The organism is Azonexus hydrophilus, assembly GCF_001956855.1.
GTDB classification, from domain to species: Bacteria; Pseudomonadota; Gammaproteobacteria; order Burkholderiales; family Rhodocyclaceae; genus Azonexus; species Azonexus hydrophilus_A.
The window spans coordinates 56,050-111,183 of sequence record NZ_MTHD01000006.1 but is presented as its reverse complement, the minus strand read 5'-3'; the positions used below and the strand labels follow the sequence as shown (position 1 = coordinate 111,183).

The window sequence follows — 55,134 nt, the reverse complement described above, 5'->3', positions numbered from 1 at the left end:
GACGCAGGCGCCGTGATCGATGAAGAAGCGGCGGCCGATGGTGGCGCCCGGGTGGATATCGACGTTGGTCAGCGTCCGCCCGGCGAAGGACAGGAAACGGGCGGCGTAGCGCCAGCCGCTGCGCCACAGTCGGTGCGAGATGCGGTGGGTGAGGATGGCATGGACGCCGGGATAGGTGGTCAGCACCTCCAGCGTCGAGCGGGCGGCCGGGTCGCGTTCGAAGACGCAGGCCAGGTCTTCCTTGAGGGTTGCCCACAGGCCTGGTGCGGGGATGCTTGGTGCGGTCATGGCAATCGCTTCAGACATGGAGCGGACTCCTGGATGAGGCCAGAAGGCCGATCAAGTCGGCAACTTCCGGTGGATGCTTGCGTGCGGCAACAAAGGCGCGAACCAGCGGCAGCAGCGCCTGGGCCTCGGTTTCGCCGAGCTCGATACCCATTCCGCCATAAACCACCTGGACGGCGCGCGACCCCGAATGCTTGCCAAGCACGATACGGTGAGCCTGACCGACTTCCTGCGGGTCGAAGCCCTGATAGTTGTCCGGGTGCTTCAGCAGTCCGTCGACATGGATGCCGGCTTCGTGTGTGAAGGCGCCGGCGCCGACGACGCTTTTCTGCCAGGGGACGGCGCGGCCGGAGGCGCTGGCGACCATCGCCGACAGCGCCGGGAAGCCGCGCAGTTCGACGCCGGTGTCGATGCCGTGCAGTTTCTTCAAGCCGAGCACGACTTCTTCCAGCGGCGCATTGCCGGCGCGTTCGCCGAGGCCGTTGACCGTGGTGTTAACGTGTGTTGCTCCGGCTTTACAGGCTGCCAGCGTGTTGGCGGTGGCCAGGCCCATGTCGTCGTGGGCGTGCATTTCGATTTCCAGGCCGGTACGGGCGCGCAACGTCGAAATCCGGTCGAAGGTGGCGAAAGGCTCGAGGATGCCCAGCGTGTCGGCGAAGCGCAGGCGGCGGGCGCCGGCGCGTTCGGCGGTGTCGGCCAGGGCACAGAGGAAATCCATGTCGGCGCGCGAGGCATCTTCGCAACCGAGACCGACTTCCAGGCCAAGGTCGAGTGCCATGCCGATGTAGCGCGGCAGTTCGCGCAACAGCCAGCTGCGTTCCTGTTTCAGTTTGTAGGCCAGGTGCTGGTCGGAGGCGGGGACTGAAATGTCGATCAGATGGGCGCCGAGATTTGCACTGGCGGCGATGTCGACCGCATGCATCCGGCTCCACACCATCAGTCTGGCCTGCAGGCCGAGGCTGGCGACGGCACGGATCGATGCACGCTCTTCCTCGCCCATGGCCGGGATGCCGATTTCCAGTTCCGGGACGCCGATGGCGTCCAGGCGGCGGGCGATGTCCAGTTTTTCCGCCAGCGAAAACGCCACGCCGGCCGACTGCTCGCCGTCGCGCAGGGTAGTGTCGTTGATCGTGACGAAAGACGGGTTCATGGAAATCTCCTTGGCTGAGTATTAGCAAGGCGAGTGCCAGTTATCAAGTTATTGAAAACAAAAGCTTGTTTGTCTTTCGTTGGGAGGGCTGTCGGCGCCTTGTCAGGAATGCGACAAAGCAGCTTCGATGGCGCGCACTGTTTTCGCCTGTCGATTTCACTGCGCATATGCTGATCCAGGGCATGCTGGCATTGTCGGCATCCGGGACTATGATGAAAGCACATCCTTCCGGAGACAAGGCATGGCTGACCAGAACATCCCGCTGGGCGCGACGCGCAGCGAGCAAGACTCCTTCGGTACGCTGGAGGTGCCGGCTGCCTCTCTGTGGGGGGCGCAGACACAACGCTCGCTGATGCACTTTGCCATTTCGACCGAGCGCATGCCGGCCGAACTGATTCATGCGCTGGCCGCGGTCAAGCTGGCCTGCGCCAAGGTCAATGGCAGTCTCGGCCGCTTGTCGCCGGAAAAGGCGGCGGCCATTGCCGGCGCTGCCGGCGAAGTCATCGCCGGGCGCCATCGTGAGGATTTCCCGTTGACCGTCTGGCAGACAGGCTCGGGCACCCAGACCAACATGAATGTCAACGAGGTGCTGGCCAACCGCGCCTCCGAGCTGCTTGGCGGCGAGCGCGGCAAGCAGCGTTGCGTGCATGCCAACGACGAGGTCAATCTCGGCCAGTCATCGAATGATGTCTTTCCTACTGCCATGTACCTGGCGGCGACGCTGGGCATCCAGCGCGAGCTGTTGCCGGCACTCGACCGGTTGCGCGCGACGATGGCCGGCAAGGCGGCAGCCTTCGCCCAGATCGTCAAGGTCGGGCGGACGCATCTGCAGGATGCCACGCCGCTGACGCTGGGCCAGGAGTTTTCCGGCTATGTCGCGCAACTCGATCATGCCCGGACGGTCATCGAGACCTTGTTGCCATCGCTCCATGCGCTGGCCATCGGCGGTACGGCGGTCGGTACCGGTCTCAACACGCATCCGGATTTCGCTGTCCTGGTAGCGGAGGAGCTGGCCCGTGCCTTTCAGTTGCCATTGCACAGCGCCGACAACAAATTTGCCCAACTGGCCGCGCACGACGGCGCGGTGGCGGTACATGGTGCGCTGAAAACGCTGGCCGTGGCGCTGACCAAGATCGCCAACGACATCCGCTGGCTGGCATCGGGGCCGCGTTCCGGCCTGGGCGAGATCAGCATCCCGGAAAACGAGCCGGGCAGCTCGATCATGCCGGGCAAGGTCAATCCGACGCAGTGCGAAGCGCTGCTGATGCTTTGCTGCCAGGTCATGGCCAACGATGTGGCAATCGGGTTCGCCGGCGCTTCGGGCAATTTCGAGCTGAATGTCTGCAAGCCGCTGATCGCTCACAACCTGCTGCAGAGCATCCGGCTGCTTGGCGACGGCATGGAAAGTTTCGAGGTGCATTGCGTGCGCGGTATCGAGCCACGACGCGAACGCATCGCCGAGCACCTCGGGCGCTCGCTGATGCTGGTGACCGCGCTGGTGCCGCAACTCGGTTATGACCGGGCGGCGAAGGTCGCCAGGCAGGCCTGGCACGATGGCAGCACCTTGCGCGAGGCAGTCGTTGCCCTCGGCTATCTGAGCGCGGAAGAAGCGGATCGCTGCCTGCAGCCGGCAGCGATGCTTGGGCCGGAGGCGTAAGCGCCCGCTCAGACCGAATAGGGGCGGTGCAACCAGCTGCGGATGACGTCGACGTCGCGTTGCGGCAGGTAGGCGAAACCGGCCAGCGCATCCTCGACGGTGGACTGGGCAACCCAGTGCGGTACGGCCTTGGTCGTCAGCATGTGGAAATACCAGGCCATCGGATAGCCGACGGCGCGATCGAAGCGGTTGAGTGCTTCCTGCAGTTTCAGGCCGGTGGTTTCCGGTGCCGCGTCGAATTCCGGCGGGTCGCCGGCCAGCGTGGCAATGGGCTGGGCGCGGAAAACCGGCTGATGGTAACGGTCCAGGTGTTCGCGGGTGGCGATGACCCAGTGGTTGGCATAGACGCTGGTCGAGCCGGCGCTGCTTTTCGACCAGTCCTCGAGCATCCGGTGGATTGATGCGGGTTCCGGCTTCTGCGCCAGCATGCGTTGCAGGAAGGCGCCGATGTGCTGGATGCGGCGCAGTTTGTAGAAGGGCAGGCCGAGCGGCATCGGCACGTCCTTGCCGCCGCGTGGATCGACCAGTTCCTCAAGCGTCGTCGGCTCGTTGCTGAACAGCTGGTGCACCTTCATTTCCTGCAGGTCCTCGATTTCGAGCTGCAGGAAATCGTCGGCCGCGTCGCCGACGTTGGCAGTCAGGTAGTGGGTCTGGCCGACGAAACGGGTGGCATATAGCGTCTTCCCCTCGTGTTCGTCGATCAGTTGCTGCATGTCGCCGTCACAGGCGTCGAGTGCATCTTCGACCCATTGTTCCAGGTTGTCGCTGACCCGCTGGCCCTGGCCGTCGACAATGCCGCCCAGCCGGTACCAGCCACCGCGGGCCAGGGCGTGGCGGAACTGCCAGTCGGGCAGCGCGCCATGCAATGCCCTGGCGAGGCTGGTGCCGCCGGCGCTGACCGCTGTCCGGGAACAGGTTTCGACGATGGCGGGAGAGAGCGACTTGCAGTATTCGATCCAGGCCTGGTTGGTTTTCATGGTCATTTTTCCCGGGATTGGCTGTTACGTTCTTCGTTGATACGGATCTGGACGGCTTCCCGGATGTCGGTTTCCGGATCACCCAGCAGTGCTGGCAGGGATTCGATCGGGGCGTTGTTCACCGCCGCCAGGCGCACCCACCATTCACTGTCCTGCAACAGCGTCGCGGCGAGTTCGGGCAAAGCGCGTTCGGCAACGATGGCGCGTACCTCGGGTTCCGGGTCTTCGGCCAGCAGGTGCAGGGCGAACGAGGGCAGGCGACTGGCGACGACCTTGCGCACTTCGCGTTCCGGGTCCTTGACCAGCCGGGTCAGTTGCCCGTGCGGCAGACGGCGGGCAACGGTGGCGCGGATCAGGTAGTCCGGATCGCCGAGCAGGCGGTTGAGCTGGGCTTCCGGCAGGCGTGCGGCGACCGACAGGCGGACTTCGCGGTCCGGGTCGCGCAGCATCGTTTCCAGTTGGTCGACCGGCAGCCGGGTGGCGACGACGCGGCGGACGACCTCGTCGGGATCGGATTTCAGCCGGAAAATGCGGTCGACCGGAGAATAGCGGGCGGCGATGGCGCGGCGCTCCCAGAAGATGTCTTCCAGGTATTTCTCCGCCTCGTCGCGGTTCTGCCGCAGGAAACGGTCGATCTGCCGGCCGCTGTGGGCGCGGATGCAGGCGTCGCCCGGCGTGCACCGCAGTGCATTCAGGAAGTCGGGGTAGTGCGCACAGCCCGAACACAGGCCGAGACGCCCGACGCCGGCCTGAGGCTGCGTCGTTTCACTCGTCATCGGCCTTGGCGGCGATCAGGATGCCGGTAGCGATGGCAGGGTCGTTGGTCAGTTCGAGACAATGCCCGCTGGCGCCGGAGATCAGGTAGAGCAGATGAGTGTCGATATCGAGTGCCGGGCGGTAGCGTGGCGAGATGTCGTCTTCGCTGCATTCGGTGAAATGCAGCGTGCCGAAACCCTGGCGCAGTGCGGCGGCGCTGGGGTCCTGCCGGGCAGCCGCGGCAACCGTGGCGAGCAGTTCCGGGGTGATCATGATGCATCTTCCTCGGCGATGCTTTCCTCGAAGCGGGCCAGCGATGCCGCCGGTACGCCCATGATCTGGGCCAGCCACGGTGGCGGGCTGGACAGGCGTTGCTGCAGTTCGAGCAGCACTTCGCGGGCAACGCCGCCGGCCGGTTTCTTGACCGGATGCACGCCGGCCCGGACAACCTTGGCCGCGGCCGGGCCGCCGATCGACTGGACGTAGACGATCTGGCAGTCGCCGATCAGCGCCGAGCGGGCGGCATTCTTGTCTTCGGCGGCGTCGGCTTCGACGGTGCTGCGCACGTCGATCAGCTTGATCGCCTGCTGGCCGACCTGATAGACGAGAAAGCGGTCGCAGGAACCGAAGTGGCCGTCGAGGTTTTCGCCGCGGTTGGCGGCGACGGCGACGCGGATCGAGCCGGGCATTTCGCCTTCGCTATAGGCGTCGACCGCAGGAAAGTCATTGTTTTCCAGGCCTTCGCCCCAGAGCAGGCGGACGGCTTCCTTCAATTGCTCGCCTTCGACACCGACGTGGCAACCCTGTTCGGCAAAATCGCCGGCGAGGATCAGGCGCAGGTCTTCGACCGTCAGTTTGGCCAGCTTGGCTTCACTGAGGGGGGATTCCAGTTTTTCGAGCAGCGCGCTGACGAAAGCCCGGACATCGAGACCGTTAAGGGCACGGGCGGCCAGCGCAATGCGCAGGGCAGCTTCGCGGGAAGCAATGGGCGATTCGGACATGATGGGCTCCTGGCTGGGTCTTCAGTGGAGTGCCGGCAGCGCTTGCGCGGGTGCCGGCGCTCGGCTCAAGACTCAGGCCGGGGCGATGCAGCCGGACGGACAGACGTCGACGCACAACGGGGTGTCGTTGTGACCGTCGCATTCCGTACAGGTGGCGGCGTCGATCTTGTAGAAGATCTTGCCGGAGCTGATCGCCTTGGTCGGGCAGACCGGCTTGCAGTCGCCACAGGCGGTGCACATGTCGGGATCAATCTTCATTGCCATGATGCTCTCCTTTATGTCCGCCCTTCGCTGGCTGATTGGCTGGCTGGGCGGTCAGGTTCAACAAACTTAATCCTCAGCTGCACCAAGACGCTTGGCACGCAGGGAAATCGGCAGGCGCGGCGGCTTGGCGATCGGATCGATGTAGTAGGTGCCGCCGTTGTCCAGCTTCAGTTCGCCGCCCCATTTTTCCGGGGTGTCGAATTCGATGGACTCGATGGAGGCTTCCAGATCCCGCTTCGGAAGGTAAAAAACCAGCCCGCCGCTGGGGCCATGCTGGATCATGATGTTTGCCATTTGACGCTCCTGCAGGACCGGCGGAGCCGAAGCTCCGCCGGTGATCCGGTTAGCGAACCAGGTCGAAGTTGTAGTCGGTGGTGCCCATGCCGATCGTTTCCTTGTCGAGTTGCTCAAGGACGGCGTTCGTCAGTTGGGTGACCACGGACATCATGCCTTCGTAGCCCAGGGTCGTGGCGCGGTGCATGTGGTGACGGTCGAAGATCGGGAAGCCGATACGGATCAGCGGTACTTCGAACTCTTCACCCTTGTAGCGGGTGTCGCGCTGGATGTACTTGCCGTAGGAGTTGCCGATCAGGAAGTCCGGCTTGTCCGTGAAGCACAGGCTGCGCATGTGCCACAGGTCGTTGCCGGCATAGACCTTGCCATTGACGCCGAACGGGCTGGAGTCGAGCAGCTTCTGCACGATCTTGACCCAACGCTTGGTGGCGTTGTGCGACAGGATGTGCGTCGGCTCGGCGCCGACTTCGAGCAGGACCTTGACCATGCCCAGGACGAAGTCCGGGTCGCCGTAGATGGCGAACTTCTTGCCGTGCAGCCAGGCGTGGCTGTCGGAGATCAGGTCCATGCAGCGACCGCGTTCCAGTTCCAGCGAGGCCGGGATCGGCTGGCCGGTGACTTCGGAAACCTTCATCAGGAATTCGTCGGTCCACTCGACACCCATCGGGATGTTGAGCTTCGGCACTTCGTGGTTCCAGGTGGCTTCGACGAACTTCTTCGTCTTTTCCAGCTGGGTCGGCTGCAGCAGGATGGTCGTGTAGGCGTTCGGTGCGTCCTTGACTTCGTCCATCGTCGTGCCGCCGGCGTACATGCGGAATTCGCCGTCAGCCGGGGTGTCGAAGACTTCGGAGGGGTCGGAGAGCATGGTGTAGCCAACGCCCATCTCGCTCAGCATGCGCTTGATCACACGGTAGTTGCCCAGGTAGGTCTCGAAGCCAGGAACGATGTTGACCTTCTTGTTCGAGCCGACAACCTTGCCTTCCATGTTGTTCAGCGTGAAGTAGCGGAGGATGCCTTCTTCCATGTTGTCCCAGCCGGTCGTGTGCGAACCGACGAAGGACGGGGTATGGGCGTAAGGAACCGGGTATTCCTGGGGAATGTTGCCGGCCTTCTTGGTGTTGTTGATGAAGGCATTCAGGTCGTCACCGATGACTTCCGCCATGCAGGTGGTGGAGACCGCAATCATGTCCGGTTTGTAGATCGCCTTGGCGTTCTCCAGACCGTCGATCATGTTCTTCTGACCACCGAACACAGCTGCATCTTCCGTCATCGAGTCGGAAACGCAGGAGCACGGTTCCTTGAAGTGACGGTTGAAGTAGGAGCGGAAGTAGGCGACACAACCTTGCGAGCCATGCACGTAGGGCAGGGTCTTGTGGAAGCCGGTGGCGCAGAGGACGGCACCGAGCGGCTGGCAGGCCTTGGCCGGATCAACGGTCAGGGCTTCGCGCTTGAAGTTGAGATCCTGGTATTCCTGGGTGGTCGACCACATGAAAGTTTCGAACACCTTGTCCGGGGCGTGACCTTCTTCGAACTGCTGGCGCTTTTCAGCCAGGTTCTTCTTGTAGTCGTCGTCGCGGAACAGCGGGTAACAGGGCTTGATGTTGTCTGCGGTTTGCATTTGCGATCTCCTTGCCGGCCCCGCTCATCTGCGGTGACCGGCACAAGGTTTAAGGATTTGCTTAGGCGGCCTTCTTGACTTCTTCGGCTGCAACCTGCTTCCACGGCGGGGTCAGGTTCTTGAACGTCGGGTTCGACAGGGCGATGTCCATGTCACGGGCGAAGATCGCGAAACCGTCGTAACCGTGGTACGGGCCCGAGTAATCCCAGGAGTGCATCTGACGCAGCGGAATACCCATCTTCTGGAAGATGTACTTTTCCTTGATGCCGGAGCCGACCATGTCGGGCTTCAGGCGCTTGACGAACTCTTCCAGCTCGAAACCGGTGACGTCGTCGTAGAGCAGGGTGGCATCACCCATTTCCTTGATCGTACGGTCGTAGTCGTCGTTGTGGGCGAATTCGTAGCCGGTGCCGATGACTTCCATGCCGAGGTCTTCGTAGGCGCCGATCACGTGACGCGGGCGCAGGCCGCCAACGTACAGCATGACCTTCTTGCCCTGCAGACGCGGCTTGTACTTGGCGATGATGGCATCCATCATCACCTGGTAGCGGGCGATCATGGCTTCGGTCTTTTCCTTGATGGAATCGTCGAAGAAAGCGGCGATGCGGCGGCAGGATTCGACAATCTTCGTCGGGCCGAAGAAGTTGTATTCCATGTAGGGAATACCGTACTTCTCTTCCATGTGACGCGAGATGTAGTTCATCGAACGGTAGCAGTGCAGCAGGTTCAGCTTGACCTTCGGCGTGTTCATCATTTCGGCGATGGTGCCGTCGCCGGACCACTGTGCCGTCACGCGCAGACCCATCTCTTCCAACAGGATGCGCGTCGCCCAGGCGTCGCCACCGATGTTGTAGTCACCGATGATGGCGACGTCGTACGGGGTCGATTCGCAAGGCTGACCGTCGCGCTTGTCGAGGACCCAGTCGCGGATCGCGTCGTTGGCGATGTGGTGGCCCAGGGACTGGGAAACACCGCGGAAGCCTTCGCAGCGAACCGGCACGATGGGCTTGCCGATGGCGGCAGCGCCCTTCTTGGAGACCGACTCGATGTCGTCACCGATCAGGCCAATCGGGCACTCGGACTGAACCGAAATACCCTTGTGCAGCGGGAACAGTTGTTCGACTTCTTCGATCAGCTTGGCCAGCTTCTTGTCGCCGCCGAAAACGATGTCCTTTTCCTGAAAGTCGGAAGTGAAGTTCATCGTGCCGAAGGAGTCGATACCGGTGGTGCCGACGTAGTAGTTGCGGCGACCGGCGCGGGAGTACTGACCGCAGCCGACGGGGCCGTGCGAGATGTGGATCATGTCCTTGATCGGACCCCAGACCACGCCCTTGGAACCGGCGTAGGCACAACCACGGATGGTCATGACGCCCGGCAGGGACTTGCGGTTGGAAGTGATGCACTTCTTCGATTGTTCGACAGTAACGTCGTTGGCGGCCAGGTGCTTAGCACGGTCCTTCTTGGCCTTTTCCGGGTAAACCTCGAGCACCTCGGCAATGAGGGCGTCGGTTTCTTCGCGAGACAGAGTCGTCATTTTTTCCTCCTGACGCCGCCACCAATCTGTGGCCGGCGCACTGGTTGAAGTTGGCGACCGTCGAAACGGTCACCGGTCTTGCGATACTTAGGCAGCAGCAGCTTCGGCGGCCAGTTCGGCGGCGGTCTTGCCGACGATGGTTTCGTCTTCGGCTTCCATGATGCCGAACTCCATCAGCAGCTCTTCCAGCTCTTCCATCTCGATCGGGGTCGGGATGACGAAGTTGGTGTTGTTGTTGATCTTGTTGGCCAGGGCGCGGTATTCGTCGGACTGCTTGTGCGACGGATCGTATTCAACACAGGTCATGCGGCGGATTTCAGCGTGCTGCACAACGTTGTGACGCGGCACGAAGTGGATCATCGTGGTGCCAAGGCGGGCAGCCAGAGCCATGATCAGTTCGTCTTCGCGGTCAGTGTTGCGCGAGTTGCAGATCAGGCCGGCCAGACGGACGGAACCCGAGTTTGCATACTTCACGATACCCTTGGCGATGTTGTTGGCGGCGTACATGGCCATCATTTCGCCCGAGCAGACGATGTAGATTTCCTGGGCCTTGTTTTCGCGGATCGGCATGGCGAAGCCACCGCAGACCACGTCACCGAGCACGTCGTAGAAGACGAAATCGAGATCTTCGTCGTAGGCGCCTTCTTCTTCAAGGAAGTTGATGGCGGTGATGACGCCGCGGCCGGCACAGCCGACGCCGGGTTCCGGGCCACCGGATTCAACGCACTTGATGCCGCCGAAACCGACGGAAAGGACGTCTTCCAGTTCGAGATCTTCAACGGAACCGGCTTCGGCAGCCAGGTGCATGACGGTCGTCTGGGCCTTGCTGTGCAGGATCAGGCGGGTGGAGTCAGCCTTCGGGTCGCAGCCGACGATCATGACCTTCTTGCCGGATTCGGCGAGGGCCGCAACCAGATTCTGGGTGGTGGTCGATTTGCCGATCCCGCCCTTGCCGTAAATGGCGCATTGACGCAGTTTTGCCATGGTGTAATCTCCTTAGTCTGTCAGTCGATTTGAAAAGGAATTGGTGAGTGTCGCGACTGACCTTCTGCATGTAGCGTGCCAGGTCGGCTGACAGACCCTAAGTTGATGATTTTCAAATGAAAACAAAAAACAGTCTGGCACTCCCCGGGGCGGTGCTTTGCGACAAAGACCCTGTCTTGTGTAGGGGTGACGACAAAGCGGCGAGCACAAGCGAGACAAATCCGTGTTCAGGAGACGACACTCTCCGTTCCGGCGCCTTGCCAGGCAGCCACGGGCGTCCGCCCGGGGCAACCGACAAGGCGACACTGCCGCGCAGCGCCAGATTGCCGATCAACCGCTGCAACCTGCCGGCCGTCGTGCTTGGCAGCCTGACCTACCAGCGCCACCCTTCGCCCTTGCTGCTCGATGGCGTCGCCGAATTGCACCGCGATCTCTTCCGCCGGCTCGACGAGGCCGGGACGGATGCCCGTGGAGAGGTCTTCCGCGATTACCTGACCGTACATTTCCAGCTCGAATGGCTGGAGGAGATGGGTTACACCGGCGGCCAGAAGGCCCGCGCCAAGGCCAATTACGCGCGCATGATCCGTGGCTGGAGTTTCGACTCCGACAGCCGCGAAGGGGCGGTGCTCAAGGGCTGGGTCGAGTCCCGCTTCGGCCTGCTGCCGCGCTGGCATGGGCAGCCACTGCGCGATCCGGCGGACGATGCCTACGGTCGCTACATGGAAATGCGTTCGCAGGGTCTGTACGGCACCAACGCGCTGGAAGCCCAGTTCGACCTGGTCTATACCTACTGTCAGTACGAACTGGCCCGGCGCCACCCGGGGGCGCGTCATGTCACGCTGTATCGTGGGGTCAACCGCGTTGCCGACCACGAAATCCTCAGTCGCGGCGAGGGCGGGCGGCACACGCTGCTGTTCAACAACCTGAATTCATTTACCTGCAGCCGTGACCGCGCCTGTGAGTTCGGTGACTACATTCTTGCGGTCGACGTGCCCCTGAGCAAGATTTTCTTCTATTGCGGGCTGCTGCCCGGCATTCTCCAGGGCGAGGATGAGTTCCTGGCGATCGGCGGCGTCGCCGATGTCACGTTGTCGACAATCTGATTGCCTGGCAATCAGGCTTCCTTGTCCTGCAGTCCCGGATCGGCAGCAATGATGGCGTCCAGTGTCGCCAGTGCCTCGGCGTAGGCAAAGTCCTCTATTTCGTTGCCCAGCCTGCTGGCCGAACGGCCGGCGAGGCGTGACAGTCCAGGCTTCAGGCGCTGGAAGGCATTGAGTGCGCTAATGTCGTCGGTGGCCAGCAGATGGCGCAGGTTGCCGACTTCAGCGGCGATGCCGGGGTAGTCGACGGCCTCTTCGGGGGCAGCAGGGCGCGTCCCGGTGTCGCCGGCACGCAGCGCCGAGAAAGCACTGCAGAATTCATCGATATGGCTGGCCAGCGCAGCGATTCGTTCCGAGATTTCATTATCCGGTCGTTGCTCGACAATGGCCCGTTCGATTTCTCCGGCTTTCACCGAAATGCCGAGCAGTCCAAGGGTTGCCGCGGATCCTTTCAGTGAGTGGGCCAGCCGGCGTGCAGCGTTCTGGTCGTTTTCCGCCAGCATGGCGGTGATCCGGGCGGCACCGTCGCGATGCGTGTTGCCGAACTGTTCCAGCAGCCGCCACAGCCGGTCGGCCTGACCGAGAGTCGAGCGTAGTCCGAGCTTGCTGTCGAGTCCCGGCAGGGATTCCAGTCCCCGGGTATCGCCCTTGGCCGCATTCGCCTGCGGCGTGATCGAGGCGGCCGTGGCGACGTCCTTGCCAGCCTTCAGCCAGCGCAGGATCGCGTCATACAGGACGGCTGGCTCCACCGGTTTGGCAATGTGCTCGTTCATGCCGGCAGCCAGCGTGGTCTCACGATCCTCATCGAAGGCATTGGCGGTCATTGCCAGGATCGGTGTCGTCGCATGCGCTGGCAGGCGGCGGATTCGCTGGGCAGCTTCCAGGCCATCCATGTTCGGCATCTGGATGTCGAGCAGGATCAGGTCGTAGGCAGTGTCACCGGCCATTTCAACGGCTTCGCAGCCATCGTCGGCAACATCGACCTGCAGGTCGACCTGGCGCAGCATGTCGATCGCGACTTCCTGATTGAGCAGGTTGTCTTCCGCCAGCAGCACGTGGTAGCCCTTCAACTGCCGGCGTAATTGTCCGATGTCGTTGTTCGCCGCCGCTGTGTGTCCTGTTGGCGAAGCGTGGTCGATCTGGTCATGGAAACGTTCGATGGCGACCAGCAGGCTGGATGGTGTCATCGGCTTGGGAATGAAACCGGCGAAGCCGAAAGTTGTGAGTTCCGTACGTGGTGCGCCGAGGGTGCCGCTGACCAGGAAGGTTTGCGGGCGTTTGTTCAGGGCCATGGCGTGCAGGCGGCGGCCGATCTCGAGACCGTCCATTCCGGGCATCTGCCAGTCGAGGAGGATCAAACCGAAGGGATCGCCGGCGGCGTCGGCAGCAGCGATCAAGTCCAGGGCTTCCTGACCCGAAGCCAGGCATTGCGGACGCGCGCCCAGTTCGCTCAGCACGGCAGCGACCGAGCTGCGGGCGTCCTCGACGTCGTCGACGACCAATGCCCGGGTCCCGGCGGGCAGGATCTGTTCGCTGTTGCGCCGGCTGAATCCGGCAACCTTGCCAAACGGCAGTTCGATCCAGAAAGTGCTGCCCTTGCCGGACTGGCTGACAACGCCGACATGACCGCCCATCAGGTCCACCAGGCGACGCGTGATGGCCAGCCCCAGACCGGTGCCACCGTAGCGTCGGGTCGTCGACGCATCGGCCTGCTCGAAGGCGCGGAACATTCGGGTCTGCTGCTCCGCCGTCATGCCGATGCCGGTATCCTGAACCTCGAAGCGGATCAGCAGGCTTTCCTGGCGGTCGTCGACGATCATGCCGCGAACAATGACGCTGCCGTGCTCGGTGAACTTGACGGCGTTACTGATGAAATTGATCAGTACCTGGCCGAGGCGCAGGCCGTCGCCATGCAAGGCGGGCGGCAGGGCGGAGATGTCGGCGACCAGTTCCAGGCCTTTGGCCTGTGCCTTTTCAGCGACCAATGCACAGGCATTGCTGACGATGCGGTCGATATCGAAGTCGGTTGGCTCCAGCGACATCTTGCCGGCTTCGATTTTCGAGAAATCGAGAATGTCGTTGATGATCCCGAGCAGATGGTTGGCTGCACCGGTGACCTTGTCGAGCTGCTGGGCATGGCGTGGGTCACCGATTTCGCGCCGGAGCATCAGGGTCAGGCCGATGATGGCGTTCATCGGGGTACGGATCTCGTGGCTCATGTTGGCGAGGAAGGCGCTCTTGGAGCGGCTGGCCGCCTGCGCGGCGTCGCGTGCCTCGGCGAGTTCGACGGTACGCTCGGTAACCAGTTCCTCGAGATGGTTGCGATAGCGTTCCAGGTCCTTTTCCGCCTGTTTGCGTTCGGTGATGTCGGTCCACACCACGGCCGCCTGCATGTTGTCTTCCATGCGGATCGGCTTGACGGACAGCCAGAAGTTGCGGATTGTGCCGTCCTTGCAACGGTAGCGTTTTTCGAAGGCGGAACCGCCATGTTCCAGCAGGTTCTGGACGTTGCGTTCGACGTTGGCCCGTTCCGTGGCATCGGCCTGGATGGCATGGATGTCGAGGGCAGCGAATTCCTCGCGCGAGTAGCCAAGGTGTTTGCAGGCTGCATCGTTGAACTCGATGAAGCCCATGCTTTTCAGGTCAAGCAGCAATATGCCGTGGTCGGCCTGGCCGACGATGGTCGAAAAAAGCTCCTCTCGGCGGCGCAAGGCTTCGGTCGCCGCCTTGATCGAGGAAATGTCCTGAACCATGCCGATGGCGCGCAAGGGTTTGCCGGTTGGCGCGAACTCGATTTCGGCGCGCTGGCGTACCCACTTGTGGACTTCGCCGCTGCGGATCCGGTGTTCGACATCGAAAATTCCGCTTTTTTGCGCTGCACGCCAGTTGTCGAGCACCTGCTGGCGATCAGCGCTTTCCACGCTCTGCAGGAGGTCAAGCCAGTTCTTCGACTGGTGCAGCGAGATGCCCAGGATGCTGGCAGCCTCCTCCGAGCCGGTCAACGAGTCGTTGCCGAAATCGAAAATCCAGCTGCCGATACGGGCAATGGCCTGGGTCCGTTCCAGTGCCTTCTGGCTGGCCCGGACTTCTTCCTGGGCCGTATGTTCCGCCGTGATGTCACGGCCGATGCCGAGGACACCGAACAGTCGGCCATGTTCGTCGCGCACGGCGATCTTGTGAATGGTCTGCAGTTCCCGGTGGCCGTCCTGGAAAGTGCGCCATTCCTGATGCGCGACCGGCTCGTCTGACTCGGCTGCACGTCGGTCGCGTTCCTGATAACTCTCGGCGTCGCCGGTCGGAAACAGCTCGAGATCGGTCTTGCCGACAATCTCGCTCTCGGGTTTGCCGACAAAGCTTTCAAAGCGTGGATTGCAGCGCCGGTAGCGGCCTTCGGCATCCTTGAACCAGACCAGATCGGGCATGCTGCGGACCAGCAATGTCAGTTGCTGGCGTTCGTTGCGCAACTTGTTCTCTGCTTTTTCCCGGCCGAGCAGACTCTCGCCGAAGGCGAGGGTGGCAGTCGCCAGATCCTTCAGGAAAAAGCCGCGGACCTGGCGCAATTCCTCGATTTCGTTGCTCTCCAGCGCATGATGCCTGCCAAGACGGGTCAATGCGCCGGAGACGGTGGCCAGAAAACGGGAGGTGGTCCAGATCAGCGCCAGCCACAGCAGCACCATCAGGAAGAAAAGCAGCCAGGCGGTCATGGCGGCGCTGTCCATGTTTTCCCGCAGCCGCTTTTCGCCATCTTCCATGCGGGTCAGCGAAGCCTGGGTCAGGCTGGACGACAGGTGATGCATCTGGGTGGTGAAGGCCATGTAACGCAAGTAGGCGTTCTCGACATGCTGGCCGGCAACACCGGGATCGATGGCGACGAGATCCGTGGTCGATACCGCCTGCATGCGATATTCGGAAAAGGCCTCGTGGCCCCGGCGAAAGGCTTCGTCGAGATCGGGGTAAGGATTCCCCGCGTGCAGTTTCACCAACTGGCTTTCGAGATCGGCCAGCGAGTCGACCACGCGTGTATGCACGCGGTAAATGCTGGCTTCGTCGGCGTCGCCGCTGCGGGCACCGCGTAATACCTCGACCAGCATGGTCTGGATGCGCTGCATGTCCAGTGCGAGGTGGCCGGCGGTTGCCTGCATGCGCAGATCGTCGGCCTGCGCCGAGACCATCCGGTGGTTGTCCTGCTGGTGCTTTTCCAGCGTCTGCCAGCCAAACATGAACGCTGTGGCAATGCCCAGCACCACTGGTATGAAGAAGAGCAGCAGGAATTGCAGGCGGCGAAGTGGCATGGCAGTCAGCGCAGCAATTCGGTCCACATTTCCGGACGGATGCTGGCAACGTATTCATAGCCGGCTTCGCCGCGCTGGGCGAAGATCACGACGGTACCTTCCGGTTTGACGAAAAAGCCGATGAGATCGGCAAGATTTGGCGCGTGGGCAATCAGCAGACGATTGCTGCCGGCTGGTAGCGGCTCGCGCAAAATCTTTTCCAGCGCTGTCAGGCGAGGTATTTTCTCTTCGCTGGTCATGTTGGCCGAATACATCAGCGGACTGCTGACGGTAAAGTTCTGGCCGAACATCAGTGTCGCCGATTCGCGTGTCCGGCACATCGGGCTGGCACGGACGTCACTCACGGGAATGCGAGCGCTGCGTATCTGCTTTCCGATATCGCGCATCAACTGGCGTCCTTTGCCGGACAGGACCCGTTGCGTCGAACAATCGTTCAGATCGACATGCGGGAAGCGGTCCGCACGACTGTTGTCGGTGTCGCCGTGGCGCACATAGAGTACATAGCCCCCCTGGCGCAATTGCTGCAGTGTTTCCCGGGTTGCCATCCTTTCGGTGAAGGCAGGGGGTGCTGCCGGCTTTTCCCCCTTGGCCATGAGCGGGGCCGAGATGAAGATGGCCAGCAGGAAGAGGCTGCAACGCATGCTTTTCCCGTTCACTGCCCTGGCTCCGGATGGTCGGCGAATTTGTCGGCAATGGCCGAGAAATCGTCGATCCGTTTGATGAAACAGTCCACGATGCGTGGATCGAAATGCTGGCCGCGTCCTGCCTTGATGATTTCGATGGTTTTTTCCAGCGGGAAGGCTTCCTTGTAATGCCGCTTGCAGATCAGGGCATCGAAAACGTCGGCCAGGGCCATCAGGCGGGCTGAAACCGGGATTTCCTCGCCACAGAGTCCGGCCGGATAGCCGCTGCCGTCCCACTTTTCATGATGGCCGCCGGCGATTTCGCGGGCGACTTCGAGAAAGCTCAGTGAATAGCGTTCGTTGTCTGTCGGCTGGTGTTTCGCCCGGTCACCGAGCACGCGGTTGATCGCCTCATCCAGGGCATCGGCACCGATGCTGGCGTGGGTTTTCATGATTTCGAATTCTTCGGCGGTCAGGCGTCCCGGCTTGAGCAGGATGCAGTCGGGGATGCCGACCTTGCCGATATCGTGCAACGGAGCCGCCTTGGCAATCAGGATCTGTTGTGCCGGCGCGAGTTGACCGGCAAAGCCGGGGTGCTCGGCCAGGTCGGCCATCAGGACCTCGATGTAACCACGGGTGCGCAGCAGGTGGTTGCCGGTTTCGTTGTCGCGTTTTTCGGCCAGCGTGGCCAGCGCATGCATGCCGACATCCTTGATCAGCTCGACTTCACGGGTGCGCCGGGTGACCCGTGCCTCGAGGATTTCGTTCTGTCGGGCGAGGTGATCGCGGCTGGCCTTCAGTTCCAGTTGCGTGCGGATTCTGGCCAGCAGGATGGCCGGCTTGATCGGTTTGGTCACGTAATCGACAGCGCCCATCTGCAGGCCGACGGCTTCGTCGTTGTCGGCGTCCATGGCGGTGACGAAAATGACCGGGATATCCCGGCTGGCTGGATTAGCCCGCAGTTGCTCTAGTGTCTGGTAGCCGTCCATGCCGGGCATCATGATGTCGAGCAGGATCAGTTCGGGGCGCGGCTCGCTACTTGCGACCTTCAGTGCGCGCTCGCCTGAATTGGCAACCCGGACGCGATACTCGCCGTCGAGAATGCCGCCAACGACTGCCAGATTGTCCGGCGTGTCGTCCACCACCAATATCGTGGGACGTTCTTTTGTCGTCATTGGACCAACCTTTCCTCCAGGATGTCGATGACAGAGTTTTATTGTATTTGTAGTATTTGTCAGTAAATCGTTTTTTTGCCTATATTGCACTTATGCCGTCGGTTTGTCTATTTCAAAAACACGATATCGCCAGAGCAGGCATGGATCCCGGGTGGGGGAAAATGTTCCATAACGGCTTGTCGGAAAGCTGACAGTGACGTCCTGGCTCGTCCCGGAGTGCCTGTTTCCGCAAGCCATGGCAACAGGCCTGGATTTTGCATTGACAGGGGCCACCCCAACTCAAGAGCAAAAAACATGACCCCCGAACTGCGTGCAAAACTGCTGGCCGGCCTCAAGGACGGCAGCATCGTTCCTTACCTTGGACCGGGTGTACTTGCCGATGTGAAGAACGTGGCGACCGGCGCTCTGATTCCCGCCGACAGCGATTCGCTGATCATCGCGATGAACGACGGCAAGCCGATGGCGCCCAAACTGATGTACGAATTTCCGCGTGCGGCGATGAATGTCGAACTCAAGCGTGGTCGGACGTCGGTGACCAAGTTCCTCAATCGCACCTACGGTGAAACGAAATGGACGCGGGCTGCGTTCCACGACTGGTTGCAGGCGATTTCGCCCGCTTACGTCATCGACATCAATCGCGATACGCAATTGCAGGCTTCCTACGCCGCAATCCCGCATAACCTGATCGTCGGTATTGCCCGGATTGCCGGAACGGCCTTCCGTTACAAGATTTTTGCCTGGGACGGCAGCGCTTACCAGCGCGCTGAAACCATCGATGTCAGCAAGCCCGTGCTGTTCAAGCCGATGGGTACGCCGCTGCCGGAAGGCGACTACATCGCCTCCGATGCCGACTACGTCGATTTCATCACCGAACTGATGGGCGGTTTCTCGATCCCGCCGGAGGTCAAGGAACTGCGCAAAGGCAAGCAGTACCTGCTGATGGGCATGCGCCTGAACCGCGACACCGAGCGCATGGTCATGGCCGACATGATCTACTCGGCGGCCGAGCCGGTTGGCTGGGTGTTCATTGCCGAACCGACGGCGAAGGAAAAGCGCTACTGCAAGAAGATCGGCCTGGAAATCATCGACGCCGACATCTTCGAGTTCATCGGCGCGGCGGTCGCAGCCTGATCCGCTATCGACCGTCGTCCGGCATGGCCAGGCGACGGTCGATGTCTTTTGCCGATTCGGCAAATTCGTCGGCCGGCATTGGTCGCGAGAGGAAATAGCCCTGGCCGTAATGGCAGCCCATGGCGCCCAGCATCTTCATTTGTGCAGCATTTTCCACGCCTTCTGCAACAACCTTCAGGCCCAGGCTGCGCGCCATGGCGATGATGGCTTCAACCAGTGAGTGCTCACTGTTTCCCGGCTGCATGTCCTGTACGAAAGCGCGGTCGATCTTCAGCGTATCGAGCGGAAAACGCTTCAGGTAGGAAAGCGACGAATAGCCGGTGCCGAAGTCGTCGAGATAGACGGGAATGCCGAGTTGCTGGACGGCATGCAGCCACGACTGGGCCTCGCTGATATTGTTGAGCAGGATGCCCTCGGTGATTTCCACCGCCAGTCGCCCGGGCTCGACGCCGTGGCGGGCCAGTGCATCGGCGATGGCGGCTGGTGGCAGCCCATGCGGTATCTGTCGCCCGGAAACATTGATCGACAGATAGTGCGTGCTGCCCGCTGCCTGCCAGGCGGCCAGCTGGGCGCAGGCGGTTTCCAGCACCCACAGGCCGATTTCGTTGATCAGGCCGGATTGCTCGACGATCGGGATGAAATGGTCCGGCGGGATCAGTCCGCGCTCCGGGTGGCGCCAGCGGATCAGCGCTTCGGCGCCGGCAACGCGGTGATTCGCCAGTTCGGCAATCGGCTGGTAATAGAGTACGAACTGCTGCTCGCGGACGGCCTGGCGCAAATCGTTTTCCATGTGCCGGCGCTGTTCTGCAGCTTCAGCCAGCGTCGGATCGAAGAATGCGGACTGGTTGCCACCGCTGGCCTTGGCCTTGTCGCAGGCCAGTTCGGCATGACGCAGCAGGCTGGGGGCATCGCTGCCGTCGCTGGGAAACAGCGTGATGCCGATACTCGCGGTGAGCTGTATCGGCGAACCGTCAATCAGGTAGGGCTGGCGCAGCGATCCGGTGAGGCGTTCGATGACCTTGTCGATGGTTTCATCGTCATTCAGGTTCTGCAGCATCACGGCAAAGATGTCGGCCGACAGACGGGCCAGTGTGTCGTTGCTCTTCACCGTCGCGCTCAGGCGCCCGGCAATGGCACGCAGTATCTCGTCGCCAGCGGGTACGCCGACGCCTTCGGTGATCAGCCTGAACTTGTCGAGATCGACATGGAGCAGCGTGAAGCCGCTTCCCGGATGCTGGTGATGTTGCCTGATCCGGCTCTGCAACTGCTGTTCCAGGCTGGCCCGGTTGGCCAGGCCGGTCAGTGGGTCGGTCATCGCCTGGCGGCGGGCCGCGGCTTCCGCTTCCTTCAGGGCGGAAACATCGTGGGCAACCCCCTGCAGGATGTCGTTGCCGACCGGGCTGAGCACCAGGTTGAGCCAGCGGTGCGCGTGCGCCGGCCGCAGCAGCAGGGCGTCCAGTGTGGCCGGCATTTTTGTCGCGAAGACGCCGGCAATCAATTCGCCGACGGCTTCGGGTTTTTCCCAGGATAGTGCGGTCAACTGCAGTTCACCGGCAAATTCCTCGGCGCCGGCGATGCCGAGAAGGCGGGCCAGGGCCGGGTTCCAGGAAGCGATCCGGCCGCCGCGTTCGACGATGAAGATGCCGCTTTCGGCGTTGTTGAAGATGGCGTGGTATTTCTGTTCGTCCAGTTCGCCCCGCAGGCGCAATGCGTGTTCCTCTTCCAGCGCCTGCACCAGGCGGGTGGCCAGGGCGTTGACGTCGCCGGCTAGGCGGCCGATTTCGGTATTGCCATGGCCGGGCGGGACCGGCAGGCGATCGCCTGCTGTCGGGTCCATCCGGTGCAGGTTGCGCGACATTGCGCTGATCGGATGAATGATGAAGGCCAGCAGCGTGACGACCATGGCGCCGGCGATCAGCGCCAGTTGCCAGGCCAGTTGCAGCGTGCGGTCGATGATGTCGTCGCGGATCCGGCCTTCGATGACCGCCGGGTCCGGGGTCAGATGTATGCGGCCGATCACGTCGCTTTCGATGAACGGCGAATGGATGGTGCGCATCAGACTGCCGCGCGGTTCGTTGCCTGAGATCGGGCTGGCGTTGCCACGCTGGACGTCGGCCAGGATCTGGCCATTCTCGTGGATGGTCACGCGCAGTACTTCGGTATTGCTCAGCAGGCCGCTGGCAACTTCCCGGGCGAGTTCGCGGTCCTTGACGAAACAGGCCACGCGCAGGGTGCTCTGCACGGTGTCCAGCAATTGTTCGAGACGCACCCGCGATTGCTGCTCGGCCTGTTCCCGGGCGATTTGCATGGTGTAGGCAACGGTGGCGATGCCGACCAGCACGAAGGCGAGGATGGTCACCAGGATCGAACGGAGCAGGATGCCGTCGCGGATGAACAGGTGTCTCATCGCTGCCTCACGGCGGAAACTCGAAGACGATGCGCAGCCGCGCGTCGACCTGGCTGCGTTCGAGATAGGCGATGGCGCCTGGGCGGGTCAGCAACTGCTGGATCACCTGTGTTTCACTGCTTGCCTGCAGCGGCGGCGTTGCCTTGCCGGAAAAGTGCAGGCGGCTCCAGTAGGCGTTGATGCTGGCCTGGTCTTTGTTGACCAGGCGCTGGTAAAACAAGGTGCGCAGCGGGCTGCCGGGAGGCTGGTCGATCGGCAGTGCCGGGGCACCGGACGGCAGGGCGCGGAAGCGCCCCATGAAGATATTGGTGACCTCTTCGTGGCTGAGCTTTTCCACGCCCAGGCGGGCGGGCACCACCACCACCGGGTCGGCCTGTGCACCGCTGCCTGTCAGCAGCGCCAGGATCAGGAGGGCGCAGGTTGCGGGCCGCATGCCTGGCTCAGAAGATGAAATCCAGCGCCAGACTGAAGAGGTTCATGCGGCCGTCCCAGTCGCGGTTGGCATTGCGCATCGGGAAGCGCGAATCGCGTTCCCCCCTGATCATGTCCAGTTGGGCTTTCAGTGCCATGTTCTGCATGAAATCCCAGCGTGCGCCGAGGCTGACGGTTGCCTGATCGGCGTGAGTCTGGTCAATGAAATCGCGGATGCCGGCAGCGATCAGCGGCGGCATGGGGGTGCTCAGTCTTGCCGAACTCGAACGGGTACGCGAATAACCCAGGTAGGGCGTGGTCTGGCCGATGCGGTAGGCGGCAATCAGGTAGCCGGAGGTGGTGTCTTCATAGGCCGAGGTGTCGTAGCGGATGTGGCTGATCTGGCCCTGGACCTGCAGACGCCCTTCGTCGTACGCGAAACCCAGCGAATCGTAGGTGCCATGGCGGCCGACGATCGACAATTCCGGCGCGGCGGCGAGGATGTCGATCGGAAAGCCGGCCTGGCGTGCGGCTTCATTGAGCGGTTGCTGATGCTTGAAACGGATTTGCGAGCGGCCGATACGGAATTGCCAGGGGCCATTGATGTAATCGAGGTGACCGCCAAACATGCGCGAGCCGCGCAGATCCCAGGTATAGGGTTTGACGAACGGCGTTTTTTCCCCAGCCCAGCCGGCAAAGACCTTGCCGCGCAGCAGGCCGGCGCCGGTGTCGGTGGTCATGCTGGCATCGATGCCATCGAAGAACGACACCACGATCGGGCCGAAGTAATCGGCAGAGGGACGGACCGCCAGATTGGCGTAACCGACCATCCGTGAATCGGCCTGCATGTAGAACTCGGTGCCCATGCGTCCGAGGCGCACGGTGAAATCCGGGGTCAGGTCATGGCGCAGGAAGGCCCAGTTCAGTTCGGGACGCCAGCTGCCGTCGTAGCGGTAACGGGCGATACCCTGGATGACGGCGGCGGTTCGGGCATTCAGCGTCAGGTTGGCCTGCAGGCCAAGCATCGAGTCAACCTTGCCGCTCCAGTGCTTGCCCAGTCCATCCGGTTGCGACAGGTCGCGGACGAATTCCGCGTCGGCATCGTCGGAGCGGGCGATGCCGACCGTACCGAAACCCTTGATCTGGAGTGCCGGCCACGGATTGCCCCCCGCTTGCGATTCGGCATGCGCCAGCGGCATTGCTGCCAGGGTGATTGCCATCAAGCGGAGAAGCCCGTCGCGGTAGTTCATGAGAGGCCGATCTGTTCGGTGTCTTGTTGTTTATTGATCTGGATTATGCGCTTTGTCTGAGGATTTTGTCGTCAGCCTGTCCTCGATCACGCCGACATTTCCTTTGTCCGGAAACCGACAATCCGGCCAGGAATTCTGCGGTCGACCCGCATTTTTGCTGGGTTTTCAGTACGGCAAGGAAATTGCTAGACCCGGGTACGAACAATATTTCTACTCAGGGAAGGAAAAGCAAAATGCTGATGGATCGTTACGAATCGCTCTTTTTCAACGCCAACTTCAAGGAAGCCGCCAGCGACGCCGGCTGGGTCGCCTATCGTGGCGAACTGGTTCTGAAGGAAGGTGAAGTGGCGGATGCGCATGGACGTCGCAAGCCGCCGCAGGAAGTCATGAAGCAGGCCATCCTGCTGACCGCCGGCGACGAACTGAAGCTGCTCTCCGGTTCGCTCGACGAACTGCAGTATTTCCCGGCCCTGCTCGACAAGTACGGCGCCGACATCAAGCCCGGTACCAGCGTCGTGCTGTATACGGTCAACATCGACAATCCCTTCGTTTCCATGGTCAATGGCGCTCCGGTCATCTTCATCCCGATGGTTCAGGGCATGGTGTGGAACGAACTGTGTGACATCGTCGCGCTGGACAAGGGTGACTTCAAGGGCATGAGCGCTGCCGACAAGGTGCTGACGCTGTACAAGGCCCTGAAGGACAACAAGTTCAAGTATCCCGAAGTGGCGATCGCAGAGGCGTTGACCAAGACCAACGCCAACAAGCGCGAAAACCACGGCGCCATCTGATGCCATGGGATGAGCGTTATTCGCTCGGGGTGGCGGACATGGACGCCACCCACCGGGAATTCGTCGCCATGGCCGATGCCCTGCTGGTGGCGTCCGATGACGAATTTCCCGGGTTGTTCGCACAATTGCGCGAACACACCCGTTTGCATTTCGAGCATGAGGGCCGATTGATGAAGGCCTGCCGCTTTCCGGCCATCGGCGAGCACAACAGCGAGCATTTGCGTGTGCTTGGCGAACTGGCACATTTCGGCCGCAGCGTCGCCGCCGGTCGTCTGACCCTGGCGCGTGACTATGTCAGGGCATTGCCCGACTGGTTCGCCACCCATCTGGCGACCATGGATGCCGCGCTGGCGGCGCGACTGAAGGGCGCGCAACAAGCCTGACAAAAATCCCCGCTACGCCTCCTTTGATGACGTTTGGGCGGAATTCTGCATGCTAAACTGCAAAAAATAGCAACTTCTATAGATTGCAGGGGGGCAGATGGCGGCGAAGTGGTCATGGCGTTTCGGGGCGTTCTTCGTCACGGCGGTTTTTCTCGGACTCTTCGGCTGGGTCGGACTGGATCTGCACCAGTCGCGCGAGCGGGAACTGCAGGCGGCTGAACAGCTGGGCGGAACCTTGACCAAATTGCTCGAAGGGCATTTCCATGGTTCGGTTCGCCAGATCGACCACTATCTTTCCGACTTTGTCGAACGCTTCCAGTACGCGGTGGCCGAGCGCCAGCCACGCCCCGTCGTGGAATCTGTGTTGCAGCGCTACATGATGCATTTCCCCGAAACGCACAGTTTTCGGGTGGCTGATCCGGAAGGCCGCTATCTCTACGATGCCAGCGGCGTCCTGGCTGACGTCAATATTGCCGATCGTCCTTATTTCATCCGTCTGCGTGATGATCCGGATGCCGGGCTGGTGGTTTCTTCGCCCATCGTTTCCCGCGTTACCGGCGATGTGGTGATCGCTTTCGCCCGGCGCCTCGAGGATCGTGACGGGCGCTTTGCCGGCGTCGTGCTGGGGACGCTGCGTGCCGACTATTTCGAGCGCTACTACCAGGCGCTGGATGTCGGACGTAATGGTGCCGTTGCCTTGTGGAGCCGGGATCTCCAACTCTTTGCCCGATGGCCTCGCATTCCGGGCCAGCAGGTGCGGCGCCTGGACAACAGCGTGATCCCGGACCGCCTGCTGGCCGGTGAAACAGCCGGCAGCTTCCGTCGTCCCGGGGAACTCGATGGTGAATCGAGGGTATTCGTCTACCGCGAAGTCGAAGGCTTTCCGTTCATCTTCACCGTCGGGCTGGCCGAGCAGGACGTCCTGCGGGAGTGGCAACGCCGCGCAATGATCTACGGTGTCCTTGGCCTGGTCCTGCTGGTCGCGCTGATCGCCTTGATGCGTTCGTGGAGCCGTGGCTACCGCCAGGCCGAAGCGCTGGCCGAAAAGATGAGCCGGGCGTTTGCCGAAAAATCCCGCGAGTCCCGGGCTCTGCTCGACTCGATTCCCGATCCCGCGTGGTTGCTCGACAACGACGGACGTTTTCTGGCAGTCAACGAAGCCTTTTGTCGCTACCGCGGCTTGGCGATGGACCGGATTGTCGGCAGTACGGGCGATGATCTTTTTTCTCCCGAGGAAGCGAAGCGCCTGCGTGAAGGGCAGCTTGAGGTCTATCGCAAGGGGGCACCGGTGCGCCAGCTGGTCTGGCTGCAACTGAAGGGGCAGTCGCGTCCCTTCGAGTTCCTGCGTGTACCGGTCTATGGCGATGCCGGGGAGGCACGCGGTCTGGCCGGCGTCGCCTGGGACATGAGTGAGCGTTTCGAGGCGGAAGAGCGGCAGCGGCTGATCACGCACTTTTTTGACCATGCCAGCGATGCCGTGCTGATTCTCGACAAGGAGCGCCGGGTGCTGACGCTGAATCAGGCCGTCACGACGATGAGCGGCTATGAACTGGCCGATATGCAGGGGCGTTTGCCGCGTTTCATTGTCGAGAGTTTCGAGGATGCCGCGACGCTGGAGGCGATCGTGCATGTGCTGGAGGAGCAGGGGCGCTGGCAGGGCGAGTTGAGAGCAACGCGCAAGGACGGCACTCCGTTGCCGATCAGCTGCAATATCAGCGCAATTCGCAACGATGCCGGTGAAGTGGTCAACTGGTCGGTATTCGTCGCCGACCTGAGCGAGCGCAAGGCGGCCGAAGCCCGCATCGAGTCGCTGACGCATTTCGATCAACTGACGGAGTTGCCGAATCGCCAGGGCTTTGCCCGGCTGATGGGCGAATGGCTGGCAGCCGGCAGGCAGGGAGTCCTGATCGTCATCGATCTTGACGACCAGCTCAGTCGGATCAACGATGCCTTCGGCCACGCTGCCGGTGATGCCGTGTTGCGCCGGATGGGCGTGCGACTGAGCCGTTCGCTGCGCGACGGCGACGCGCTCGGGCGCCTGGGCGGCGACCAGTTCGGTGTGCTGGTGCTGCAGGGCGGCAATCCAAAAACCGGTGAAGTGGTTGCCCGCAAGTTGCTGGACAACCTCGCCCGCCCGGTTGCCATCGAAGGCAGCGATGTCGTCCTCACCGCCTGTGCCGGCATCTGTTGCCTGTTCGAGGATGGTGGCGATGTCGCCACGCTGCTGCGCAATGCCGATGCCGCCTTGCACCATGCTAGGTCCTCGACCGGCCAGAACCGTTTCCGTTTCTTCGCGGCCGACATGAACGTGCGCATGGCCGAGCGTTTGCGTCTGGAGAGCGATTTGCGCGGTGCGCTGACCCGTGGCGAACTGGAACTGCATTATCAGCCGCAGGTCGATCTGGATAGCGGCGAGATCGTCGGTTTCGAAAGCCTGTTGCGCTGGTTCCATCCGGAACTCGGCATGGTTTCCCCGGTGAAGTTCATCCCGATTGCCGAGGAAAGCCGGCTGATCCTGCCGATTGGCGTCTGGGTCCTGGAGGAGGCCTGCCGGCAGAACAAGGCCTGGCAGGATGCCGGCATGCCGCCGAAAGTGATGGCGGTCAACCTGTCCGCCGTGCAGTTTCACGGTGTCGATGTGGTGGCGATGGTGAAGAATGCGCTCGACATGTCCGGGCTGGCAGCCCGTTATCTGGAGCTGGAAATCACCGAGAGTGTCATCGTCGAGGACCCCGAGCGGGTCATCCAGCTGATGCAGGCGCTGAAGGCGATCGGTGTCAGCCTGTCGATCGACGATTTCGGGACCGGCTATTCAAGCCTGTCGTACCTGAAGCGTTTCCCGATCGACAAGATCAAGATCGACCGCGCCTTCGTCCGCGATCTCGAACGCAACAGCAACGATGCAGCCATCGTGCGCATGGTCATCGGCATTGCCAGCGAACTCGAACACAAGGTCATTGCCGAGGGCGTCGAAACCGTGGAGCAGCTGGAATTCCTGAAGCGCCACAACTGCAACGAGTACCAGGGCTTCTACTGCAGTCCCGCGGTGCCGGCCGAGCGCATTCCCGAACTGGTTGCAGCCCGCCAGCGCTGAAGGATCTTCAGCGCCGGGGGATCAGGTTGCCAGTGCGGCGTCGGCCATGGCGTCGCGCTGCTGCACCAGCTTGAGCACCAGCAGCAACAGCGTTCCCACCAGCATCACGCCCGCCGCCAGGTAAAGGCCGATGGCGTAATCACCGGCGCGACCGGCGGCCAGCCAGCCGGTGATGGCTGGGCCGAGAATCTGCGCTGCGCCGTAGGACAAGGTCATTTTGCCCATCATCTTGGCCGGCCGGGTCGGGTAGTAACGACCGGCCATCGTCAATACCAGGCTGACCATGCCGATGAAGGTGCCGCCGAACAGCATGGCACCGGCCAGCGCGCCGATGATGCCGCCGCTCAGGGGCAGCAGGATGCCGACGATCTGCAGGCCGGCAGCCAGGATCAGCGCATTCATCTCGCCGGTACGGCGGGCGATGAAGTCCCAGATGATGCAGGCCGGGGCAGCCGACAGCCCGAGGGCGAGGAAGACCAGCGTGCCGCTGCCGGACAGGCCGGGCAGGCGGTCGACGATGGCGACGATGAAGGTGGCGCTGATGACGTAGCCGACGCCGGCACAGAAGTAGGCGGCCATGAACAGGCGCATGAACAATGCTGACGGCGGATTGTCCTCCATCTTCTCGCCACTGCGTGTCAGACCGCTGGTGTCTGGCGGCGGCAGCCAGCGCAGTGCCGGAATCGCCAGCAGGCAGCCGAGTGCGCTCAGGGCGAACCACTGCTCGCGCCAGTCCAGCCAGTGATGCATCAACTCGACGGCAGCGGCGCAACCGGCGATGCCGAGGCCGATGCCGGCGAAATGGATGCCCAGTTCACTGCGGTGATTGTGGCGGATCAGCCAGTTCAGGATCAGGCCGGTGCCGAACAACATGGCCGCCGCGCTGCTCATGCCGGCGACGAAACGCGACAGCGCCCAGATCGTGACGTCGGTGGTCAGGCCCATGACGACGGTGCTGGCGATGGCCAGCAGCATGCCGAGACGGTACAGGCGGTCCTTCAGTACCAGATCGCTGATCAGCGACGCGAGCAGCGCACCGCACAGATAGCCGCCGTAATTGATCGCCGCCAGCCAGCCGGCATCGGCGATGCCCAGCCCGGCCTGTTGCTGCATCAGCGGCAGCAGCGGGGTATAGGCGAAACGGGCCACCCCCAGCGCCAGCAGCAGGCTGAAGATGCCGGCGCTCAACACGCGCATGCGTTCTCTCTGTTCGTGCATTGTTGTCTCCTTGTTTTTGTTGGTGAAGCAACGATAAACGCGCTAAGCTATCTCATCAATTGATTTATCAAGAAGCAATCGTTCTATTTTGGAGATTGGTATGGAGTTGCTGGCGCTCAGAACCTTTCAGGCGGTGGTCGAGGAGGGCGGCATCCTGGCCGCGTCGCGCAAGCTCAACACCGTGCAGTCCAATGTCACCGGACGCATCCGCCGATTGGAGGAAGAACTCGGCGCCGAACTCTTTTTCCGCAAAGGGCGGGGGCTGGAACTGGCGCCATCAGGGCGTGTCCTGCTCGATTACACCCGGCGCATGCTGATGCTGGAGCGGCAGACGGCGGCTGCGGTGCGCCAGGTCGGCGAGAGCAGCGGCGAATTGCGCATCGGGGCGATGGAAACCTTTGCCGCGCTGCATCTGCCACGGGCGCTGAAAGCGGTGCGCGCCGGGCATCCCGGGATGGAACTACGGGTGTTCACCGATACCAGCGTCGCGCTCGCGGAGCGGGTGATCCAGCACAAGCTCGACTGCGCGTTCGTTGCCGGACCGGTGGTGCATCCGGAATTGCTGTTCGAGGAACTGGTCGTCGAAGAACTGGTGCAGGTCCACGCCATCGGCAGCGACCCGTTGCTGCAACCGTTGATCCTGTTCCGCGAAGGTTGCGCCTACCGGGCGCGGGCACTGGCCTGGCAACGCAGCCAGGGCTACGCGATCTTCGATGCCATGGAGTTCGGCACGCTCGAAGGCATACTCGGCTGCGTCGCGGTCGGCCTCGGCTGGACGCTGATGCCGCGCCGTGTCGTCGAACAGTCGCTGCATGCCGCCGATCTGGTGGTCGAGACGGTGCCGCCGGAGATCGCCTGTGTGCCGACCGGGATGATCAGCCTGCGCGAAGCGCCGCCACTGGCGGCGATGAAAACCCTGGCCCACGCACTGGCCAGCTAGATCGCCGCCTGGCGGGCGTGGTGGTCGGCCTCCGCATTGCCGCGGCAGCTTGAGTGGCCGGGAATCCAGCGAATTATCGTGTCGACCGCAGAAATTCCGCTGGCGCCGGGCAAGCGGGCCGCCAGTCCGGGGTCCTGGTTGAGCCCGAGGGTCAGCGCGCGGTTCAGGCGCAACACCGCATCCTGATTGTCGGAAAACAGCGCCAATGGCACGCCGGGGAAATGTACGGCGGCCTGTTCCAGTGCCAGCAAGGCGGCGCGCAGTTCCAGTTCGTTGCTGCCTTCGACGGCGACGCTGCGCGTGACAACCTTCGCCGCACTGCCATCCGCCGGGTAGAGAACGACCGCCAGTCCACCGTGCTGTTGCCGGCTGGCGTCGCTGAATGCTAGGCAGCGGCCGGCGGCGGCTGCGCTGAAACGTGCAGGCAAGGGGCCGGCCGAGAGGTGGATGACGCGCACTGCCTTTTTCTTTTTTCGTCTTGCCATTGTTGCCTTGCCGGATATCAACAGCGACCAGCATAAACGCAGTGGCCAGAAAGGCGAAAGCCCCGTACCGGGGGGAGTACGAGGCTTTCTGGACGGTCGGGGGTCGGGGGAGGGGGTGACCGTCAGGGCTGATGTCTGTTCAGCACATGAGTCACAGGATAGGGATGCGGCCGGACGAGTTCAAGTAACGGTTTGCAACAGTGCGTATCCGCCTGTGGTTCGCCGGCGGCTCAGTCCCGGGGCCGGGCTTCGAGCGGCGCCAGGCCGATGGCGGCGCGCACGCGCTGGCACTCCGGATTGGGTGTGCCGTCGTCCAGCCAGGCGGCGAATTCGCGACATGGCGATGGGCGATTGGGATAGATGGCGCACCCGATGCCCGACTGGCCAGGCGTGCCGCGCAAGGCGATGCAGGGTTTGCCACCGTTCTCGGTGCCTTTCATGCAAGCCATCAGGGCGTTGACCTTGCTGGTCAGTTCGACGGGTACGGTGCCGCCGGAGCCGTCGGACAGTTCGCCGCAATAGAAGGAAACCCGGAAGTGGGTGCAACAGGCGCCGCAGGAAAGGCAGGGGTTGTCCGGGCTGTCCGGCATGTCGATGAAGACGCGCTGGTCGTCCTGTAGGCGACGGATCTGGATGTGTTTGACCATGGCCTGAGGATAGGCGGGCTGAGAGGAAGGTGTTGATGTTTATGGCGCGGCGCGCGAATTTAACCCGATTCGCGGGCTGATGTCACCGCCCGCAGCAGCGCCTTGTCAGCCTTCCGCGCCGGACAGCCGGATCAGCGCTTCCGCCTGCTTTTCGCAGCGCACCCGGGTCAGCTCATCCACGCCGCGCAGCCAGCGTCGGGGGATGCCGGCTAGGCCGTAGCGGGCGCCGGCGAGCATGCCGGCGATGGCGCCGGTGGTGTCGGCATCGCCGCCGCGATTGACGACGTCGATCAGGCAGTCCTCGAAGCATTCGGTGGCGAACAGCGACTGGAATACCGCCTGCAGCGTGTCCACCACATAGCCGCTGGGATTCTCGCTGTGCTTGCGGTCCCAGGCGAAGACCGGATGCTCGGCAACCAGCGGGCCGAGGCGTTCGCGCTCGACATCGAGCGGGCTGCGCCCGGCGAGGAAATCCTGGACCATGAAGGCCAGGGTTTCGCAGGCTGCATCAGACAGCGGGTTGTGATGCGTGACGTGGGCCTGGGCACGGCAGGCAAAAATGGTTGCGGCGGGCGGTTGACCGCAGCAGGCCAGCGCCACCGGCAAAATGCGCATCGCAGCACCGTTGCCGGCATCGTGCTCGGATGCCGGTGCGCGCGGATCGCCGGTTTTCCGGAAAGTCACCAGGTTGCGCCGGACGGTATTGCCGATATCGACCGGTTTGGCGCGCATCCAGGCGTCGAAGGCGTCGGCGGCGGCCAGGGCATCGACGCGGCCGGCACCGAGGATCGATTCGCCCAGGGCCAGGGCCATCGTCGTGTCGTCGGTGACCTGGCCGGCCTTCAGGCGCAGCCAGCCACCGCCGACGATGTCTTCATGGACGCCGTACTGGGCGCGGATTTCCTTGGGCGTCATGAATTCGACAGTGGCGCCGAGTGCATCGCCGATCGCCAGGCCGACATAGGCGGCGACGGCGCGCTCGACCAGCGGCGAGCGTTCCGGGGTGGCGCGGCGCCGGACGGGCGCGCTGCGGGCGATCAGTTCTCCGGTCCAAAACATTTGGCGTAATCCTTGCAAACCCCGCAGGAGGGGGCGGGACAGACGTAGATGCCTTCCCGTGAACAGAACTGGCGATAGAGGAATTTCTTCCATTTCATGTCGCCGGTGTTGGCCGCAGCCAGCGTCGGGAAATTGACCTGCATCAGGCGGGTCAGTTCATCGCGGCCGGTGAAACCGAGGTCCTGCCACAGATGATCCATGCCGACGCAAGCCGTGGTCAGGATGTCGACGACCCACAGTTCGGATTCGTGCAGGCCGGCGCGATGGTCGAGCAGCAGGCGCTGCAGTTCCTCGAATTCGGGCAGATCGACCGCCGGCGTATTTCTGCGGTCAACCGTCTGGCCGGGGAAAAAAACGGCCAGCATTGCCGTGCAGCGCGCTTCGCCCAGGCCGAGGTCGGCGGGCAGGCAGCCGGCACCGTCAGCCTGGCCGGCGACGATGCTGGCGAGCAGCGGACGATTCGGATCGCATGCCGCCGCGCCGACTGCCGGCGTGGCCAGCAGTCCGGCGAAGAGCATTGCCCGGGTGGGCAGGCGATCCGGACCGTTCATGACATCACTTGCTCGGATACTCGACCAGGATGTCCTCGTCGCGGACGATCATCTGGCAGGCCAGGCGCCACTGGGTCGGCGGGATGTCGTCAACGTACATCTGCTCGATCTCGGCCTTGGTGATGTGGCCGAGTTCGGTCAGCGCGGCAACTTCGCGGACGTTGAGCGGGCCACCCATCGGGCGGCGCTTGCCGTCGACGGACGAGACCTTGACCAGACAGGTGCCGCAGTTGCCTTCCTGGCAACCGAAGTCGATCGGGATGTGATGTTCCTTGGCCAGGTCGAGGATGGTCTGGGTGTGGCTGCCAGCGACGGCATAAACGGTTTTGTCCTTGTGCATCGGACTGGTGAAGGTGATGAGGGCCATTTTCGGGTTCTCCGGTTGAGCGGGTTGATTGGGTTTTTCTCGATTGGGATTGGGCGTGCTTTTAGTCTTATGCGGGTTTGACGACGATTTCGCCGCCGATGATCTGGGCCTGGCAAGCCAGCCGGTGGCCGCGCGGGGCCATGTTGTCCTTGAGCACCTGGTCTTCCAGCACCGACGGCGAGGCGAGGTTTTCGCCGCCGGAGATGATCTTGGTCAGGCAAGTGCAGCATTCGCCCTCGCGGCAGCCGTAGGTGATGCCGGCGCCGACCTTTTCCGAGACTTCGATCAGCCGGGTGCCGGCCGGTACGGTGACCGAGACGCCGATATCCTGGAAGGTGACTTTTGCTTTGGGCATGATTTTTCCTTGTGTGTCAGGCCAGTGCGGCCAGGTCGACTTCGCGGTGTTCGAGCCGGCCGGTCAGGTGGCGGGCCAGCAGTTCGCCCAGCTGGCGGCATTGTTCGAGTTCGTTGGCATCAGGCACCAGCTTGATGCGCAGGCCCTCGACCGGCACGCGCAGCTTCAGCCCGCGCAGGCGGTCCTCGATCAGCCGGACGGCTTCGCCGCTCCAGCCGTAGGAACCGAAGGCGGCGCCGAGCTTGCCCTTGACGTTGACCGTGGTCAGCGACGACAGCACGTCCCAGATCGGCTTGACGGCGTCGGCGTTGATCGTCGGGCTGCCGAAGGCGAGGCCGTCGGCTTCCTCGATCAGGTCGGTGAAGATGCCGGATTCGCCGCCTTCCAGGTCGTACAGCGAAACGCGCACGCCGCCGATGGATTCGGCGCCGGCAGCCAGCGCCTCGGCCATCCGGCGGGTGTTGCCGTAGGCGGAAATGTAGAAGACGACCAGCGTCTTTTCGCTGCGCGCCTCGTTGAACAGCCGCGGCGTCGCCAGCTCGCGGTAGCGATGCACGTAGTCGCGCGGCTGGTGGCGCAGGATCGGGCCGTGCGCCGGGGCGATCAGGTTGAGTTCGAGCGGCTCGATCAGCGCCACCGCGTCGAGCACGTACTCGCGGAACGGCCGCATGATGTGGGCGTAGTAATACTCGAACGAGAAGCGGAAATCGCCGACGGTATCGTTGAACAGTCTGGCGTCGCAGAAATGGCAGCCGAAGATGTCGCCGGTGAACAGCAGGCCGTCCTCGACCAGGTAGGTGCACTGCGTGTCCGGCCAGTGCAGGTAGGGCGTGTGCAGGAAGCGCAGCGTGCGGCCGCCGAGATCGACCTGGTCGTCGGTGGTCACCGGGATGTATTCCGGCGGCTTGCCGCCGGTTGGCTTGAGCAAGGCCTTCAGCATCATCTGGGCGCGGCTGGACAGATAGACGCGGGCTTGCGGCGCACGTTTCAGCAACTCGGGCAGGGCGCCGCTGTGATCCGGCTCCAGGTGGTTGAGGACGATGGTGGTGATTTCGTCGTAACCGGCCACCGATTCGAGTCGACGGAAGAAATCGTCGGCGAAGTTTTCCTTCACCGTGTCGATGATCGCCACGCCGTTCTCGCCGCGGACCACGTAGCTGTTGTAGCTGGTGCCGTTGGCGGTTTTCAGGATGATGTCGAAACTGCGCAGATGCGGGTCGAGGGCGCCCACCCAGTGGACGCCCGGGGCAATTTCCACTGCGCCGTCAGTGAGTCCCGCAGCCGGCATGTTCTTCCTCATCGTGGGCATGGCTGCCACAACTGCCATGGCCTTCCGGACCGTGCACGCAGGCCTCGATGTTGCCTGCCGGCAGTTCGACGCCGTTCAGCCCGATCCAGGCATCGACGGCCGCCGGGTCGAAACCGACCATGCGTTCGTCGCCGATTTCCATCAGCGGCCGGCGAACCAGCAGCGGGTTTTCCAGCAGCAGTTGCAGCGCGTGCTCGAAGCTGATGTTCTCCGGCACCAGCTGGCCGCTCTTGATCGCCGGCGCGCTGGGGTTGAACCACTGGTTGATTGGCAGTTTGCCGACAAAGGCGAGCAGCCTTTCTGCGGTCCACGCCTCGGTTTTCAGGTTTTTCGCCTGGACGGTATGGCCGGCTGCGGCAAGCAGCGTCTTCTGACGCAGGTTGCCCTTGCAGCCGGGTTTCTCGTAAAACGTGACGACGGCCATCAGGCAGCATCCTTCCACAGGCCGAATTCCTTCAGCTTTTCAATCGGAATCCCGGTCAGCGACCCGGGCGGGTTCAGGAACTCGCCCAGTTCGTTGACGATGGCCATTTCGATCGGACAGATCGCGGCACATTGCGGGTCGGCGTGATCGCCGAGGCATTCGGTGCATTTCCCGTCATCGATCAGGAAATGCGGCTTGTCCTCGTAGATCGCGTCGTTCGGGCAGACATCGACGCAAGCCCAGCAATTGACGCAGGATTCGGTGATTTGCAGTGCCATTTACGCCACCTTTTTGCTGTCGACCGCAGGAAGCAACTTGCCGGTCGCTGCGATTTCCTTGTACACCGCCATCACGGCATCCTCGATCGGCTCCATCGCGTGTTCGCCGTTCGGCGCGATACCGGCGGCTTCCAGCTTGGCCCAGGGTTCGTAGCCGACCTTGGAGCAGAGCACGACCTCGCAGCCTTCAAGCACGCGGATGTTGCGGTCAAGCAGGGATTCCGTCGCGCCGGCATCGACCATGTCGCCATCGCCGCAGGCATCCATGCCGCCGCAGTACAGCTCGGTCTTGCGGTGGCTGATGAAGCGGACACCTTCTGGCGACGCTTCGTAGATCAGGAATTCCTTGGCGTGGCCGAAGTGCTCGGCGACGACCCCGTTCTTGCCGGCCACCGCCATCAGCACCGGCCGCGAACCTTCCGGAATGCCGGAGGCCTTCGGCTTGACGATGCCGCGCTGGGCGTCGAGCTTCTCGAGAATCTCGTCGTGGACCACCTTGCGGCGGACCATGGCGGCTTCGTAATCGACATCCATGACGTCGATCTTGTCGAGGGTGAACTCGTCGCCGCGATCCTCGCCCAACAGGCCGACCGCATCGGCGCGGCATTGGCGGCAGTGGCGCATCATCGCCATGTCGCCGGCGCAGGCATCCTGCAGGTCCTGCAGCATTTCCGGCGTCGGTTCCGGCTGCTCCATGATGCCGTAGTAGGTACCGTGTTCAGCCTCGGCAATCAGCGGCATGACGTTGTGCAGGAAGGCGCCCTTTTCCTTGACGATCTTCGAGACTTCCTTCAGATGCTCGTCATTGACGCCCGGGATCAGCACCGAGTTGACCTTCACCAGGATGCCCCGGTCGGTCAGCATCTGCAGACCCTTCTGCTGCTGCTCGATGAGAATCCGCGCGCCTTCGATGCCGAAGATGCGTTTGTTCTCCCAGAAGATCCACGGATAGATCTTGGCGCCAACTTCCGGATCGACACAGTTGATGGTGATCGTCACATGGTCGATGTTGTGCTTGGCGATTTCGTCGACGTACTGGGGCAAGGTCAGCCCGTTGGTCGACACGCACAGCTTGATGTCCGGGGCGCGCGCGGACAGCTGTTCGAAGGTCTCGAAAGTGCGGCCCGGGTTGGCCAGGGGGTCTCCGGGTCCGGCGATGCCGAGCACCGTCATCTGCGGAATCTCGGCAGCCACGGCGAGTACCTTCTTGATCGCCTGGTCGGGCGTCAGCAGTTCGGAAACGACGCCCGGGCGGGATTCGTTGGAACAGTCGTACTTGCGGTTGCAGTAATTGCACTGGATGTTGCAGGCCGGGGCGACGGCAACGTGCATGCGGGCGAAGTAGTGGTGCGCTTCTTCCGAATAGCAGGGATGGTCCTGGACCTTGGCCCGGATGTGATTCGGGAGGTGGCTCAGGGCATCCGGCGCTGTGCCGCAACCGCTGGATGAACAACCACCACCTTCGGCGGCCGGTGCGTTATTGCTGATGACGGGTAGTTCCACGATGAGGGCTCCATGAAAACTGTTCGGAGCCATTTCAGCAATCGCTGTGCCAGTGAGTTTTATCCTTTTATATCAACAACATGCAAAAACGATCCTGCACCCTTGTCGGGTCGCTTGTCGCAAATCAGACAGACCCGTCGGCCCGCCGGGCCGGCCACAGCACCTCGCCGCCGCCCGCCAGATGGCACAGATAGACGCGCACATCGAACTCCAGCTGGTGGTAATCCGGCTCGATATGCCGGCACAACTGGTAGAAAGCCTTGTCGTGCGCGCTCTCCTTGAGATGGGCCAGCTCATGCGCAACGATCATGCGCAGGAATTCCGGCGGCGCTTCGCGGAACACCGCAGCAATGTGGATTTCGTGCTTGGTCCTCAACTTGCCACCCTGCACGCGGGCAATCCGGGTATGCGTACCCAGCGCCCGGCCGACCGACTGCAGCTTGCCGTCGAAAGCAATCCGGCTCGGCTGCGGCGCATTACGCAGATGCTCGCCGCGCAAGCCCTGCACGTACTCATACAGCGCCCGATCGGTACGCACCTCGTGCGCCTGCGGATATTTCCGCAACAAGGCCTCGCCCAGCCGCCCCTGCTCAAGCAGGCGGGCGACCGGTTCGGTCAGCGTTGGCGGATAGCCGGTGAGGTAGGCGGGGAGCGGGGTGGTCAAGGGTTGTTGTGTCGATTCCGGGACAGGGCGGGATTGTCACGGGAATTGAAGGTTTTGGGTAGGCGGGGAGGGAAGTGTTGCTGTGGGATTAAAGAGGGGCAATCGTTGGGGGGACGGCAATCGGCCACGAGTGGTCTCTCACGAAAGCGTCGCATAGCGGACGTTGGCTCTGTCCGTATGATTGCTGATTGATAAGGACACCGGCTTCGGATAATCTCCATGTCATTCATAACCTTATGGGCGATCCAATCGTGTCCGTATTATTAGTAATGACCTGGACGTTTCTGCTCGTGAATAACTGTTAGGTTTACTCAGGACGATCGTATGGACATCATTCTTCTGTCAGGAAGCCCAAGCTCTGGAAAGACCACAACCATCAACGCGGTCTATGACGATCTCATTTCAAAGGGCGCGATAGTTGTACAGAGCAAAGTACAACTCGGCGGCAATGCCGCAGACTTTGAGTGCATCGTGAAGTACAACGGAAAGTTAGTTGCCATGTACTCCATGGGAGACTATTTAATCCACTGCTGCTTTGCAGCGGTTCGATATGCTTCCTGTGACAAGCTAATCTTGGCCTACAACAATAAATTCAAACAAGACTTGGCTGCCGTCGTGGCAAGCTGCAAAAATCATATAGTGGTCACGAAGTCGCCCGGAAATCCCACTACCAGCAATCAGAAAGACGCGACTACGATTGTGTCAAAAATCTAGTTCCATAAGCCTAACAGATCAACCTGGACGCCGTGAAACACATGTCGTTTCCCCAACTGCCTTGCCGCGGCGCCGGTTATTTTCAACGTTGGGTCGCATTATTCGTGTGCATCAAATTATGAAGATTCCCGACTACCTGACCGAAATTCGCCACGCTGTAGAAACCGTGGTCTCAGAAATCTATCGCGAACAAAATGTCTTGACTGAGACCCGCGCAGAACTTGCGGCACTGACTGCCACAACTGATGAAGGATACCGTCGCGCAGAGTTCTTGGCGATGAACCCCGACCTCGACGACGAAGGGCTTGGAACCGCAATCCATTGGGACACTTACTTCGGCGTCGATAAGGATCGCTATTACAAGAAAGCTGAATATGACGAAATTGTTCAGCGACTAGCAGCGCGCCAATTCTCTGTTGCCGCTCTTAGCGGTAGCCTCCTCCAGTACGGCAAGCAGGGCATTTCACTTCATTACGGAAAGAAGCGCACCGGGTGCCCAGACGGACGGATTGTTTATGGCATCCCGTTAAGTGAAGTCATCTGGCAAGCTCGCAACCAAGCTCTTCATTGGGAGGATGGCTCTTTTCACGAGCCAACAACAAAATGCTTTGAACATTTGGCTGCGAACACCGACCCACTATTTGGGCAATTCAAGGATCGAAGCTTGGCATTTGAGATCATCGATCTACTTGGCTGGAATAAGGCCGAAGCATTCTTCGCCGACATGCAATTGCTTAATGCGTAGCGCAACATGCGGCCCAACCCATCATTCCACCCGAGCTACGCGAAAAGCCGTGCGGTCGGGTGAATTCAAACGTGAGGCAGGAGTTGTCCGTGGCGCTAACACCAGAAACTCGCTTGGTAACTGATGAACTTACGAAGCAATTCCTCGTTCCATTTTCGCTAGAGGATGAAACTAGGGCCATTCGAGATTTCCTACCTCTATTACCCCTTGAATTCCGGGCCATTGCGGAAACGTTCATTGATCGGCTAAGCGCCACGATCCAAACAACCGCGGCACCTTTTCTTCTGGCAAATCAAGCGGCGCATGACAAACAATATCAGCGTTTCTCCATGGCCGAGCGAATTCGAGCACGGTCAATAGGTAGGGAACCAAATGAAACCGAAGGTGGGCTTGAAGCTCGCCGCAACCAAGCTGCAGGGGTGATCGCCAACTCGAAAATGGTTGCGTTCTCCAAATCCGAGGATGGCATCGATTCGCTGGTTTTGGAAACAGCAAGATTTCTACTTCATTTGCATGAAACTCCGGAAATCCAATCTGTTGCACGCGAAATATTGCTGCAAGGCACGGTGGCCGCGTGGTCAGCGTTGGAAATGCTGGTCGGTGATGAACTTACATTGCTCTTAGATAGCCGTCCTGATCTTGTTACCAAGTTGCTGTCAGACCAAAGTGCCAAGCGCAAATTCGAGTTACCTAAACTGAATGTCGACGATCTGGCTTCGCGAGGCTTCGATCTATCTAAGCAAATGGGACGCTTATTGTTCGAGGAGCGCGACCTGAGCAGCCTCCCAACGCTCAAGTGCGCCTGCGAAGCACTTATTGATTCCTCTTGCCTTCGTGAGAAATTGGCGGCACCAACAGCGTGGCGCCTTAATCAGAATCGGCACCTGATTGTTCATCGCCGAGGAACTGTGGATGAGGAATACCTTCGTAAGACAGGAGCAAAACTAAACGTCGGAGATCAACTAGTTGTTTCACCCGCCGAATTTGAAGAGCTTTTACTGCACGCTCTCTCTATCGGAAGTGAATTCTTGGCTGGTCTGGCTTTACTTGTAGTGCCAAACCAATCCATCAACGCGGGCGCTGCGCAATGAAGCCGCGCGGCGCCGGTTATGTCAGATGTTGAGCGTCCGCTTTGATAAGCAGCCAACTACCGCTTCGGGTCGATTCCAACCCTTCGCCAAATTCATCAACAACTCACACCTAGCCTGATCACGGCTGACCAAGAAACTGCTCGATCTTCTTCAGCAAGCTCCGACTGTCGGGCGAGGTCAGGCTGGTGTAGGCGACGACTTCGCTGCCGTCGCGATTGATCAGGTATTTGTGGAAATTCCATTTCGGCGTGCTGCCGGTGCGCTCGGCCAGTTGTTGGTAGAAGGCGTTGGCGCCCGGCCCTTTGACGATGGTTTTGGCGACCATCGGAAACTCGACGCCGTAGGTCAGGCGGCAGAATTCTGCGATCTGCTGATCGCTGCCCGGTTCCTGTTCGCCAAAGTCGTTTGACGGAAAACCGAGTACGACCAGGCCGCGATCTTTCAGTCGGGCGTAGAGTTTTTCCAGCCCTTCGTACTGCGACGTGAAGGCGCATTTGCTCGCTGTATTGACGACCAGGATGACCTTGCCGGCGTATTGGCAGAGCGGCATCGGCGAGCCGTCCTGCAGGTTGATGAACTGATGATCGAGCAAGCCTGGACAGGCTGCCTGAGCGTGTGCAGGCGGCAGGGTGGAAAACGCGAGCAGGCTCGTCAAACCCAGTCGGCGCAGCCAGTTTGTTTTCATCGCAAATCTCCTTGGTGTGCTGGATAAACGGGGTGTTGCTGAACGATAGTTTTCGCCAGCACGATTATCAATGCCCGTTCCGCTTGGGGCGCGGGCGGGCTGCGATTGATAATGCCTGAAATTGTCACGCTTTCGGAGGCAGGATGCTGATCACACTGTTCGGTAGCACCCACCGGCGCCGCTTGCTGGTCGTCTGGATCGCGCTCGCTGTGCTGATGGCGGTGTTCGTGCTGTTCAGTGCGGGCGGCGGTTTTTTTCACGGCAGTCAGCGTGACGTTGTGGCGGCGCAGAAGGCGGTGGGCTTCGTTCAGGTCGGTACCTTCGGCAAGCCGGAATGGCCGGCATTGATCGTCGACCGGGACCATGGTGTCGGCGAGGTCGACTTCGTCACCGCCGATGGTCAGCCACATGGCTATCGTGGTTTCAGCGGCGCCATGCAGGCCCTGCATTTCCGCAGCCTGAGCGGCCGTGCTTTCACGCTGGTTTTCCATCAGCACAGCGGAAAACGCGACCCACTCAGCCGCTAGATGCCGGCATTGTCGTGATCCCGACATGGCGGGTGTTTGCTAGTGAATTGATTTTAAAAGAATAATTTGTGGCGCCGGTTTTGCTTGGCTGTCACTCATGAAAACCCATCTCGATTGGTCGGCCTACGACACCTACGGTGTTGGCGACGCTTATGCCGGTATTCCGGCCACCGGCGGCAACTACGCCAAGGCGGTGGCCGTGTGCATGAACAACCACCAGTGCCAGCGCGAAGGCAAGGGGGTGATGTGCCCGAGCTACCGCATCACGCACGACGCGGCGCATTCCACCGGCGCCCGCGTCAAGGCGTTCAAGGCGGCGCTCAATGGTGAACTTGGCGACGATCCGTTCGCCCATCCCGACCTCGCCGCCGCGATGGACCTGTGCGTCTCGTGCAAGGGCTGCAAGAAGGAATGTCCGAGCGCCGTCGACATGACGCTGATCAAGACCGAATATCTGGCGCAGAAGAACGAGCGCCTCGGCGTTTCGCACCGGGCCCGGCTGTTCGGCGCGCTGCCGCGCTGGCTGCACGAATGGCGGCCGACCTTGCAGGCGCTGGTGCGGCTGCGCAACGCGTCACCGCTGGTGGCGAAGCTGGCCGAGTACTGGCTCGGCATTTCGGCCCGGCGGCCGATTCCGGAGATCGTTGCCGGCGGTTTCCATGCCGAAAGTGCGGAATTTTGCGGTCAACGCGGCAAAGTGCTGCTTTTTGTCGATACCTTCACCCACTACTACACGCCGGAAATCGCTGCCGCCGCGATCAAGGTGCTGCGCGCCGCGGGTTTTGCGGTCGACGTGCTGGAACCGGCAAAAACCGACGGCGAACCCGAGCGCCCGCTGTGCTGCGGCCGCAGTTACCTGTCGCAAGGCCTGGTCGAGGAGGCGAAGGTGGAAGCGCAGCGGGTCATGGCTGCGCTCGCCCCGGCGCTCGCTGCCGGCACGCCGATCATCGGCCTTGAGCCCTCCTGCCTGCTGGCGCTGCGCGACGAGTTCTACAGCCTGGGCCTCGGCCCCGAGGTCGGCCAGTTGTCCAAACAGGCCTTCCTGTTCGAGGAATTCCTGATGCGCGAAGGCAACAAGGGGCTGAAGCTGGCCCTCAAACCGATCCCTGGCGGCCACGCTTTGGTGCACGGCCACTGCCACCAGAAGGCCTTCGGCGCTATGAAGTCGGTGAAGAAGGTGCTCGGCTGGATTCCGGATTTCGAATTCGAGATCGTCGACGCCAGTTGCTGCGGCATGTCCGGCAGCTTCGGCCTGGAAGCCGAACACCACGACGTTTCGGTACGGATGGGTGAACTCGCGCTGCTCCCGGCCGTGCGCGCCGCCAGCGCCGATACCGTGATCGTCGCCGACGGGTTTTCCTGCCGGCACCAGATCAGGGATGGCAGCGGGCGCGAGGCGGTGCATGTGGCGGTGTTGCTGGAGCAGGCGCTGGCTTGATTTGCGGTGAGCGGGCACGGCGGATGAATATCCCTTTTATAATCAGGGCAAAAGGTCGGTGCGCATGGTGCGAGGCTGGATTCAGATACGGGGATATTTTTAAATGGGTTCTATCAAGCCGAACGATGTTCGCGAAGTGAAGTGGTATCCGGGGCGCCTGAATAGCGACATCACTTGGGATCAGGCCCGGAACAGGACGCCCAACCAGATATCGGAAGCACCGCTGGCATCGCTGGTCGATATCAAATCCCTGAGCACCTTGCTGGACGATCTGACGCTCCTGCTCGGCATGCCGACTGCGCTGCTCGATCCGCAGGGCAATATCCTGCAAAGCGCCGGCTGGCAACGCGCCTGCACCGATTTTCACCGGGCGACCCCGGGGGCCTGCATCAACTGCACCGAGAGCGACCTGTTCCTGTCCAGCCACCTGAAGGAAGGCGAGTTCATCGATTACAAGTGCAAGAACGGCCTGTGGGATGTGGTGACGCCGGTTTTTGTCGGCGATGCCCATCTGGGCAATCTTTATTGCGGCCAGTTCTTTTACGACGATGACCTGATCGACGACAGTTTTTTCGTCGCCCAGGCCGAACGTTACGGCTATGACCAAGCCGACTATCTGGCGGCAATTCACGAGATGCCCCGTTTCAGCCGTGAACAGGTGCGCCGGATCATGGGGCTGATCGTTGGCCTCGCCTCTTACCTTTCCCATCTTTCATTGACCAACCTGCAGCTCAGCGAGAGCCGTGGGCAGATGGAAACCCTGATCAATGCGCTGCCGGACCCGGTCTGGCTGAAAGATACCGAGGGAGTTTTCCTGGCTTGCAACCAGGCGTTCGGCCGCATGTTTGGCGCGCCGACATGCGAGATCATCGGGCGCACCGATTACGACTTCACCTCGGCCGAACTGGCGGATTTTTTCCGGCAGAAGGACAAGGAAGCTATTGCGGCGGGCACACCCCGGGTCAACGAGGAGTGGCTGATCCATGCCGAGAGCGGGCAGCCCATTTTTCTCGAAACCATCAAGACGCCGATGTCCGGGGTGAGCGGGCGGGCGGTTGGCGTACTCGGCATCGGTCGCGACATGACCGAGCGCAAGCGGGTCGAAAACAATCTGCACCTGATGTCGCGGGTTTTTTCCAGCAGCGGCGAAGCCATCCTGATTACCGATGCCGATAACCGGATTCTGGCCGTCAACCGGGAGTTCACGAAGCTGACCGGCTACAGCAAGGAAGAAGCCATCGGTCAGGACCCCCGGATGCTGTCGGCTGGCAATACGCCGCCTGAAACGTATCAGGAGATGTGGGCCGCGCTGCTCACCAATGATTACTGGCAGGGCGAGCTTTGGGACCGGCGCAAGAACGGCGAGCCCTATCCCAAACGGCTGTCGATTTCCGTGGTGCGCGACAGTGCCGGAAAGGTCGTCAATTACATCGGTACCTTCGAGGACATCACGGATCGCAAGGCGGCTGAGGACAAAATCCGCTTTCTGGCCCATCACGATGTGTTGACCGGACTACCGAACCGTTTCAGCCTTTACGAACGCCTCGATCAAGGCATGGCCTTCGCCCGGCGTTTCGAGAAATCGCTGGCCATCATGCTGATCGACCTTGATCACTTCAAGACGATCAACGACACGCTCGGCCACAATATCGGTGACCAGTTGCTGATCCAGGTGGCCAGGCGTTTGCAGCAGTCCGTCCGGGAAAGCGATATCGTCGCCCGTCTGGGCGGCGACGAGTTTGTCGTGGTGCTCTCCGGCGTCGAGAAGGCGGGCGACGGGGTGGCCGAGATCGCGAGCAAGGTTGTTACCCAGCTGGCGGCGCCGTATGCCATCGCCGGCGCTGAATTGCGCACTTCGCCCAGTATCGGGATCTGTCTTTACCCGGACGATGCGACCGAGATCAGCGAGTTGATCAAGTGCGCCGACATCGCCATGTACCACGCCAAGGCGAATGGGCGCAGCGATTTCCAGTTCTTCATCGAAGCCATGCGCGACGAAGTGGCAGAGCGTGTGACGATCGAGCATGAACTGAAGATCGCGCTGGAAAAAGAGCAGTTCGTGCTGCATTACCAGCCACAGATCGAACCTGGTGCACGGCGTGTGGTCGGTCTCGAAGCCCTGGTGCGCTGGCAGCATCCGACCCGTGGCCTGGTGTTTCCCGGAGATTTCATCGCCCTGGCCGAGGAAACCCGGCTGATCGTCCCGCTGGGTAAATGGGTGCTTGAAGAGGCCTGCCGGCAACTGAAATACTGGCACCAGGCCGGATACGCCGATCTGCACATGTCGGTGAATCTGAGCCCGGCACAATTCCACGACCAAAGCCTGCCGGCGCTGGTCAGGCAGGTACTGGCAAAGTTTGATTTGCCCGCCGGACAGTTGCACCTGGAAATCACCGAATCGATGGCCATGAGCGATCCGGAAGAAAACATCATCATGATGCAGGCACTGGCCGATATCGGGGTCAAACTGGCGCTCGACGATTTCGGCACCGGTTACTCGTCGCTGGCCTATCTCAAGCTGTTTCCCATCGACATCATCAAGATCGACCGTTCCTTCGTGAAGGACATCGAGACCGATGAAAACGACGCAGCCATCTGCGAAATGACCATGCTGCTCGCCCAGAAGCTGGGCAAGCAGGTCGTTGCTGAAGGCGTGGAAACCGAGGCGCAACTTGAATTCGTGTCACGCATCGGGTGCCAGTGGATCCAGGGCTATCTGTTCAGCAAACCGCTGGCCGCTGCTGTCGCCGGGAATTTCATCCAGGGGTTTGCGGGATAGGCAGTAGCGTCGCCGCAGTTAGTCAGGCGTCGAAGTGCATGGCCAGGCTGGCCAGGGCTTTCGGTAGCGGCAGGTTCTCTTCGGCTTCGATGATGCCGGGCACCGGGTGCGGGTATTCGTAGAAGACGCCGTAGGTGCCGGGGCGCTGGCCGTGCAGGTAAACGTGGGCGCGCAGGCTGGCGAGTTCGCTGTGGTGCAGCGTGACGATGCACGGATCGGCGCCGTCGTCGGGGCTGACATCGCAGGCTTCGCCGACCTTCTCGTCGAGCGAGACGAGCAGCCGGCGCAGCGAGCGGTCCTTGGGTAGCGACCAGGGATTGGTATTCATGGCAGCAGCTCCGGTTTGATCTGTTCCAGCCAGGCATCGATGCGGCTTTCGCTGAGCATGGCCTGGTGGTGCTGGTCGATGGCCAGGCCGAGGAAGTCGTCGCCGTCGACCGCCTGCGAGACGTTGAATTCGTAGCCGGCTGTCGGCCAGCGACCGACGACGCGGGCGCCGCCGGCGACGAAGGCATCGTGCAGGATGCCGATGGCGTCGACGAATTCGTCCGGGTATTTCTTCTGGTCGCCGAGGCCGAAGATGGCGATGGTCTTGCCGCTCAGGTCGGTGCCGGCCAGTTGCGGCAGGAATTCTTCCCAGCTCGGCTGGGTCAGCCCGGTCGATTCGCCGGGCAGTTCGCCGTCGCCGAGCGTCGGGCTGCCGACGATCAGGCAGTCATGGGCGAGGAAATCGGCCAGCGTCGTGCGCCCGATATTGACCGGGGTGGCTGCAGCGTCGCCGAGTTTCTTGGCGATCTGCTTGGCCACCAGCCGCGTGCGGCCGGTATCGGTGCCGAAGAAAATGCCGATTTTTCCCATTTTTCAGGCGTCGACCGCAATATTCTGCGTCAGCTCCTCGGGCAGCACGCCGATCGGGTCTCCGAGCACGTCGTCGGGGCCGCTTTCGAAGCGCACGAGGTAGATTTCCTGTTCCGGGTTCAGCTCGGTGTGGCCGAAATGCACGACCACGCCACGGGCCCCGGCCGGGACGATCAGCGCGTCTTCATCATCGACGCCGGGCATGCCGCCATCGTTGTAGATGTCTTCGGCGGCATAGACCATGTCGCCGATTTCGTATTGAACGGTTTCCATGATCTCAGGCCCAGACGTCGGCCGGCGCCAGCAGGCGCGCGACGGGTTGGTCGAACATCAGGTGTTCGTCGATGATGGTGCCGACATCTTCCGGCTTGACGCCGACGTACATCGTGCCTTCCGGGTAGACGATGACGCTGGTGCCGAGATGGCAGGGGCCGAGGCAGCCGGTGTTGGTCAGATGGAAGCCGGAAGCCCACAGGTTGCGGGCAGTAAATTCGTCCGAGAAGGCCTGCCAGGTCTGGCCGCAGCCCTTTTCCTGGCAGGAGCCGCGCGGGTGGCCGGCGGGGCGGCCCTGGACGCAGACGAGAACGTGTTTTTTCGGTTTTGGCATGCGCATCTCCTTGTAGATGAGCAAGTCATTGCAAGGGTGATGCCAGCTTGTCTTTCCAATGAATTCAGTAACTTGCGTTCTGTTTGGATTGTCGGCTTTGCGACAGCGGCTCAGTGTACGCCGTGTTTTTCGGTGACCATGTTGTCGAGTGCTTCGATGACGCCGTCGCTGCCTTTTTCCACCCGCTCGAAAGCGCCGTGGAGTTTTTCCTGAACGGCGAAATCCGTTTCCCAGCCCTGGCTCATGTAGTCCATCGCCTGATGCATGTTCCCGTGGACCTGCTGGTGCGGTTCGGCGATGCGGCGGAAGCTGCTGACCTTGCCAAAGACGGCGACGGTATCTTCCTGCGTCAGCCATTTGCCCAGGCGGCAGTTGAGTTCGTTGACCGCGACGGCCTGCGCGTTTTCCGAGTCGCCGCCACGACTGACGGCCATGTAGCCGTTCTGCTTGTAGATGAAGTGATCGACCTTGGCCAGTGAGGCGAAGCTGACGTCGTGCACGTAGCGGATCTGGGCCAGGGCCGTGACCGAGGAGTCGGCGACGCCGGCAAAGCGCTGGTCGAAATCGCCGATGGTCGAGCACGAGACCGATGCGATGTTGCGCATTTCGCCGGCGTTGGCGAGCATTTTTTCGGCATCGACCTGGAGTGTGTTCATGATGCCGGAAATGGCCGCCGAGGCATTCTTGGAGTCTTCCGCCAGCTTGCGCACTTCGTCGGCGACGACAGCAAAGCCGCGGCCGTGTTCGCCGGCCCGGGCGGCTTCGATGGCGGCATTGAGGGCGAGCAGGTTGGTCTGGTCGGCGATGGTGGCGATCAGGCTGACCGAGCGGGCGATTTCCTCGCGGTGGGCGTTGAATTCGGTAATGGCGTGGCCGGTTGCCTCGATCTTGTCGACCAGCTGGTTCATCGCGCCGACGACTTCGGCGATGGCCGTGCTGCTTTCCTGGGCGGCGCTGGCGTTGTCGGTGGACAGTTTGGCCAGTTCGTCGGTGGCGGCAACGATGCCGAGCATGTCGCGCTGGCTGGTACGCATGTTCTTCAGCAGGTTTTCGGCATTCAGCTGGCCGAGCCGGGACAACAGGTTGTTGCGCATTTCCTTGTGGTAGTTGCGCATCAGGATGGCCAGCGACTGGTTGCCCTGGTCCACGGCCTGGCGGAAGACGCCGTGCAGGCCGGCGCTGTCGATCTGGTCAGCGAAACGGTTTTCGCTGGCCGCCTGCAAGGCCTCGCGTTGCTTGGTGAAGCAGGTTTCCATCTGCTCCAGCATGGCGTTGACGTGGCGGCACACCGTGCCCAGTTCGTCCTTGCGCTGCGTGTCGGGAATGCGCTGGCCGATGACACCCTGGGCGATTTCGCCGGCGACGCGGGAGATGTGGTTGAGCGGCGTCAGGGCGACCCGCAGCTTGTGCAGGTAAAACAAGCCACTGCCGAGGCCGACGGCGGTCAGGCAGAGAAACCAGAGCCAGTCCAGCGGCTGCCAGCCGTGGGTGGCCATGCCGATCAGGCCGGCGATGAAAAGGAGGATGTTGAGAAAGACGACCTCGATGATCGCGCTGGTGATGAAGGGCGAACGCTGCATGCTGTGTTCCTGTGTTTGTAATGGCGGACTGTCGCTGAAGTCCGCCATTTTGCCTGCCGGATGTTACGGCAGTGGGGTTTCGTTCAGAACTGCTTGACCTCGATGTTCAGTGTCTGGATGCGATAGGCGATCTGGCGCGGTGTCATGCCGAGGATGCGGGCAGCCTTGGCCTGGACCCAGCCGGCCTGTTCCAGTGCGGCGATGACGCGTTCGCGTTCGGACAGTTCCGGGTCGTTGATATCGACTTCGGAAATTGCCGCCGGCGTGCCGTTGACCGCAGCACGCGGCGAATCGCCCTGGACCGGGCCGGTGCGCAGCGGCCGGGCTGAGCCGCGTTCGCGGGCACTCGGGAAGCGGATCAGCTCGACATCGATGCGGCCGTCGTCGGAGAGTACGGCGGCGCGTTCCAGGCAGTTTTCCAGTTCGCGCACGTTGCCGGGCCAGTCGTGGGATGCCAGCCGGCGTTGCGCCATGTCGCTCAGCGTCAGCTTGCGTTTCTGGTCGGCGCCGATCTTGGTCAGCAGGTGGCGGGCGATTTCCGGGATGTCCTCGATCCGCTCGCGCAACGGCGGCAGGAACAGCGGCATGACGTTCAGCCGGTAGAACAGATCCTCGCGGAAGTCGCCCATCTCGACGGCGGTTTCCAGATCGCGGTGCGTGGCGGCGATGATCCGGACGTCGACCTTGATCGTCTTGCTGCCGCCGACGCGCTCGAATTCGCCTTCCTGCAGGATGCGCAGCAGTTTGGCCTGGAAGGCCGGCGAGACTTCGCCGATTTCGTCGAGGAACAGCGTGCCGCCATGCGCCTGTTCGAAACGTCCCTTGCGCGCTTCGACCGCGCCGGTGAAGGCGCCGCGTTCGTGGCCGAAGAGTTCGGATTCGAGCAGGTTTTCCGGCAAGGCGGCGCAGTTGAGTTTGACCAGCATGTTGCGCGCGCGCGGCGAGTTGTAATGGATGGCGTTGGCAATCAGTTCCTTGCCGGTGCCGGTTTCGCCGCGGATCAGCACGGTGGTGTTCCATTTGGCAACCATCCGCGCCTGATCGAAGACCCGGCGCATGACTGCCGAATGCCCGACCATGCTGTCGAAGCCGTGCTGGTGGCGGACGGTGCGGCGGAGCAGGTCGCGTTCTTCGAGCAGCGTCGATTTTTCCTGGGCGACTTCCATCGCCAGCCGCAGGTTCTGGCCGATCAGGTTGGCGACCATTTCGACGAACTGGGCGCGTTCTTCGAGCAGGCCGTCTTCCGGCGCCTCGGGCTGGACCGTCAGGACGCCCTGCAGGTTGCCGCCGACGCGGATCGGCACGGCGATGAACGGCAGTTCCGGCTGGTACAGGCCGAGCCGGTTGAGGAAGCGCGGTTCGTCCGCGACGCGCTCCAGCTTGACCGTCCGCGGCCGTTCCAGCAGCAGGCCGAGCAGGCCTTCGCCGGGCAGGTATTCGATATCGGCGGGCGGCGTCGCACAGGCGTGGATGGTATGGCCGGTGAGATTGCCGCTCTCCGGGTTAACGACGGTGATCATGCCGCGGCCGAGGCCGGCTTCTTCATCGAGGACGCGCAGGACTTCGCGCAGCGATTCGTTGAAGGTCAGTGAGCGGCTGAGCTCCCGGCTGACCGCGTAAAGGGCGGCGAGCAGCAGGATGTTCAGTTCGTGCGTTCGGCAGTAGCCGCCGGTGGGCGGGCACTCGTCAGCGATCTGGATGGGGTGGTGTTCGTGCATTGTTTTTCTCGTTCTGCTCAGATCGGATCGCCGTCTACGCGGAATTCGACGATGGCCGCGCAGCCGCCGGATGGGCTTTCATCGAGATCGATGATGCCGCCGTGATCGGCAACGACCTGCTGGGCGCGGGAGAGACCGGTGCCGATGTGCTTGCCGACACCGCCTTTGGCCGTGAAGAAGGGCTCGAACGCCTTGTGCCGCCACTCGATCGGGATACCCGGGCCGCTGTCGAGCAGCGAGATGCGGATGCAGTCGTCGATGACCTGGCTGGTGATCTGCAGTTCGCGGCGCAGCCAGCCTTTAACGTTCATTGCTTCGATCGCGTTCTCGACCAGCGCCTTGAAGAGCATGCGCAATTGCAGCGGTCGCCCGGCCAGTGGCGGCAAAACCGGCGAGGGTTGCCAGTCGACCGTGATGCCCGCCTTGAGCAGGCGCGGTGTGCAGATTTCCAGCACATCGCGCAGGATTTCATTCAGATTGACGCTGATCACCATCTCCTGCGGGCTTTGCGGGATGACCTGGCGCAGCGTTTCGATGTGTTCGCGGCTGGTTTCGAGGGCGTGCTTGAGCATCTCGGCGCTGGCCGGATCGCGGCGCTGCAGCACGGCGATGGCCGAGGCCATGACGTTGAGCGGCTCTTCCAGCCGGAACACCGCGGCCGACAGGCCTTCGCGGATCGCTGCGGTGCGTTCCTCGTCGGCCAGCGACGCTTTCAGCGCGGCGCCCTTGGCGCGTTCCTGTTCCTCGCGCAGGTTGGTGATGTCGGAGATGACCAGCAGCAGGCCGGGCTGGCCGTCGGCGCTGAAATAGCTGTCGGCGCCCTCGTTGTGTATTTCGACGATCGAGGAACTGACCGACAGCCAGCGGGCGCGGCCGCGGGGGCTGTCGAGGCGCATCTCGCGGTTGCTGAACTCACAGCGCCGGGCGTCGCTGGCGAGCGCTTCGTACCATTCCGGGGCGAGCGCGTCGAGCAGGCGGTGTGCCGGCTCCTTGGCGCGCATGTCGGTGACCAGCTTCTTGTAAGCCTGGTTGTCGAGGACGACGCGGCCGGACGGATCGAGCAGCGCAAAGGCGACCGGCGATGCGTCGATGACCGATTCGATCAGTTGCTTGTGGTTATGCACCGTGCGTTCGAGACGGTGCATCTCGGTAACGTCGCGGTGCATGCCGAGGAAGTTGACGATTTCCCCGTTGTTGTCGAGCACAGGCGTGATCGACAGTTCGGCCAGATAGACGTCGCCGCATTTGCGCTTGTTGAGCAGCTTGCCCGACCATGGCCGGTGTGCCTGCAGGGCTGACCACATCTCGGCGTAAATCTCGCGCGGGGTCGTGTGGTTGGAGAGGATGGACTCGTTCAGGCCGATGATGTCTTCCTGGCCGTAGCCGGTGATCCGGCTGAAGCTGTCGTTGGCGTAGAGAATCCGGGCCGAGGGATCGGTGATCGAGATGGCCAGGTCAGCCTGATTGACGGCCTGGCGGTAGACCTCGGGCGGCAGGATGCTCTTCAGGTCGTTCTGGGTCAGTGGCTGGGCGATGGGCTGGGCCGACATGAAAAAACTCCGGTAAATGGCCTCAGAAGGCATTGTTCAGGAGAAAGCAGATTTCATGCCGCTTGCTGTTGTTTCTCTGGAAAGCCCTGTTTGTCGGGGTTTCGGCGGGAAATCGACAATTTTCCTGTTGCCTTTGCGACAAATCGGACGATGAAAATGCACTGTTTTGGTGTGTCGACCCCAAAACCGGGTTCCCGTGGGCGGCTCGCGTCCGGAAAGCGGGATGGCACGGCTTATGCAGTAAGGGACCCGACGTCCTACCTGAGTTCTCCGACCATGAGCGAAATCCTGTTGCTGCTGCTCTCCACCGCGCTGGTAAACAACGTGGTGCTGATCAAGTTCCTCGGCCTGTGCCCGGTGATGGGCGTGTCGAAGAGCGTGGACAGCGCCCTCGGCATGGGGCTGGCGACAACCTTCGTGCTGATGCTGGCCAGTGCCGCTTCGTGGATGCTCGACAACTGGCTGCTGCAGCCGCTGGGTCTCGGCTACCTGCGCATCCTGACCTTCATCCTGGTGATTGCTTCGGTGGTGCAATTCACCGAAATGTTCGTCAAGAAGACCAGCCCGGGCCTCTATCAGTCGCTCGGCATCTACCTGCCGCTGATCACCACCAACTGCGCCGTGCTCGGCGTCGCGCTGCTCAATGTGCAGCAGCAGTTCAGCCTGTTCAAGAGCCTGCTCTACGGCTTCGGCTCGGCGCTCGGCTTCACGCTGGTTCTGCTGATCTTCGCCGGGCTGCGCGAACGCGTCGCCCTGGCCCGCGTGCCGGCCGCTTTCGCCGGCGCGCCGGTCGCCTTCATCACCATCAGCCTGCTGGCCCTGGCGTTCATGGGCTTCTCGGGCCTCAACGTTTAACGGAGGAATGCCATGATCGCCGCCATCCTCAGCCTGACCGTCCTCGGCGCCGTTCTCGGCATCGCGCTCGGCATCGCCAACAAGTTCCTCAAGGTCGAGGGCAATCCCGTCGTCGAGGAACTGGTCGCGATGATGCCCGGTTCCAACTGCGGCCAGTGCGGCTTCCCGGGCTGCACCGGCGCTGCCGAAGCCATCGTCGCCGGTACCGCCGCCGCCACCTGCTGCCCGCCCGGTGGCAAGGCGCTGGCCTCGGCGATTGCCGCCAAGCTCGGGCTGACCGTCGATCTGTCGGCGCTCGGCGACGACGGGCCGAAGATCGCCGTTGTCTCGGAAGAACTGTGCATCGGCTGCTGCCGGTGCAGCAAGGTCTGTCCGACCGACGCCATCATCGGCGCCGCCAAGCAGGTGCATAACGTCTTCCGCGAAGCCTGCACCGGCTGCGAAAGCTGCATCGACAAATGTCCGACCGAAGCGCTGGCGATGAAGCCGGTGCCGGTCACCCTGCAACACTGGGTCATGCCCAGACCGCTGTCCGCGTGAGGCCAACATGGGTTTCATGAATCTGTTCAAGCATGTCCTCGGCGACGACTGGGGCGTGCATCCCGACGACCACAAGCGCCCGGCGGCCGATCGCCCGGTGCGCGTGATGCCGGTGCCGGCCAGGCTCTATCTGCCGCTGCAGCAGCACCTTGGCGGCCCGGCGCGGCCGGTGGTGCTGGTCGGCCAGAGCGTGAAGAAGGGCGAGCTGATCGCCGAGGCGCAAGGCGCCGTGTCGGCGCCGATCCACGCACCGACGTCGGGCACCATCGCAGCCGTCACCGAAATCACTGCACCGCATCCATCCGGCCTGACGCTGCAGGCGATCATCCTGGAAGCCGACGGACTGGACGAATGGCAGGAACTGAGCGGCTGCGACGATCCCTTTGCCCTCGACCCGGCCGAAATCGGCAAGCGCGTTGCGGCAGCCGGCGTGGTCGGTCTTGGTGGCGCCGCGTTTCCGTCGGCGGTGAAGCTGACCGGCGCGTCGCGGTCGAAGGTGACGACGCTGGTGATGAACGGCGGCGAGTGCGAACCTTACCTGTCCTGCGACGACCGGCAGATGCGCGACAGCGCCGCCGGCATCGTCGACGGCATCCGCATCATGCTCCACGCCACCGGCGCCAAAGTCGCGCTGGTCGGCATCGAGGACAACAAGCCGGAAGCCATCGCGGCCATGCAGGCGGCCGCCGCCGGTGTCGCCAATGTCGAAATCCGGCCGGTGCCGGCGCGTTACCCGATGGGTTCGGAAAAGCAGCTGATCCAGGTGTTGACCGGAAAAGAAGTACCGGCCGACGGTCGTGCCTTCGACATCGGCGTTGTCGTCCATAACGTCGGCACGGCGCTGGCAGTGCGCGCGGCGATCCGCGAAGGCAAGCCGCTGATTTCGCGCGTTGTTACGGTCAACGGCAATTGCGCTGCCAATCCGGGCAACATCGAGGTTCGGGTCGGCACGCTGGCCGAGGAAGTCATCGCCTTCGCCGGCGGCCTCAAGGGCGACGGCCTCGGGCTGGCGCGCCGGGTCATGGGCGGGCCGATGATGGGCATGCAGATTCCGCACTGGCGCGTGCCGGTGGTCAAGGGCAGCAGCGGCATCCTCGCTTTCGATGCCGCCGAAGTCGCCGAGCAGGAACCGAATCCGTGCATCCGCTGCGGCAGTTGCGTGAAAGCCTGCCCGATGGGCCTGCTGCCGCTGGAAATGAGCGCCCGCATCCGCAACGAAGCCTACGACGACGCCATCGGCCTCGGGCTGAAGGACTGCATCGCCTGCGGCTGCTGCGCCTACGTTTGCCCGTCGAAAATTCCGCTGGTCCAGTTCTTCGTCCATGCCAAGGGCGAACTGGCGGCGCAGGATCGCGCCAAGCTGCGCAACGACGCAACCAAGAAGCTGGCCTTGCAGCGCCAGGACCGGCTGGCCCGCGAGGCGCGGGAGAAGGCGGAAGCTGCTGCCAAGCGCAAGGCCGAGCGGGAGGCTGCGGCGGTGGCCAAGGCAGCGGCTACGGCTGCTGCTGGGCAGGGGGAGGTTGTATGAGTTTTGGCGCTTATTCTGAGCTTGGGGGTTCCGCGCTTGAGGCGCGGGCATACTTTCTTTTGCTTCGCCAAAAGAAAGTAGCCAAAGAAAAGGCGACCCCAGGTTACGCGGTCGGCTACGCCGACTCCCCTGCGCTACTCGCTACTGGCGGGGGCTGCGGAACTCGGCCCTGCGGGCCTCAGACAGTCCTCGCCCTTTTTCCGCCAGCAGCTCCGTTGCTCGGCGCTTCACATGGGGACCCCAAAAGCGTCGCAGACCAAGCAGCAAGCTTTTTTATTGAATATTGCGGTCGACCGCCAAAAAAGCCCAAAAAAGCGTGCCGTCCGTTGATCTCGGACGCCTTTGGGGTCCCCTTGAGAGGCGCTGAGCAACGCAGGCGGGCCGGGGGCCTTCGGCTGGCGTTGTCTGAGCCGCAGGCGAGTTTAGCCAGCCGCCCGGCGCGCCGAGTAGCGCAAGGGACCGGGCGCAGCCCGGCGCCGACCCAGGGGTCGCCTTTTCTTTGGCTACTTTCTTTTGGCGAAGCAAAAGAAAGTACGCCCGCGCCTCAAGCGCGGAACCCCCAAGTTCAGAACCCCCAAGTTCAGAACCCCCAAGTTCAGAACCCCCAAAGAGGAGTCACCCCATGACCCCCATCTCCATCACCGCCCAACCAGTCGCCTCCCCCCACGCCCATGGCGGCAATTCCGTCAGCCGGACGATGTTCCGCGTCCAGATGGCATTGCTGCCGGCGACGCTGTACGGGTTCTGGCTGTACGGCTGGCCGTCGGTTTTCCTGTGGCTGCTGACCATTCTTTCCTGTGTCGGTTTCGAGGCGTTGTCGCTGAAGCTGATGGGTAGCCAGCGCATCAAGCCGACGCTGCTCGATGGTTCCGCCGTGCTCACCGGCTGGTTGCTGGCGATGACCTTGCCGCCGTGGGCGCCGTGGTGGGTGGCGGTGCTTGG

Annotated in this window: 54 protein-coding genes (2 of these 54 cut by a window edge); 17 read left to right on the top strand and 37 right to left on the bottom strand. The window is 62.2% G+C overall.

Annotation, left to right across the window (positions count from 1 at the left end; genetic code table 11):
- Together cysE and nifV are read right to left on the bottom strand one after the other, a co-directional pair.
- Positions 1-306 carry the beginning of a serine O-acetyltransferase gene (gene cysE, locus BJN45_RS15810; protein ID WP_076096998.1) on the bottom strand. 480 nt of this gene lie to the left of the window's left edge, so only the first 306 of its 786 coding nucleotides appear in the window; it begins with the start codon at positions 304-306; the stop codon falls past the left edge of the window.
- Entirely contained in the window at positions 299-1,435 is a 1,137-nt protein-coding gene (nifV, locus tag BJN45_RS15805) for a homocitrate synthase (protein WP_076096996.1), read from the bottom strand. Before nifV ends, cysE begins: the two co-directional genes overlap by 8 nt.
- 241 nt (positions 1,436-1,676) lie before the next feature.
- On the opposite strand from nifV, the gene fumC reads away from it, so the two are divergent.
- Positions 1,677-3,092, top strand: coding sequence for a class II fumarate hydratase (gene fumC, locus BJN45_RS15800; protein ID WP_076096994.1), 1,416 nt, complete (start codon positions 1,677-1,679; stop codon positions 3,090-3,092).
- Between the two features lie 8 nt (positions 3,093-3,100).
- Here fumC and BJN45_RS15795 read toward each other — a convergent pair whose 3' ends face one another.
- The 9 genes from BJN45_RS15795 to nifH form a co-directional block, all read right to left on the bottom strand.
- Entirely contained in the window at positions 3,101-4,069 is a 969-nt protein-coding gene (locus BJN45_RS15795; RefSeq protein WP_139326372.1) for a hypothetical protein, read from the bottom strand.
- 2 nt (positions 4,070-4,071) lie between these two features.
- Positions 4,072-4,845 carry a 4Fe4S-binding leucine-rich repeat protein gene (locus BJN45_RS15790; RefSeq protein WP_076096991.1) on the bottom strand — a complete coding sequence of 258 codons (774 nt, stop codon included), beginning with the start codon at positions 4,843-4,845 and terminating at the stop codon, positions 4,072-4,074.
- Positions 4,835-5,098, bottom strand: coding sequence for a DUF6129 family protein (locus tag BJN45_RS15785; RefSeq protein ID WP_076096989.1), 264 nt, complete (start codon positions 5,096-5,098; stop codon positions 4,835-4,837). The genes BJN45_RS15790 and BJN45_RS15785 overlap by 11 nt, the downstream gene beginning before the upstream one ends.
- Positions 5,095-5,826, bottom strand: coding sequence for a dinitrogenase iron-molybdenum cofactor biosynthesis protein (locus tag BJN45_RS15780; protein ID WP_083651372.1), 732 nt, complete (start codon positions 5,824-5,826; stop codon positions 5,095-5,097). The genes BJN45_RS15785 and BJN45_RS15780 overlap by 4 nt, the downstream gene beginning before the upstream one ends.
- Before the next feature lie 72 nt (positions 5,827-5,898).
- Positions 5,899-6,126 carry a 4Fe-4S binding protein gene (locus BJN45_RS15775; protein WP_346417545.1) on the bottom strand — a complete coding sequence of 76 codons (228 nt, stop codon included), beginning with the start codon at positions 6,124-6,126 and terminating at the stop codon, positions 5,899-5,901.
- Between the two features lie 30 nt (positions 6,127-6,156).
- On the bottom strand, positions 6,157-6,384 hold the full coding sequence (gene nifT, locus BJN45_RS15770) for a putative nitrogen fixation protein NifT (protein WP_076096983.1): 228 nt from the start codon (positions 6,382-6,384) through the stop codon (positions 6,157-6,159).
- Positions 6,385-6,433: 49 nt separating this feature from the next.
- A complete protein-coding gene (nifK, locus tag BJN45_RS15765) occupies positions 6,434-8,002 on the bottom strand; it encodes a nitrogenase molybdenum-iron protein subunit beta (RefSeq protein WP_076096981.1) in 1,569 nt (522 codons plus the stop codon).
- 61 nt (positions 8,003-8,063) lie between these two features.
- A complete protein-coding gene (gene nifD, locus BJN45_RS15760; RefSeq protein WP_076096979.1) occupies positions 8,064-9,536 on the bottom strand; it encodes a nitrogenase molybdenum-iron protein alpha chain in 1,473 nt (490 codons plus the stop codon).
- An 87-nt stretch (positions 9,537-9,623) separates the two neighbouring features.
- A complete protein-coding gene (gene nifH / locus BJN45_RS15755) occupies positions 9,624-10,520 on the bottom strand; it encodes a nitrogenase iron protein (RefSeq protein WP_076096978.1) in 897 nt (298 codons plus the stop codon).
- A 257-nt stretch (positions 10,521-10,777) separates the two neighbouring features.
- On the opposite strand from nifH, the gene BJN45_RS15750 reads away from it, so the two are divergent.
- Complete coding sequence (locus BJN45_RS15750) at positions 10,778-11,623, top strand: NAD(+)--dinitrogen-reductase ADP-D-ribosyltransferase (protein WP_076096976.1); 846 nt, start codon at positions 10,778-10,780, stop codon at positions 11,621-11,623.
- 11 nt (positions 11,624-11,634) lie between these two features.
- Here the strand turns inward: BJN45_RS15750 and BJN45_RS15745 are convergent, their stop codons facing one another.
- The 3 genes from BJN45_RS15745 to BJN45_RS15735 are packed head-to-tail and all read right to left on the bottom strand — an operon-like array spanning position 11,635 to position 17,710.
- Positions 11,635-15,912, bottom strand: coding sequence for a response regulator (locus BJN45_RS15745; protein WP_076096975.1), 4,278 nt, complete (start codon positions 15,910-15,912; stop codon positions 11,635-11,637).
- A 5-nt stretch (positions 15,913-15,917) separates the two neighbouring features.
- Positions 15,918-16,553 carry a histidine phosphatase family protein gene (locus tag BJN45_RS15740; protein WP_076097146.1) on the bottom strand — a complete coding sequence of 212 codons (636 nt, stop codon included), beginning with the start codon at positions 16,551-16,553 and terminating at the stop codon, positions 15,918-15,920.
- Between the two features lie 11 nt (positions 16,554-16,564).
- The gene (locus tag BJN45_RS15735) at positions 16,565-17,710 is read right to left on the bottom strand and encodes a response regulator (protein WP_076096973.1); all 1,146 of its coding nucleotides are present in this window, start codon (positions 17,708-17,710) and stop codon (positions 16,565-16,567) included.
- Between the two features lie 294 nt (positions 17,711-18,004).
- Here BJN45_RS15735 and BJN45_RS15730 point away from each other — a divergent pair, with 294 nt between their 5' ends.
- Positions 18,005-18,841: an SIR2 family protein gene (locus BJN45_RS15730; protein ID WP_076096971.1), complete on the top strand. Its 837-nt coding sequence runs from the start codon at positions 18,005-18,007 to the stop codon at positions 18,839-18,841.
- Positions 18,842-18,845: 4 nt separating this feature from the next.
- On the opposite strand, the gene BJN45_RS15725 is transcribed toward BJN45_RS15730, so the two are convergent.
- Genes BJN45_RS15725 through BJN45_RS15715 form a run of 3 tightly spaced genes read right to left on the bottom strand, consistent with a single transcriptional unit; the run spans position 18,846 to position 22,909 of the window.
- Positions 18,846-21,248 (bottom strand): putative bifunctional diguanylate cyclase/phosphodiesterase, encoded by a 2,403-nt coding sequence (locus BJN45_RS15725; protein WP_076096969.1) that lies wholly within the window; start codon positions 21,246-21,248, stop codon positions 18,846-18,848.
- Between the two features lie 7 nt (positions 21,249-21,255).
- A complete protein-coding gene (locus BJN45_RS15720; protein ID WP_076096967.1) occupies positions 21,256-21,681 on the bottom strand; it encodes a hypothetical protein in 426 nt (141 codons plus the stop codon).
- A gap of 7 nt (positions 21,682-21,688) precedes the next feature.
- Positions 21,689-22,909, bottom strand: coding sequence for a porin (locus BJN45_RS15715; RefSeq protein WP_139326371.1), 1,221 nt, complete (start codon positions 22,907-22,909; stop codon positions 21,689-21,691).
- 233 nt (positions 22,910-23,142) lie between these two features.
- On the opposite strand from BJN45_RS15715, the gene BJN45_RS15710 reads away from it, so the two are divergent.
- The 3 genes from BJN45_RS15710 (at position 23,143) to BJN45_RS15700 (ending at position 27,177) form a co-directional block, all read left to right on the top strand.
- Positions 23,143-23,700 (top strand): hypothetical protein, encoded by a 558-nt coding sequence (locus BJN45_RS15710; protein WP_076096963.1) that lies wholly within the window; start codon positions 23,143-23,145, stop codon positions 23,698-23,700.
- A complete protein-coding gene (locus BJN45_RS15705) occupies positions 23,700-24,083 on the top strand; it encodes a bacteriohemerythrin (protein ID WP_076096961.1) in 384 nt (127 codons plus the stop codon). Before BJN45_RS15710 ends, BJN45_RS15705 begins: the two co-directional genes overlap by 1 nt.
- 97 nt (positions 24,084-24,180) lie before the next feature.
- Positions 24,181-27,177: a bifunctional diguanylate cyclase/phosphodiesterase gene (locus BJN45_RS15700; RefSeq protein WP_076096959.1), complete on the top strand. Its 2,997-nt coding sequence runs from the start codon at positions 24,181-24,183 to the stop codon at positions 27,175-27,177.
- Positions 27,178-27,198: 21 nt separating this feature from the next.
- Here the strand turns inward: BJN45_RS15700 and BJN45_RS15695 are convergent, their stop codons facing one another.
- Complete coding sequence (locus BJN45_RS15695; RefSeq protein WP_076096957.1) at positions 27,199-28,395, bottom strand: YbfB/YjiJ family MFS transporter; 1,197 nt, start codon at positions 28,393-28,395, stop codon at positions 27,199-27,201.
- Between the two features lie 100 nt (positions 28,396-28,495).
- Here BJN45_RS15695 and BJN45_RS15690 point away from each other — a divergent pair, with 100 nt between their 5' ends.
- Positions 28,496-29,335 carry a LysR family transcriptional regulator gene (locus tag BJN45_RS15690; protein ID WP_076096955.1) on the top strand — a complete coding sequence of 280 codons (840 nt, stop codon included), beginning with the start codon at positions 28,496-28,498 and terminating at the stop codon, positions 29,333-29,335.
- Here the strand turns inward: BJN45_RS15690 and BJN45_RS15685 are convergent.
- From BJN45_RS15685 to BJN45_RS15635, 11 genes are all read right to left on the bottom strand, one after another.
- Positions 29,332-29,820 carry an RNase H family protein gene (locus tag BJN45_RS15685; RefSeq protein WP_076096953.1) on the bottom strand — a complete coding sequence of 163 codons (489 nt, stop codon included), beginning with the start codon at positions 29,818-29,820 and terminating at the stop codon, positions 29,332-29,334. The genes BJN45_RS15690 and BJN45_RS15685 overlap by 4 nt on opposite strands.
- A 230-nt stretch (positions 29,821-30,050) precedes the next feature.
- Positions 30,051-30,467: a YkgJ family cysteine cluster protein gene (locus tag BJN45_RS15680; protein WP_076096951.1), complete on the bottom strand. Its 417-nt coding sequence runs from the start codon at positions 30,465-30,467 to the stop codon at positions 30,051-30,053.
- A gap of 105 nt (positions 30,468-30,572) precedes the next feature.
- Complete coding sequence (draG, locus tag BJN45_RS15675; RefSeq protein WP_083651369.1) at positions 30,573-31,526, bottom strand: ADP-ribosyl-[dinitrogen reductase] hydrolase; 954 nt, start codon at positions 31,524-31,526, stop codon at positions 30,573-30,575.
- Positions 31,505-32,077, bottom strand: a complete 573-nt coding sequence (locus BJN45_RS15670) for a nitrogen fixation protein NifQ (protein WP_076096949.1) — start codon at positions 32,075-32,077, stop codon at positions 31,505-31,507. Before BJN45_RS15670 ends, draG begins: the two co-directional genes overlap by 22 nt.
- Positions 32,078-32,081: 4 nt before the next feature.
- Entirely contained in the window at positions 32,082-32,444 is a 363-nt protein-coding gene (locus BJN45_RS15665) for a 2Fe-2S iron-sulfur cluster-binding protein (RefSeq protein ID WP_076096947.1), read from the bottom strand.
- Between the two features lie 67 nt (positions 32,445-32,511).
- Positions 32,512-32,799, bottom strand: a complete 288-nt coding sequence (locus BJN45_RS15660) for a 2Fe-2S iron-sulfur cluster-binding protein (RefSeq protein ID WP_076096946.1) — start codon at positions 32,797-32,799, stop codon at positions 32,512-32,514.
- Between the two features lie 16 nt (positions 32,800-32,815).
- On the bottom strand, positions 32,816-34,087 hold the full coding sequence (locus BJN45_RS15655) for an FprA family A-type flavoprotein (RefSeq protein ID WP_076096944.1): 1,272 nt from the start codon (positions 34,085-34,087) through the stop codon (positions 32,816-32,818).
- Positions 34,065-34,532, bottom strand: coding sequence for an ArsC/Spx/MgsR family protein (locus BJN45_RS15650; protein ID WP_076096942.1), 468 nt, complete (start codon positions 34,530-34,532; stop codon positions 34,065-34,067). The genes BJN45_RS15655 and BJN45_RS15650 overlap by 23 nt, the downstream gene beginning before the upstream one ends.
- A complete protein-coding gene (locus BJN45_RS15645; RefSeq protein WP_076096941.1) occupies positions 34,532-34,810 on the bottom strand; it encodes a 4Fe-4S binding protein in 279 nt (92 codons plus the stop codon). The genes BJN45_RS15650 and BJN45_RS15645 overlap by 1 nt, the downstream gene beginning before the upstream one ends.
- Positions 34,811-36,313 (bottom strand): nitrogenase cofactor biosynthesis protein NifB, encoded by a 1,503-nt coding sequence (nifB, locus tag BJN45_RS15640; RefSeq protein ID WP_076096939.1) that lies wholly within the window; start codon positions 36,311-36,313, stop codon positions 34,811-34,813.
- Positions 36,314-36,437: 124 nt separating this feature from the next.
- A complete protein-coding gene (locus tag BJN45_RS15635) occupies positions 36,438-36,977 on the bottom strand; it encodes a M48 metallopeptidase family protein (protein WP_076096937.1) in 540 nt (179 codons plus the stop codon).
- Positions 36,978-37,301: 324 nt separating this feature from the next.
- On the opposite strand from BJN45_RS15635, the gene BJN45_RS15630 reads away from it, so the two are divergent.
- From BJN45_RS15630 to BJN45_RS15620, 3 genes are all read left to right on the top strand, one after another.
- The gene (locus tag BJN45_RS15630) at positions 37,302-37,691 is read left to right on the top strand and encodes an ATP-binding protein (protein WP_076096935.1); all 390 of its coding nucleotides are present in this window, start codon (positions 37,302-37,304) and stop codon (positions 37,689-37,691) included.
- 118 nt (positions 37,692-37,809) lie between these two features.
- The gene (locus BJN45_RS15625) at positions 37,810-38,436 is read left to right on the top strand and encodes a hypothetical protein (protein WP_076096933.1); all 627 of its coding nucleotides are present in this window, start codon (positions 37,810-37,812) and stop codon (positions 38,434-38,436) included.
- 89 nt (positions 38,437-38,525) lie between these two features.
- The gene (locus BJN45_RS15620) at positions 38,526-39,527 is read left to right on the top strand and encodes a hypothetical protein (protein WP_139326370.1); all 1,002 of its coding nucleotides are present in this window, start codon (positions 38,526-38,528) and stop codon (positions 39,525-39,527) included.
- A gap of 118 nt (positions 39,528-39,645) precedes the next feature.
- On the opposite strand, the gene BJN45_RS15615 is transcribed toward BJN45_RS15620, so the two are convergent.
- A complete protein-coding gene (locus BJN45_RS15615) occupies positions 39,646-40,212 on the bottom strand; it encodes a glutathione peroxidase (RefSeq protein ID WP_076096929.1) in 567 nt (188 codons plus the stop codon).
- 143 nt (positions 40,213-40,355) lie between these two features.
- Here BJN45_RS15615 and BJN45_RS15610 point away from each other — a divergent pair, with 143 nt between their 5' ends.
- From BJN45_RS15610 to BJN45_RS15600, 3 genes are all read left to right on the top strand, one after another.
- The gene (locus BJN45_RS15610) at positions 40,356-40,739 is read left to right on the top strand and encodes a hypothetical protein (RefSeq protein ID WP_076096927.1); all 384 of its coding nucleotides are present in this window, start codon (positions 40,356-40,358) and stop codon (positions 40,737-40,739) included.
- 97 nt (positions 40,740-40,836) lie between these two features.
- A complete protein-coding gene (locus BJN45_RS15605) occupies positions 40,837-42,177 on the top strand; it encodes a (Fe-S)-binding protein (RefSeq protein WP_076096925.1) in 1,341 nt (446 codons plus the stop codon).
- Between the two features lie 103 nt (positions 42,178-42,280).
- Complete coding sequence (locus BJN45_RS15600) at positions 42,281-44,956, top strand: EAL domain-containing protein (protein WP_076096923.1); 2,676 nt, start codon at positions 42,281-42,283, stop codon at positions 44,954-44,956.
- A gap of 22 nt (positions 44,957-44,978) precedes the next feature.
- On the opposite strand, the gene BJN45_RS15595 is transcribed toward BJN45_RS15600, so the two are convergent.
- The 7 genes from BJN45_RS15595 to nifL all read right to left on the bottom strand — a co-directional run bounded on the left by BJN45_RS15595 (position 44,979) and on the right by nifL (position 51,269).
- A complete protein-coding gene (locus BJN45_RS15595; protein WP_076096921.1) occupies positions 44,979-45,284 on the bottom strand; it encodes a hypothetical protein in 306 nt (101 codons plus the stop codon).
- A complete protein-coding gene (locus tag BJN45_RS15590) occupies positions 45,281-45,814 on the bottom strand; it encodes a flavodoxin (RefSeq protein ID WP_076096919.1) in 534 nt (177 codons plus the stop codon). Before BJN45_RS15590 ends, BJN45_RS15595 begins: the two co-directional genes overlap by 4 nt.
- 3 nt (positions 45,815-45,817) lie before the next feature.
- Entirely contained in the window at positions 45,818-46,087 is a 270-nt protein-coding gene (locus BJN45_RS15585) for a nitrogen fixation protein NifZ (protein ID WP_076096917.1), read from the bottom strand.
- Positions 46,088-46,091: 4 nt separating this feature from the next.
- Positions 46,092-46,421 (bottom strand): (2Fe-2S) ferredoxin domain-containing protein, encoded by a 330-nt coding sequence (locus BJN45_RS15580; protein ID WP_076097143.1) that lies wholly within the window; start codon positions 46,419-46,421, stop codon positions 46,092-46,094.
- Between the two features lie 110 nt (positions 46,422-46,531).
- Positions 46,532-48,001 (bottom strand): methyl-accepting chemotaxis protein, encoded by a 1,470-nt coding sequence (locus BJN45_RS15575; protein WP_170873111.1) that lies wholly within the window; start codon positions 47,999-48,001, stop codon positions 46,532-46,534.
- An 83-nt stretch (positions 48,002-48,084) separates the two neighbouring features.
- Positions 48,085-49,719, bottom strand: a complete 1,635-nt coding sequence (gene nifA / locus BJN45_RS15570) for a nif-specific transcriptional activator NifA (RefSeq protein ID WP_083651367.1) — start codon at positions 49,717-49,719, stop codon at positions 48,085-48,087.
- 17 nt (positions 49,720-49,736) lie between these two features.
- Positions 49,737-51,269, bottom strand: a complete 1,533-nt coding sequence (gene nifL / locus BJN45_RS15565) for a nitrogen fixation negative regulator NifL (RefSeq protein WP_076097139.1) — start codon at positions 51,267-51,269, stop codon at positions 49,737-49,739.
- Between the two features lie 276 nt (positions 51,270-51,545).
- Here nifL and rsxA point away from each other — a divergent pair, with 276 nt between their 5' ends.
- From rsxA to BJN45_RS15545, 4 genes are all read left to right on the top strand, one after another.
- Positions 51,546-52,124 carry an electron transport complex subunit RsxA gene (gene rsxA / locus BJN45_RS15560; RefSeq protein ID WP_076096913.1) on the top strand — a complete coding sequence of 193 codons (579 nt, stop codon included), beginning with the start codon at positions 51,546-51,548 and terminating at the stop codon, positions 52,122-52,124.
- Between the two features lie 12 nt (positions 52,125-52,136).
- Positions 52,137-52,664 (top strand): RnfABCDGE type electron transport complex subunit B, encoded by a 528-nt coding sequence (locus tag BJN45_RS15555; RefSeq protein ID WP_076096911.1) that lies wholly within the window; start codon positions 52,137-52,139, stop codon positions 52,662-52,664.
- A 7-nt stretch (positions 52,665-52,671) separates the two neighbouring features.
- Positions 52,672-54,192: an electron transport complex subunit RsxC gene (gene rsxC, locus BJN45_RS15550; protein WP_076096909.1), complete on the top strand. Its 1,521-nt coding sequence runs from the start codon at positions 52,672-52,674 to the stop codon at positions 54,190-54,192.
- A 622-nt stretch (positions 54,193-54,814) separates the two neighbouring features.
- A protein-coding gene (locus BJN45_RS15545; RefSeq protein ID WP_076096907.1) for an RnfABCDGE type electron transport complex subunit D crosses the window boundary here: on the top strand, positions 54,815-55,134 show its 5' end (the start). It continues 766 nt past the right edge of the window; 320 of the gene's 1,086 nt are visible here — the first part of the coding sequence; its start codon is at positions 54,815-54,817; its stop codon lies beyond the right edge, outside the window.

What these genes read in the sequence shown, in the direction of transcription:
- BJN45_RS15745 (WP_076096975.1), bottom strand. Translation starts at nt 15,912, where the DNA reads ATGCCACTTCGCCGCCTGCAATTCCTGCTGCTCTTCTTCATACCAGTG.
- BJN45_RS15590 (WP_076096919.1), bottom strand. Translation starts at nt 45,814, where the DNA reads ATGGGAAAAATCGGCATTTTCTTCGGCACCGATACCGGCCGCACGCGG.
- BJN45_RS15580 (WP_076097143.1), bottom strand. Translation starts at nt 46,421, where the DNA reads ATGCCAAAACCGAAAAAACACGTTCTCGTCTGCGTCCAGGGCCGCCCC.
- BJN45_RS15605 (WP_076096925.1), top strand. Translation starts at nt 40,837, where the DNA reads ATGAAAACCCATCTCGATTGGTCGGCCTACGACACCTACGGTGTTGGC.
- BJN45_RS15740 (WP_076097146.1), bottom strand. Translation starts at nt 16,553, where the DNA reads ATGCGTTGCAGCCTCTTCCTGCTGGCCATCTTCATCTCGGCCCCGCTC.
- BJN45_RS15650 (WP_076096942.1), bottom strand. Translation starts at nt 34,532, where the DNA reads ATGGCCGTCGTCACGTTTTACGAGAAACCCGGCTGCAAGGGCAACCTG.
- fumC (WP_076096994.1), top strand. Translation starts at nt 1,677, where the DNA reads ATGGCTGACCAGAACATCCCGCTGGGCGCGACGCGCAGCGAGCAAGAC.
- BJN45_RS15665 (WP_076096947.1), bottom strand. Translation starts at nt 32,444, where the DNA reads ATGGCCCTCATCACCTTCACCAGTCCGATGCACAAGGACAAAACCGTT.
- BJN45_RS15735 (WP_076096973.1), bottom strand. Translation starts at nt 17,710, where the DNA reads ATGACGACAAAAGAACGTCCCACGATATTGGTGGTGGACGACACGCCG.
- BJN45_RS15680 (WP_076096951.1), bottom strand. Translation starts at nt 30,467, where the DNA reads ATGGTCAAACACATCCAGATCCGTCGCCTACAGGACGACCAGCGCGTC.
- BJN45_RS15575 (WP_170873111.1), bottom strand. Translation starts at nt 48,001, where the DNA reads ATGCAGCGTTCGCCCTTCATCACCAGCGCGATCATCGAGGTCGTCTTT.
- BJN45_RS15645 (WP_076096941.1), bottom strand. Translation starts at nt 34,810, where the DNA reads ATGGCACTGCAAATCACCGAATCCTGCGTCAATTGCTGGGCTTGCGTC.
- BJN45_RS15600 (WP_076096923.1), top strand. Translation starts at nt 42,281, where the DNA reads ATGGGTTCTATCAAGCCGAACGATGTTCGCGAAGTGAAGTGGTATCCG.
- draG (WP_083651369.1), bottom strand. Translation starts at nt 31,526, where the DNA reads ATGTTTTGGACCGGAGAACTGATCGCCCGCAGCGCGCCCGTCCGGCGC.
- BJN45_RS15585 (WP_076096917.1), bottom strand. Translation starts at nt 46,087, where the DNA reads ATGGAAACCGTTCAATACGAAATCGGCGACATGGTCTATGCCGCCGAA.
- BJN45_RS15695 (WP_076096957.1), bottom strand. Translation starts at nt 28,395, where the DNA reads ATGCACGAACAGAGAGAACGCATGCGCGTGTTGAGCGCCGGCATCTTC.
- BJN45_RS15780 (WP_083651372.1), bottom strand. Translation starts at nt 5,826, where the DNA reads ATGTCCGAATCGCCCATTGCTTCCCGCGAAGCTGCCCTGCGCATTGCG.
- BJN45_RS15705 (WP_076096961.1), top strand. Translation starts at nt 23,700, where the DNA reads ATGCCATGGGATGAGCGTTATTCGCTCGGGGTGGCGGACATGGACGCC.
- rsxC (WP_076096909.1), top strand. Translation starts at nt 52,672, where the DNA reads ATGGGTTTCATGAATCTGTTCAAGCATGTCCTCGGCGACGACTGGGGC.
- BJN45_RS15660 (WP_076096946.1), bottom strand. Translation starts at nt 32,799, where the DNA reads ATGCCCAAAGCAAAAGTCACCTTCCAGGATATCGGCGTCTCGGTCACC.
- nifH (WP_076096978.1), bottom strand. Translation starts at nt 10,520, where the DNA reads ATGGCAAAACTGCGTCAATGCGCCATTTACGGCAAGGGCGGGATCGGC.
- BJN45_RS15655 (WP_076096944.1), bottom strand. Translation starts at nt 34,087, where the DNA reads ATGCCGGCTGCGGGACTCACTGACGGCGCAGTGGAAATTGCCCCGGGC.
- nifA (WP_083651367.1), bottom strand. Translation starts at nt 49,719, where the DNA reads ATGCACGAACACCACCCCATCCAGATCGCTGACGAGTGCCCGCCCACC.
- nifT (WP_076096983.1), bottom strand. Translation starts at nt 6,384, where the DNA reads ATGGCAAACATCATGATCCAGCATGGCCCCAGCGGCGGGCTGGTTTTT.
- BJN45_RS15690 (WP_076096955.1), top strand. Translation starts at nt 28,496, where the DNA reads ATGGAGTTGCTGGCGCTCAGAACCTTTCAGGCGGTGGTCGAGGAGGGC.
- BJN45_RS15725 (WP_076096969.1), bottom strand. Translation starts at nt 21,248, where the DNA reads ATGAGACACCTGTTCATCCGCGACGGCATCCTGCTCCGTTCGATCCTG.
- BJN45_RS15630 (WP_076096935.1), top strand. Translation starts at nt 37,302, where the DNA reads ATGGACATCATTCTTCTGTCAGGAAGCCCAAGCTCTGGAAAGACCACA.
- BJN45_RS15790 (WP_076096991.1), bottom strand. Translation starts at nt 4,845, where the DNA reads ATGACGAGTGAAACGACGCAGCCTCAGGCCGGCGTCGGGCGTCTCGGC.
- BJN45_RS15795 (WP_139326372.1), bottom strand. Translation starts at nt 4,069, where the DNA reads ATGAAAACCAACCAGGCCTGGATCGAATACTGCAAGTCGCTCTCTCCC.
- rsxA (WP_076096913.1), top strand. Translation starts at nt 51,546, where the DNA reads ATGAGCGAAATCCTGTTGCTGCTGCTCTCCACCGCGCTGGTAAACAAC.
- BJN45_RS15720 (WP_076096967.1), bottom strand. Translation starts at nt 21,681, where the DNA reads ATGCGGCCCGCAACCTGCGCCCTCCTGATCCTGGCGCTGCTGACAGGC.
- BJN45_RS15610 (WP_076096927.1), top strand. Translation starts at nt 40,356, where the DNA reads ATGCTGATCACACTGTTCGGTAGCACCCACCGGCGCCGCTTGCTGGTC.
- BJN45_RS15670 (WP_076096949.1), bottom strand. Translation starts at nt 32,077, where the DNA reads ATGAACGGTCCGGATCGCCTGCCCACCCGGGCAATGCTCTTCGCCGGA.
- BJN45_RS15730 (WP_076096971.1), top strand. Translation starts at nt 18,005, where the DNA reads ATGACCCCCGAACTGCGTGCAAAACTGCTGGCCGGCCTCAAGGACGGC.
- BJN45_RS15715 (WP_139326371.1), bottom strand. Translation starts at nt 22,909, where the DNA reads ATGAACTACCGCGACGGGCTTCTCCGCTTGATGGCAATCACCCTGGCA.
- nifV (WP_076096996.1), bottom strand. Translation starts at nt 1,435, where the DNA reads ATGAACCCGTCTTTCGTCACGATCAACGACACTACCCTGCGCGACGGC.
- BJN45_RS15555 (WP_076096911.1), top strand. Translation starts at nt 52,137, where the DNA reads ATGATCGCCGCCATCCTCAGCCTGACCGTCCTCGGCGCCGTTCTCGGC.
- BJN45_RS15700 (WP_076096959.1), top strand. Translation starts at nt 24,181, where the DNA reads ATGGCGGCGAAGTGGTCATGGCGTTTCGGGGCGTTCTTCGTCACGGCG.
- nifD (WP_076096979.1), bottom strand. Translation starts at nt 9,536, where the DNA reads ATGACGACTCTGTCTCGCGAAGAAACCGACGCCCTCATTGCCGAGGTG.
- nifK (WP_076096981.1), bottom strand. Translation starts at nt 8,002, where the DNA reads ATGCAAACCGCAGACAACATCAAGCCCTGTTACCCGCTGTTCCGCGAC.
- BJN45_RS15785 (WP_076096989.1), bottom strand. Translation starts at nt 5,098, where the DNA reads ATGATCACCCCGGAACTGCTCGCCACGGTTGCCGCGGCTGCCCGGCAG.
- nifL (WP_076097139.1), bottom strand. Translation starts at nt 51,269, where the DNA reads ATGTCGGCCCAGCCCATCGCCCAGCCACTGACCCAGAACGACCTGAAG.
- BJN45_RS15595 (WP_076096921.1), bottom strand. Translation starts at nt 45,284, where the DNA reads ATGAATACCAATCCCTGGTCGCTACCCAAGGACCGCTCGCTGCGCCGG.
- BJN45_RS15625 (WP_076096933.1), top strand. Translation starts at nt 37,810, where the DNA reads ATGAAGATTCCCGACTACCTGACCGAAATTCGCCACGCTGTAGAAACC.
- BJN45_RS15710 (WP_076096963.1), top strand. Translation starts at nt 23,143, where the DNA reads ATGCTGATGGATCGTTACGAATCGCTCTTTTTCAACGCCAACTTCAAG.
- BJN45_RS15685 (WP_076096953.1), bottom strand. Translation starts at nt 29,820, where the DNA reads ATGGCAAGACGAAAAAAGAAAAAGGCAGTGCGCGTCATCCACCTCTCG.
- BJN45_RS15615 (WP_076096929.1), bottom strand. Translation starts at nt 40,212, where the DNA reads ATGAAAACAAACTGGCTGCGCCGACTGGGTTTGACGAGCCTGCTCGCG.